47 protein-coding genes, 1 tRNA gene and 1 riboswitch (1 of these 49 only partly in view) are annotated in these 48,131 nt (G+C 67.9%); of the genes, 14 read left to right on the top strand and 34 right to left on the bottom strand.

From position 1 onward, the window contains the following. From ASF06_RS18680 to ASF06_RS18640, 9 genes are all read right to left on the bottom strand, one after another. A partial coding sequence (locus ASF06_RS18680; protein ID WP_442853939.1) for a hypothetical protein occupies positions 1–345 on the bottom strand: 345 nt, incomplete at its 3' end. 248 nt (positions 346–593) lie between these two features. Next, entirely contained in the window at positions 594–1,121 is a 528-nt protein-coding gene (locus ASF06_RS19915; RefSeq protein WP_055950686.1) for a hypothetical protein, read from the bottom strand. Positions 1,122–1,178: 57 nt separating this feature from the next. Further along, positions 1,179–1,970: a siderophore-interacting protein gene (locus ASF06_RS18670; protein ID WP_055950683.1), complete on the bottom strand. Its 792-nt coding sequence runs from the start codon at positions 1,968–1,970 to the stop codon at positions 1,179–1,181. A gap of 126 nt (positions 1,971–2,096) precedes the next feature. Continuing rightward, positions 2,097–2,954 carry a phosphogluconate dehydrogenase C-terminal domain-containing protein gene (locus ASF06_RS18665; RefSeq protein ID WP_055950680.1) on the bottom strand — a complete coding sequence of 286 codons (858 nt, stop codon included), beginning with the start codon at positions 2,952–2,954 and terminating at the stop codon, positions 2,097–2,099. Further along, positions 2,944–3,744 carry a sugar phosphate isomerase/epimerase family protein gene (locus tag ASF06_RS18660; RefSeq protein WP_055950677.1) on the bottom strand — a complete coding sequence of 267 codons (801 nt, stop codon included), beginning with the start codon at positions 3,742–3,744 and terminating at the stop codon, positions 2,944–2,946. The genes ASF06_RS18665 and ASF06_RS18660 overlap by 11 nt, the downstream gene beginning before the upstream one ends. Further along, the gene (locus ASF06_RS18655; RefSeq protein ID WP_055950674.1) at positions 3,741–4,487 is read right to left on the bottom strand and encodes a triose-phosphate isomerase family protein; all 747 of its coding nucleotides are present in this window, start codon (positions 4,485–4,487) and stop codon (positions 3,741–3,743) included. The genes ASF06_RS18660 and ASF06_RS18655 overlap by 4 nt, the downstream gene beginning before the upstream one ends. Next, entirely contained in the window at positions 4,487–4,957 is a 471-nt protein-coding gene (locus ASF06_RS18650) for a ribose-5-phosphate isomerase (protein ID WP_055950671.1), read from the bottom strand. The genes ASF06_RS18655 and ASF06_RS18650 overlap by 1 nt, the downstream gene beginning before the upstream one ends. Beyond that, positions 4,954–6,693, bottom strand: a complete 1,740-nt coding sequence (locus ASF06_RS18645) for a dihydroxyacetone kinase family protein (RefSeq protein WP_055950668.1) — start codon at positions 6,691–6,693, stop codon at positions 4,954–4,956. Before ASF06_RS18645 ends, ASF06_RS18650 begins: the two co-directional genes overlap by 4 nt. 37 nt (positions 6,694–6,730) lie before the next feature. After that, the gene (locus tag ASF06_RS18640; RefSeq protein ID WP_055950665.1) at positions 6,731–8,131 is read right to left on the bottom strand and encodes an MFS transporter; all 1,401 of its coding nucleotides are present in this window, start codon (positions 8,129–8,131) and stop codon (positions 6,731–6,733) included. A gap of 127 nt (positions 8,132–8,258) precedes the next feature. On the opposite strand from ASF06_RS18640, the gene ASF06_RS20240 reads away from it, so the two are divergent. Beyond that, positions 8,259–8,774, top strand: a complete 516-nt coding sequence (locus tag ASF06_RS20240) for an HNH endonuclease signature motif containing protein (RefSeq protein WP_082501090.1) — start codon at positions 8,259–8,261, stop codon at positions 8,772–8,774. Here the strand turns inward: ASF06_RS20240 and ASF06_RS18630 are convergent. Next, positions 8,756–9,196, bottom strand: a complete 441-nt coding sequence (locus tag ASF06_RS18630) for an endonuclease VII domain-containing protein (RefSeq protein WP_082501089.1) — start codon at positions 9,194–9,196, stop codon at positions 8,756–8,758. The genes ASF06_RS20240 and ASF06_RS18630 overlap by 19 nt on opposite strands. 97 nt (positions 9,197–9,293) lie before the next feature. Between ASF06_RS18630 and ASF06_RS18625 the strand changes: the two genes are divergently transcribed. The 4 genes from ASF06_RS18625 (at position 9,294) to cls (ending at position 14,812) form a co-directional block, all read left to right on the top strand. Further along, on the top strand, positions 9,294–9,926 hold the full coding sequence (locus tag ASF06_RS18625; RefSeq protein WP_157439260.1) for a TetR/AcrR family transcriptional regulator: 633 nt from the start codon (positions 9,294–9,296) through the stop codon (positions 9,924–9,926). A 94-nt stretch (positions 9,927–10,020) separates the two neighbouring features. Further along, positions 10,021–12,555, top strand: a complete 2,535-nt coding sequence (locus tag ASF06_RS18620) for an MMPL family transporter (protein ID WP_055950656.1) — start codon at positions 10,021–10,023, stop codon at positions 12,553–12,555. Between the two features lie 41 nt (positions 12,556–12,596). Beyond that, positions 12,597–13,340: a FadR/GntR family transcriptional regulator gene (locus ASF06_RS18615; protein ID WP_055950653.1), complete on the top strand. Its 744-nt coding sequence runs from the start codon at positions 12,597–12,599 to the stop codon at positions 13,338–13,340. Beyond that, positions 13,340–14,812 (top strand): cardiolipin synthase, encoded by a 1,473-nt coding sequence (gene cls / locus ASF06_RS18610; RefSeq protein ID WP_055950650.1) that lies wholly within the window; start codon positions 13,340–13,342, stop codon positions 14,810–14,812. The genes ASF06_RS18615 and cls overlap by 1 nt, the downstream gene beginning before the upstream one ends. Before the next feature lie 21 nt (positions 14,813–14,833). Here cls and hutH read toward each other — a convergent pair whose 3' ends face one another. Then, a complete protein-coding gene (hutH, locus tag ASF06_RS18605) occupies positions 14,834–16,405 on the bottom strand; it encodes a histidine ammonia-lyase (protein ID WP_055950648.1) in 1,572 nt (523 codons plus the stop codon). 79 nt (positions 16,406–16,484) lie between these two features. On the opposite strand from hutH, the gene ASF06_RS18600 reads away from it, so the two are divergent. After that, a complete protein-coding gene (locus tag ASF06_RS18600; RefSeq protein ID WP_055950645.1) occupies positions 16,485–17,267 on the top strand; it encodes an IclR family transcriptional regulator in 783 nt (260 codons plus the stop codon). 4 nt (positions 17,268–17,271) lie between these two features. On the opposite strand, the gene ASF06_RS18595 is transcribed toward ASF06_RS18600, so the two are convergent. Beyond that, the gene (locus ASF06_RS18595) at positions 17,272–17,838 is read right to left on the bottom strand and encodes a TetR/AcrR family transcriptional regulator (RefSeq protein WP_055950642.1); all 567 of its coding nucleotides are present in this window, start codon (positions 17,836–17,838) and stop codon (positions 17,272–17,274) included. A 92-nt stretch (positions 17,839–17,930) separates the two neighbouring features. Here ASF06_RS18595 and ASF06_RS18590 point away from each other — a divergent pair, with 92 nt between their 5' ends. Then, positions 17,931–19,055: a zinc-binding alcohol dehydrogenase family protein gene (locus ASF06_RS18590; RefSeq protein WP_055950639.1), complete on the top strand. Its 1,125-nt coding sequence runs from the start codon at positions 17,931–17,933 to the stop codon at positions 19,053–19,055. 7 nt (positions 19,056–19,062) lie between these two features. On the opposite strand, the gene ASF06_RS18585 is transcribed toward ASF06_RS18590, so the two are convergent. From ASF06_RS18585 to ASF06_RS18575, 3 genes are all read right to left on the bottom strand, one after another. Further along, on the bottom strand, positions 19,063–20,001 hold the full coding sequence (locus ASF06_RS18585) for a 5'-3' exonuclease (RefSeq protein WP_200920418.1): 939 nt from the start codon (positions 19,999–20,001) through the stop codon (positions 19,063–19,065). 53 nt (positions 20,002–20,054) lie between these two features. Then, positions 20,055–20,528, bottom strand: coding sequence for a hypothetical protein (locus tag ASF06_RS18580; RefSeq protein WP_055950632.1), 474 nt, complete (start codon positions 20,526–20,528; stop codon positions 20,055–20,057). Between the two features lie 98 nt (positions 20,529–20,626). Further along, positions 20,627–20,698, bottom strand: a tRNA-Gln gene (locus tag ASF06_RS18575). Positions 20,699–20,780: 82 nt separating this feature from the next. Between ASF06_RS18575 and ASF06_RS18570 the strand changes: the two genes are divergently transcribed. Together ASF06_RS18570 and ASF06_RS18565 are read left to right on the top strand one after the other, a co-directional pair. Further along, a complete protein-coding gene (locus ASF06_RS18570; RefSeq protein ID WP_055930391.1) occupies positions 20,781–21,281 on the top strand; it encodes a MarR family winged helix-turn-helix transcriptional regulator in 501 nt (166 codons plus the stop codon). After that, entirely contained in the window at positions 21,282–22,520 is a 1,239-nt protein-coding gene (locus tag ASF06_RS18565) for a hypothetical protein (protein WP_157439259.1), read from the top strand. Here ASF06_RS18565 and argG read toward each other — a convergent pair. Genes argG through ASF06_RS18550 form a run of 3 tightly spaced genes read right to left on the bottom strand, consistent with a single transcriptional unit; the run spans position 22,517 to position 27,165 of the window. Next, on the bottom strand, positions 22,517–23,956 hold the full coding sequence (argG, locus tag ASF06_RS18560) for an argininosuccinate synthase (protein ID WP_055950625.1): 1,440 nt from the start codon (positions 23,954–23,956) through the stop codon (positions 22,517–22,519). The genes ASF06_RS18565 and argG overlap by 4 nt on opposite strands. A 20-nt stretch (positions 23,957–23,976) precedes the next feature. Further along, positions 23,977–25,773 carry an ABC-F family ATP-binding cassette domain-containing protein gene (locus ASF06_RS18555; RefSeq protein ID WP_055950622.1) on the bottom strand — a complete coding sequence of 599 codons (1,797 nt, stop codon included), beginning with the start codon at positions 25,771–25,773 and terminating at the stop codon, positions 23,977–23,979. Between the two features lie 39 nt (positions 25,774–25,812). Next, positions 25,813–27,165: a M20/M25/M40 family metallo-hydrolase gene (locus tag ASF06_RS18550; protein WP_055950620.1), complete on the bottom strand. Its 1,353-nt coding sequence runs from the start codon at positions 27,163–27,165 to the stop codon at positions 25,813–25,815. A gap of 71 nt (positions 27,166–27,236) precedes the next feature. Here ASF06_RS18550 and ASF06_RS18545 point away from each other — a divergent pair, with 71 nt between their 5' ends. After that, a complete protein-coding gene (locus tag ASF06_RS18545) occupies positions 27,237–27,776 on the top strand; it encodes an adenine phosphoribosyltransferase (RefSeq protein WP_055950614.1) in 540 nt (179 codons plus the stop codon). Between the two features lie 245 nt (positions 27,777–28,021). Here the strand turns inward: ASF06_RS18545 and ASF06_RS18540 are convergent, their stop codons facing one another. The 12 genes from ASF06_RS18540 to rsmI form a co-directional block, all read right to left on the bottom strand. Then, positions 28,022–29,065 carry an ABC transporter permease gene (locus ASF06_RS18540; protein ID WP_235501076.1) on the bottom strand — a complete coding sequence of 348 codons (1,044 nt, stop codon included), beginning with the start codon at positions 29,063–29,065 and terminating at the stop codon, positions 28,022–28,024. Further along, positions 29,062–30,018, bottom strand: coding sequence for an ABC transporter ATP-binding protein (locus tag ASF06_RS18535; protein ID WP_235501075.1), 957 nt, complete (start codon positions 30,016–30,018; stop codon positions 29,062–29,064). The genes ASF06_RS18540 and ASF06_RS18535 overlap by 4 nt, the downstream gene beginning before the upstream one ends. Before the next feature lie 33 nt (positions 30,019–30,051). Continuing rightward, a complete protein-coding gene (locus ASF06_RS18530) occupies positions 30,052–30,987 on the bottom strand; it encodes a 4-(cytidine 5'-diphospho)-2-C-methyl-D-erythritol kinase (RefSeq protein ID WP_055950611.1) in 936 nt (311 codons plus the stop codon). Between the two features lie 58 nt (positions 30,988–31,045). Beyond that, positions 31,046–32,035, bottom strand: coding sequence for a nucleoside hydrolase (locus tag ASF06_RS18525; protein WP_055950609.1), 990 nt, complete (start codon positions 32,033–32,035; stop codon positions 31,046–31,048). Continuing rightward, positions 32,032–32,952, bottom strand: coding sequence for an ABC transporter permease (locus tag ASF06_RS18520; RefSeq protein ID WP_055950606.1), 921 nt, complete (start codon positions 32,950–32,952; stop codon positions 32,032–32,034). The genes ASF06_RS18525 and ASF06_RS18520 overlap by 4 nt, the downstream gene beginning before the upstream one ends. Beyond that, positions 32,952–33,992: an ABC transporter permease gene (locus ASF06_RS18515; protein ID WP_055930422.1), complete on the bottom strand. Its 1,041-nt coding sequence runs from the start codon at positions 33,990–33,992 to the stop codon at positions 32,952–32,954. Before ASF06_RS18515 ends, ASF06_RS18520 begins: the two co-directional genes overlap by 1 nt. Continuing rightward, positions 33,989–35,536: an ABC transporter ATP-binding protein gene (locus ASF06_RS18510; protein WP_055950603.1), complete on the bottom strand. Its 1,548-nt coding sequence runs from the start codon at positions 35,534–35,536 to the stop codon at positions 33,989–33,991. The genes ASF06_RS18515 and ASF06_RS18510 overlap by 4 nt, the downstream gene beginning before the upstream one ends. Beyond that, positions 35,533–36,576, bottom strand: coding sequence for a BMP family ABC transporter substrate-binding protein (locus ASF06_RS18505; protein ID WP_055930429.1), 1,044 nt, complete (start codon positions 36,574–36,576; stop codon positions 35,533–35,535). Before ASF06_RS18505 ends, ASF06_RS18510 begins: the two co-directional genes overlap by 4 nt. Before the next feature lie 97 nt (positions 36,577–36,673). After that, positions 36,674–37,543: a 16S rRNA (adenine(1518)-N(6)/adenine(1519)-N(6))-dimethyltransferase RsmA gene (gene rsmA / locus ASF06_RS18500; protein WP_055950600.1), complete on the bottom strand. Its 870-nt coding sequence runs from the start codon at positions 37,541–37,543 to the stop codon at positions 36,674–36,676. Next, positions 37,540–38,454 (bottom strand): TatD family hydrolase, encoded by a 915-nt coding sequence (locus tag ASF06_RS18495; RefSeq protein ID WP_055950597.1) that lies wholly within the window; start codon positions 38,452–38,454, stop codon positions 37,540–37,542. The genes rsmA and ASF06_RS18495 overlap by 4 nt, the downstream gene beginning before the upstream one ends. 2 nt (positions 38,455–38,456) lie before the next feature. Further along, complete coding sequence (gene metG, locus ASF06_RS18490) at positions 38,457–40,034, bottom strand: methionine--tRNA ligase (protein WP_055950593.1); 1,578 nt, start codon at positions 40,032–40,034, stop codon at positions 38,457–38,459. A 48-nt stretch (positions 40,035–40,082) separates the two neighbouring features. Beyond that, positions 40,083–40,943, bottom strand: coding sequence for a 16S rRNA (cytidine(1402)-2'-O)-methyltransferase (rsmI, locus tag ASF06_RS18485; protein WP_055950590.1), 861 nt, complete (start codon positions 40,941–40,943; stop codon positions 40,083–40,085). A gap of 91 nt (positions 40,944–41,034) precedes the next feature. Between rsmI and ASF06_RS18480 the strand changes: the two genes are divergently transcribed. Further along, positions 41,035–42,687 (top strand): dolichyl-phosphate-mannose--protein mannosyltransferase, encoded by a 1,653-nt coding sequence (locus ASF06_RS18480; protein ID WP_235501074.1) that lies wholly within the window; start codon positions 41,035–41,037, stop codon positions 42,685–42,687. A 29-nt stretch (positions 42,688–42,716) separates the two neighbouring features. After that, complete coding sequence (locus ASF06_RS18475) at positions 42,717–43,727, top strand: YeiH family protein (protein ID WP_235501077.1); 1,011 nt, start codon at positions 42,717–42,719, stop codon at positions 43,725–43,727. A gap of 28 nt (positions 43,728–43,755) precedes the next feature. On the opposite strand, the gene ASF06_RS18470 is transcribed toward ASF06_RS18475, so the two are convergent. From ASF06_RS18470 to ASF06_RS18460, 3 genes are all read right to left on the bottom strand, one after another. Then, the gene (locus ASF06_RS18470; RefSeq protein ID WP_055950582.1) at positions 43,756–44,622 is read right to left on the bottom strand and encodes an AraC family transcriptional regulator; all 867 of its coding nucleotides are present in this window, start codon (positions 44,620–44,622) and stop codon (positions 43,756–43,758) included. 85 nt (positions 44,623–44,707) lie between these two features. Beyond that, positions 44,708–45,022: a DMT family transporter gene (locus tag ASF06_RS18465; protein WP_055950579.1), complete on the bottom strand. Its 315-nt coding sequence runs from the start codon at positions 45,020–45,022 to the stop codon at positions 44,708–44,710. A gap of 19 nt (positions 45,023–45,041) precedes the next feature. Then, positions 45,042–45,107, bottom strand: a riboswitch (guanidine-III (ykkC-III) riboswitch). A gap of 54 nt (positions 45,108–45,161) precedes the next feature. Then, complete coding sequence (locus ASF06_RS18460; RefSeq protein WP_055950576.1) at positions 45,162–45,998, bottom strand: helix-turn-helix transcriptional regulator; 837 nt, start codon at positions 45,996–45,998, stop codon at positions 45,162–45,164. 100 nt (positions 45,999–46,098) lie between these two features. Between ASF06_RS18460 and ASF06_RS18455 the strand changes: the two genes are divergently transcribed. Together ASF06_RS18455 and ASF06_RS18450 are read left to right on the top strand one after the other, a co-directional pair. Then, positions 46,099–46,845: an SDR family oxidoreductase gene (locus ASF06_RS18455; RefSeq protein WP_055950572.1), complete on the top strand. Its 747-nt coding sequence runs from the start codon at positions 46,099–46,101 to the stop codon at positions 46,843–46,845. 96 nt (positions 46,846–46,941) lie between these two features. Beyond that, positions 46,942–47,193 carry a hypothetical protein gene (locus tag ASF06_RS18450; RefSeq protein ID WP_055950571.1) on the top strand — a complete coding sequence of 84 codons (252 nt, stop codon included), beginning with the start codon at positions 46,942–46,944 and terminating at the stop codon, positions 47,191–47,193. 54 nt (positions 47,194–47,247) lie between these two features. On the opposite strand, the gene ASF06_RS18445 is transcribed toward ASF06_RS18450, so the two are convergent. Beyond that, a protein-coding gene (locus tag ASF06_RS18445) for an MFS transporter (RefSeq protein WP_082501087.1) crosses the window boundary here: on the bottom strand, positions 47,248–48,131 show its 3' portion. It continues 508 nt past the right edge of the window; 884 of the gene's 1,392 nt are visible here — the last part of the coding sequence; the start codon falls outside the window, past its right edge — the gene reads right to left on this strand; its stop codon occupies positions 47,248–47,250.

Genomic DNA, 48,131 nt, shown 5'->3' with positions numbered 1-48,131 from the left:
GTGCTCCCACGACACCGAACCCGCAGCCACCGCCGCCAGGGTTGCCGGGAGCCGGTCAACGAGGGCTGTGCTGGTGTCGACCAGGACCGCGGTTCGGTACTCGGTGCGGCGGGTCAGCAGGGCGAGCTCGGTAAGGAGTTCGACCCGTTCGACCCGGGCCGTGGACCAGACCGGACCTGCGGTGGACGTGTCAACGGGTGCTTGCCGGTGGAGCTCGCGGGCAGCAGCGGTGACGCGTCTGGCCCTGACCGCGGATAGGCGGGCTATCTGCGTGTCGAGGGCGGCGACCTCATCGAGCGCGACCACGTACGGGTCGGCCGAGAGGGGCGGGGGTGGGGGTGTCATGGGACAAGTCAAACAGTGACCACCGACACTGGGTCGGAACGAGCATTCGATGCTTGACCAGCGGAAACGACTGTGGATAAGTGTCGTTGGGCTTGGGTTGTGGAGGAGGAGTCGTGGCCTGGTGGGGTGCCCTTCGACAAGCTCAGGGAACGGGTCTCGACCGAACGCGGGTGCCCTTCGACAGGCTCCGGGACCGGGGGCCGATACGGCCGCGGGCGGCCTACTCGGCCAGCGCGGGGCGGGGCTGGTCAGCAGCCTCCGCCGATCTGCTCGGAATCGACGGGCCAGCGGATGTCGAGCACGTCGCCCGGCTGTACCTCGAGATAGTCAGAGCAGCGGAAGTTCACCCGGACCACATCGTCGACCTGCAGATTGAAGCGGGAAGCGATCGCCAGCACCTGGTCCTGGTTGGCGACCGTGTAGCTGTATTCGTAGTCGTTCAGCGCGACCGCCGGCCCCATGGCGAACTGCTGGGGACCCGAGTCGCTGACCCACGGCGTCGTCGCCGTGTTTCCCCCGTCGGTCTGCCCACCCATGGCGTTGGGTGAGACGGGAGGCGCAGGCGGTTCGGGAGCGGGAGCCGGCTCGGGCTCGGCAGCCGGAGTCGGTGTGGGCGTCGGGGTCGGCGTGGGCGTCGGAGTGATGGTGACCGCAGGCGCGCTCTGGGTGACCGTGACCGTCGGCGCGGGCTCGGACGCCGGAACGCAGGCGCTGAGGCCGACGAGCAGAACCGTGGCGATGACGACGAGAGGCGCTCTGCGCTGGGCACGATTCATACGATCATTGTGCCCGATGACCCGCGAACCACCGCGATCGTTTTGGAACGCGCGGACTCAATCGGAAATGGGCTCGATGACGCCGACGGGCTCGCGCTTCTCCGCCTGGAAGCGATCCTCGGTGCGTCCGAAAGCCCAGTAGCCCGAAAGCGACAGTTGCGTGCGCGTGACGCCGCGTTCCTTGAAGACATCGCGGAGCTGCTTCATGGCTCCGCGCTCCCCGTGGGCGAAGACCTGCACACGACCCTCGGCCCAGTCGTGATCGGCGACCGCGTCGGCGAGCAGAGTCGTCTTGCCCGCGTGCGCGTCGCGGCGCAGCAGCCAGCGCACCTCGACGCCCTCGGGGGCTCGCAGTTCGATGGCGTCAGCCTCGGTGTAGGTCTCGATGAACGCAACACCGCGCGCGGTCGAGGGAAGGGCATCCAGAGCCGACGCGATGGCGGGGAGCGCCGACTCGTCGCCGGCGAACAGGTGCCAGTCGGCCGTGGGATCGGGAGCGTATCCCCCGCCGGGGCCGGAGACGATGGCCATGTCGCCGGGCTTCGCGGCGGCGGCCCAGGGCCCCGCGAGGCCCTCGTCTCCGTGCACGACGAAGTCGATCGAGATCGTCTTGTCGACCTCGTTCACTTCTCGCACGGTGTAGGTGCGGGTGACCTGGTGACCGTCGACATCGGTGAACAGCATCTTCACGTACTTGTCGGTCTTGTCGTTGCTGACGAACTCGTCGAAACCGGCGCCCCCGAGAACCACGCGAACGAGGTGGGGAGAGAGCCTGAGGGCGCGAACCACCGAGAGGGTGATCTGGGTGCGCGGCTTCCGGGCGCCGGCGGCTGGAGCGGTGAGGGACATGGCATGACCTAACTTCGAGACGAACTTAGGTAAGCCTAACAAGTACGACAGGCGAGGATGCCCTTCGACAGGCTCAGGGAACGACAGGCTCAGGGAACGACAGCCGTTCCCTGAGCCCGGGACGGACTAGCGCTCGATCTTGTCGAGGTGCAGCATCTTCGCGAGGTTCTTGTCGAGCTCCTCGTCGCTGAAGACCTTCTTCCAGTCCTCCTTGATGATGGCGCCGCGGCCGTAGTCCATGGCGATCAGGCACGCATCCGAGAAGGGGTTGTCACCCTTGAGCGTGTTCGCCAGGGCGACCTGCGTGTGGCCGAGCAGGATGGCGCGTGCGGCGGGCTCGGGAACGCCCATCGTGTTCACGGCCTCGTCGAGCGACTCCTTGAGCAGGGCGCCGATCATGCAGGCGATGGTCTCCACGAGGGTGGGCTCGAGCTGGGCAAGCTGCTTCACGGTCGTCCAGTGCACGTCCTGCACCGGGGCGAAGATCGCGCGCACGACCTGCTCGACCTGGGCCTTCTTCGACTCGTCGTCGCTCTCGATCGCAGCGATCGCATCCTGCAGGGCCGCGATTCCGCCGAAGGTGTCGGCGTACTCCTCGGGCGTGTGGCGCTCGACGAAGATCGACGGGTGGCACGGATGCGTCACCGCCTCGATCACGTCGTCGCGACGGGTCAGCAGACCCGCGTAGGCGGCGGCGGGGTCGAGGGTGAGCACCACGGCGCCGCTCTTCATCTGCGGAACCACGTCGGCCGAGACGGCCTTCAGTGCGAGGTCGGGAACGGCGAGCACGACGACATCGGCGTCCACAACAGCGGTGGGGGTGTCGGTGAGCACGCGGCCGGTCGCGGTGACGCGCTCCTGCCCGGCGGGCGAGACCTCGCTGTAGTACACGGTGTAGTCGGTCTTGACGAGGTTGTTGGACACGCGCATGCCCATCTTGCCGCCGGCGCCGATCACGGCGATGGTGAGGTTGTCAGTAGACATTCTTGCTCCTTAGATATGCGAGGTTGTGGTCGTTCCAGTCGTTCTCCAGCTGCACCGTCTCGTCGATGGTGTCGGCGAGGGGAAGCCAGTGTTCGATCACCTGGTTGATGCCGCGTTCGTTCGGGCGAACGGTCTCGAGCAGGTAGTCGTAGTCGAGGAGGCCGGTGCCGAGCGGGGCACCCTCGAGGGTGAAGCCCACCCAGCCGCCACGCCGGGTGAACGCGAAGTCCTTCACGTGGATGTTCTTGACGTAGGGCGCGGTGCGGGCGATCACGTCGCGCGGGTTCTCGAGAGCAGCCACGCTGTTCGCCGGATCGAGGCATATGCCGAGCCGAGAATGCGCCACCTGCTCGACGAGCCCGACGAGGTCGGTCGATGAGACCTGCTCGTAGGTCTCGAGGGCCAGGTCGACGCCGGCGTCGTCGTACGCACCGAGAATCTGTCGCAGCTGCGACTCGGCCTCGGTGAGGGTGGGTCGCGACGTGGGCGAGTAGAGCATGCTGCGCACGATGGATGCGTCGAGCGCGTTCGCGAGGTCGAGATACTTCTCGAGGTGGTCGGGCGTCACGCCCTTCGTGCCGAGCTCGAGCGTGATCCCGAGCTCGTGGGCCAGATCGGACAGGCGCGCGAGCTCGTCGCGCGTCAGGTCTTCGATGGGTGCGTAGTCGCAGAACTGGAACAGCTCGGCGTTCAGTTCCGCTGTGCGGCGCAGCATGTCGAAGGCATCGAGCCGGTTCGGCGCGAGCTCGGAATGCTGCCAGAAGAACGCGTAGGAGCCGAGGCCGATCATCGCCGGGCCCCCGCTTCGTCGAGAACGCGCCCCAACGCATCCGTGTCGTGGGCGAACCGGCCGAGGAAGATGCCGTCGACCTCGTCGCCGAGCTCGGCCAGCAGACCGGGGCCGGCGCTGCCGCCATAGATCACGGCACTGTCGGGTCGGTCTGCCACGGCCGAATGCAGCAGGGCGCAGACGGCCCGCACATATGCGGGTTCCGCGGGCTCAGCCGCACCGATCGCCCAGACGGGCTCGTAGGCCACGATCACGCGACCCGCGGGCGCGCCGTCGAGCGCCGAGCCGAGCTGGCGCAGGCACTCCGCGGCGGCATCCTCAGGAGAGGTGCGCGTCTTCTCGCCGACGCAGAGCACGGGGGCGAGGCCGTTGCGCAGCGCCGCCGACGTCTTCGCGGCCACGATCTCGTCGGTCTCGCCGAACAGGGCGCGACGCTCCGCGTGGCCCACCTCGACGACGCGTGCGCCGACCTCGGCGAGCTCGACGCCGCTGACCTCGCCGGTGAACGCTCCCGCGTCCTCCGTCGCCAGGTCCTGGGCGCCGACGAGCACGGGCGTGCCCTCGAGAACGCCGACGCTCTGCGCGAGCGACACGAAGCTCGGAATCACGAAGACCTCGACGGAGCCGTTCTGCACCGCGGGATGGCGGCGCGCGAGGTCGCCGACCCTCGAGATCCAGTCGAGCGTCTGCGCGTGCCCGAAGTACATCTTCAGGCTCACGCCGACGAGGGTGGGGGTGGTCATCAGCAGGAGCCCGTTGCCTCGTACTCCGAGAGCACGGCGACTTTCTCGGCGCTCGCGCTGGCCTCATCGAAGCGGTACGTCAGCCACTCGCGCACGAGGCGGCGGGCGAGCTCGATTCCTATGACGCGCTGGCCCATGGTGAGCACCTGGGCGTTGTTCGAGAGGATCAGTCGCTCGACAGAGAAGCTGTCGTGGGCGACGGATGCGCGGATTCCCGCGACCTTGCCGGCGGCCATGGCGACACCGATTCCCGTGCCGCAGAAGAGGAGCGCGCGGTCAGCCTCGCCGGAGGCGACGAGCTCGCCGGCCGCGACGCCGATCTTCGGGTAGGCGGTGTGCCCGTCGGCGTCGACACCGATGTCGGTGACGCTCTCGACGAGGTCGCTCGCTTCGAGGTCCTTCTTCAGGATCTCCTTGTAGTCGAATCCCGCGTCATCGCAGCCGATGACGATGCGGAGCTTGTCAGTCATTTCTCTCCTTCAGAGGTGCCGGCCAGGACGGCGGCGATGGATTGCACGATGAGGCCGAACGAGTACGCTCCGGCGTCGGGGGTTCCGAGGCTCTTCTCCGCGTGCGGACGGGCGCGGCCCATGCGGGGCAGCAGATCGGCCGTGGCGGTCGCGGCGGCCGAGGCGGCGTCGGCCGCGGTCTGCCAGGCGTCGGCGAGCGAGGCTCCGCCGTCGATTCCGCTCTTGAGGGTGTCGCGGAAGGGCACGAGGGCGTCGACCATCGTCTTGTCGCCCACCTCGGCCTTGCCGAACGACATGATGCCGTCGACCGCGGCCGCGACTCCGGTAGACACGGACTCGGCCGTCGGCCTGCCCTCGTCGCCCAGAGCGTCGCCGACCGCCGACAGGGCGACGCCCCACAGCGCTCCCGACGTGCCGCCGGCCTTGTTGGCCCAGGCGTTCGCCGACAGCTCGAGAAGGGTCTTCGCGCCCGCGCCCAGGGCGAGCGCCTCGGATGCCGCGGCCGACGCGGCCCGCGCGCCCCGTTGCATCCCGATGCCGTGGTCGCCGTCGCCGGCGACCGCGTCGATGCGGCCCAGCTCGTCGGCGTTGGCGTCGACGACGCGGGCGATCGCCTCGATCGCCTGCACGACGACAGCCGCAGCCTGCCTCGAATCCTCGTCGGCCTCGGGGATCACGACGGCCTGCGCGGCCTCGATCTCGCTGGGATCGAGCTGCTGCACGGCTGCCACCGAACCCTTGCGGTAGGCCGGGGTGTCGGCCGGTGCACGCCAGAAGCGTTCGAGTTCGTCGTCGAGCCAGAACAGCGTGAGCGAGGCCCCCGCCATGTCGAAGCTGGTGACGAGCTCGCCCACCTCGGGGTCGACGACCTCGAGGCCGGCCTCCGCGAGCAGCGTGGCGATGCGTCGGTACACGACGAAGAGCTCCTCGTACTTCACCGAGCCGAGACCATTGAGGATCACGCCGACCCGCTGGCCCCGGGCCGACGAGATGCCCTCGGGCAGCTCCGCGAGCAGCGAGTCGACGAACAGCTCCGCGAGACCGTCGGCCGTGGGCACGTCGGTCTCGTCGATTCCCGGCTCGCCGTGGATGCCCATCCCCACGGCCATGCGACCGTCGGGGACCGTGAAGAGGGGCGCGTCGGCACCGGGAAGGGTGCAGCCCGAGAAGGCGACGCCGAAGGAGCGGGTGCGCTCGTTCGCCAGCTCGGCGACACGAACCACCTCGTCGAGCGAATAGCCCTCCTCGGCCGCGGCCGCGGCCGACTTGAACACCGTGAGGTCGCCCGCGATGCCGCGGCGCTTGTGCTTCTCGGCCGCCGGGGCAGACGAGATGTCGTCGGTCACCGCAACGTGGCGCGTCTGGATGCCTGCGGCGTTCAGCTTCTGCTCGGCCTGGGTGAAGTGCAGCACGTCTCCGGCGTAGTTTCCGAAGCTGAGCAGCACTCCCCCGCCGCGGTTGGCGGCGAGCGCCACAGATTCGACCTGCTGAGCCGAGGGCGACGCGAACAGGTTGCCCATAGCGGCGCCGTGGGCGAGGCCCTGGCCCACGATGCCGCCGAATGCCGGATAGTGGCCCGAGCCGCCTCCGACGACGAGCGCGACGGTTCCTTCGGGTGTGCGGGTGCTGCGCACCACGCCGCCCGCGACCCGGCGTACCTGGTTCGCATTCGCGGCCACGAAGCCGTCGATCATCTCGTCGGCGAACTCGGTCGGATCATTGAATAGGCGAGTCATCTGAGATCTCCTGGGGTGTCGAGAGTCGTATCGGCGGTCAGTGGACGATCGCCGGCGCCTTCGCGTCGGGGTTGAAGGAACCGTCCTTCTTGCCCCGGTACGAGAGCACGACCATCAGCACGGCGGAGAGCAGCAGGAAGAAGCCCACGATCGCCATCGGCACGAAGTACTGCGGTTCGCCCGACGAGTCCTTGGTGAGGTCGGCAACGGCACCCGTGATGTAGGGGGCGCCGAATCCGGCAAGGTTTCCGACGGTGTTGATCAAGGCGACACCCGCTGCAGCGGCGACGCCGGTGAGGAACTGGGTGGGCAATGTCCAGAAGTTCGGCAGCACGGCGAAGATGGCCATGGCGGTGATCGCGATGACCGCGATCGTGGCCACGGGCGACCCGGCGAACAGGGCCAGCGGAATCGTGAGGGCACCGATGACCGCCGGGCCTGCGATGTGCCAGGTCCTCAGTCCGCGCTTCGAGACGTCCTTGGTCCACAGCCACAGCGCGATGGCGGCCGGGATGTAGGGGACGGCCGTGATGAGGCCCTTCTCGAAGACGTTGTACTCGGTGCCGTAGAGCTCCTGGAAACCGTTGATGATCGTCGGCAGGAAGAACGCCAGGGTGTAGAGACCGTAGATGAAGCCGAAGTAGATGAAGGCGAGAATCCAGACACGACCGCTCGTGAAGGCCTGCATAAAGCCTCCGCGCTGCTTGCCGGCCGTGACGGCCTGCAGCGATTCGGTCTTGGTCTTCTCGGCGGCGAGCTCCTCGGTGAGCCAGACCTGCTCCTCCTTGGTGAGCCACTTCGCATCGCTGGGCTTGTCCTTGAGGTAGAACCATGCCACGACGCCGATGATGATCGCCGGTGCGCCGACGCCGAGGAACATGACCCGCCAGCCCTCGAGGCCGAAGAGTCCGTGGGCGCCGATGAGCAGGCCGGCCAGCGGGGCTCCGATGACGGTTGTCAGAGGCTGTGCCAGGTAGAAGAGCGCGAGGATCTTGCCTCGGTGACGCGCGGGCACCCACAGGCTGAGGAACAGAATGGCGCCTGGGAAGAATCCGGCCTCGGCGACACCGAGAATGAAACGCAGGATGGCGAGCTGCTCGAAGTTGCCGACCCAGGTGAAGAGAACCGCGACGATCCCCCAGGTGACCATGATGCGCGAGAGCCAGCGGCGCGCACCGAAGCGGGCGAGCGCCAGGTTCGATGGGACCTCGAGCAGGATGTACCCGATGAAGAAGACGCCCGAGGCGAATCCGACCTGGGTGACCGTCAGGGCCAGGTCGTCGTTCATTCCGTTCGGCGCGGCGAAACCGATGGCGGATCGGTCGAGGTAGTTGATGAAGAACATAAAGGCCACGAATGGAACGAGCCGCCACGCCACCTTCTTGATGGTCGACTTCTCGATTGCTGAGACGTGCGTCTCGGCGCGGGAGGTGGTCATGGATAACTCCTTTGTCACGTCAATTCCGACTGCGCTCCTGCCCCGGCGGACAGCGAACCCCTAACAACCGGTTGACCAATTTAGAAACCATAACGCCTGCTCGGTATTCCGCGCAAGCCGCTAGGTTATGTGGTGCACCGTTTCGCGGTGGTCACGAGTGGGATCGTCGGGGGCTGTTTCTGTGGTGGAGCTGATCTGCATCTGGTGCGGCGAGAACGGCACTCGAATCCGTCGGAGCGCCAGGTACTGCTCCATGTCGTGCAAGTGGCAGGCGAAGGAGATGCGGCGCCGAGCGCGCAGTCATCGGGTCAACGGCGAATTCTCTCGTGCCGAGCTCATCCGACTATGGAGCGAATTCGGCAGACGGTGCGCCTACTGCTCGACAGCCACATCGCGCACGGAGATCCAACCCGATCACGTCTATTCGATCAGTCGCGGCGGCCGGAACGACTACGGAAACCTTCTGCCGGCGTGCGGAGAGTGCAACGCCGACAAGCGCGACCTCTCGCTGGAGGAGTGGGCCGCCGATCGTGAACGACGAGGCCTTCCTCCTCGTCGGACCACGCGCTTTCGTGGAGCGAAGTACGGGCACCTCATCCTGCCTCTGGAAGGCACGAGAACGGATCAGTCCGACGACGCCTGACGAGAGAAGTCGACGAGGTAGGCCGCGGCCGCCGTCAGCACCTCGTGATCGTCCTGGAGGAATCCCAGTCCGACGTTGCAGCCGTTGCAGAGGAGCCCGCGCACACGTCCGGTGCGGTGGTCGTGGTCGACCACGAGACCCGATTCGGAGCTGTCCTCCTTGCCGCAGATCGCACAGCGGCCCGCCTGGGATTCCCGGAGTTCGTCGAACTCCTCCGTCGTGAGCTTGTACCGCTCTCTCAAGCGGCGGCGGCGCAATTGCTCATCGCGATTGCCGGCACCGAACTTGTTCGCGTTCCTCACCGTCATGCATTCGGAGCGCCCGTTCTCGCGATACCGGATGCGCGTCTCGCCGCATACCGAACAGATCGCTTTGCGGTTTTCTGCGTCGATATCTGTCAAGCGATGGCGGACGACCGGCATACTCTCCCCCACGTCTCAGACGATTCAGCCAACCATAACCGTTCTCAGAGGACCGCCGAGGTTGCACTCAGTGCGTCGTTGCACCTAGTGTAATAACGTGACCACCAAGCCGATCCTGATGGATCGCCGAGCCGAGTTGAAGGCCCGGCACCGTGAAGCCATCCTCGACGCTGCGGACTCGCTGATCCTCGAACGAGGACAGGCCCGCTTCAGTGTCGATGAGCTCGCCGACCGCGCCGACATCGCCCGTCGCACCGTCTTCAACCATTTCTCGTCGCTCGACGACGTGATCATGACCAGTTGCACCCGCACCCTCAATCGTGCGATCGATGATTTTCTCGCCGTCGCGAGCGTCACCCCCTCGAGCCACGGCAGCCGCGCGGCGCTCTTCGCCGAGGTCACCACGGCGATCAAGCAGATGGATCTGCCCAGTCTGGTCGCCTACTTCTTCGGGCTCCTCGACGGCGACGACGCCCGCACCCAGAATGCGGACAGCGTGTTCATGCGGTCGACCGAAGGCCTCACGGTCGAGCTCGCCCGGCGCAGCGGCGTCGATGAGTTCGAGGTCGCGGTCCTCGTGAGTACTCTGTTGAACGGCATCTCCGTGGTCGCTCGGCACTGGATGATCCAAGCCGGTGGCACGCTCGACGCCGCGTCTCGGAGCGTCTGGGACAGCCTTCTCGACCGCTTCATCGGTATCGTCCGCGACGGATACTCCGCACCGAGCTGAGTTCCGCCCACCCCCACTCCCCTCTCTCTTCCCAACGATGCGACGTGAGACTCCTCCCCCGTCACCCGCTCATTTCAGAAAGAAGCTGAGGAACATGGCATCCCTCCTCTACCGCCTCGGTGTGTTTTCCGCACGCCGCGCCTGGTTGGTCATCGTCGCCTGGATCGTGATCCTCGGCCTCACAGGAGGAGCGTTCGCGTTGTTCGGGGGCACGCTCACCTCCGCGGTGAGCATTCCGGGAACGGCGACCCAGAAGGTCAGCGACGAACTGGCCGAGAAGTTCCCGTCGGCCAGTGGCGGACGTGGAACCGTGGTGTTCACGACCACCGACGACACCGCCTTCACCGATGAGCAGAAGACGGCCATCGGCGCGCTGCTCGAGAAGACGACCGAGCTCGACGATGTGAAGTCGACGACCAACCCCTTCGACACGCAGGCCCAGATCGACGACTCCGCCCAGAAGGTCGTCGACGGCCGGCAGCAGATCGCCGACGGCACGACGAAACTCGACGACGGCCAGGCACTGCTCGACAGCGCGAAGAGCCAGGCCGCCGCCGGTCAGCAGCAGCTCGACCAGGCACGCGCCCAGGCGGAAGCAGCCGGCCAGCTGGCCGCCGCCCAGCCTCAACTCGACGCCCAGCAGGCGCAGCTCGACGCGGGCAACGCCGAGCTGGCGACGCAGCAGGCGACCATCGACTCCAGCCGCGCCGAGCTCGAGAAGCAGAGCGCCACCCTCGAAGAGGGAGCCAAACTCCTCGACCTGGCCTCGAACATCCGCCAGGTCTCGACAGACGACACGACCGCCGTCGGCACCGTGCAGTTCGACAAGTCCCTCAACCTCGTTCCCTCGGAGGCCAAGGAGGCCGTGGTCGAGGAACTGAGCAACGCCAAGATCGACGGCGTCACCGCCGAGGTGTCCAACGACATCGCCGCGACCATCCCCGAGGTTCTCGGCCCGGGAGAGATCGGCGGCGTGATCTTCGCCGCGATCGTCCTCTTCGTGATGCTCGGCACCCTCATCGGCGCCGCCCTGCCGCTCGTCAACGCAATCATCGGTGTGGGCGTGGGAGTGCTCGCCTCGCTGGCGCTGTCGGGAACGGTCACCATGCTCTCGGTCACGCCCGTGCTCGGCGTGATGCTCGGACTCGCGGTCGGAATCGACTACTCCCTGTTCATCCTCAACAGGCACCGAACCCAACTGCGCTCGGGTCTCGAACTCAAGGAGTCCATCGGCCTCGCCAACGGCACCTCGGGCAACGCCGTGGTCTTCGCCGGCTCGACCGTACTGATCGCCCTGCTCGCCCTCAACCTCACCGGGGTCCCGTTCCTCGGGCTCATGGGAACCGTGGGCGCCGTCTGTGTTTTCGTCGCCATCCTCATCGCGGTCACGCTGACGCCGGCCATGCTCCGCCTCGCCGGCATGCGCATCCTCACCAAGAAGGCCCGCGCCAAGGTCGGCCACACCGATCACCAGGCCCGGGTTCCGAACAAGCCCATGAACACACTGCGCGCAGCGATCACCGTGGTTGCCGGAATCGCCGTGCTGCTCATCGTGGCCCTGCCCGCGCTCTCGATGCGACTCGGCCTGCCCGCCGGTTCCTCCGAGCCGGTCGACTCGAGCGCCTACAAGGCCTACAAGCTCATCGACGACAAGTTCGGCGCCGGTGTCAACGGCCCGCTGATCGTGGTCGCCGATCTCGACAAGGCGATCACCGATGACGAGCTCGTGAGCGAGCAGGTGCGCATCGGAACGCTGCTCAAGGCCGAGAACGACGTCGTGGCCGTGGCCCCGATCGGTGCCAGCGACGATGACCTGCTGCTCGCCTTCCAGGTCGTGCCGAAGGAGGGCCCCACCAGCGAGTCGACCGAGCAGCTCGTGCGCGACCTGCGCGGCCTCGACATCGACGGTGTCGCAGAGCTCGGTGTCGCCGGCAACGCGTCGGGCAACATCGACGTCAGCGAGAAGCTCGCCGAAGCGCTCCCGCTCTACCTGACCGTCGTTGTGGGACTGTCTCTGATCATCCTGATTCTCGTCTTCAGGTCGATTCTCGTGCCGATCACGGCGACGGCCGGATTCGTGCTGTCTCTGTTCGCGGCCTTCGGCGGCATCACCGCGGTGTTCCAGTGGGGCTGGCTGGCCCCCGTCTTCGGGGTGCACGATCCCGGCCCCATCCTGAGCTTCCTTCCGATCCTCGTGGTCGGAGTGCTGTTCGGGCTGGCGATGGACTACCAGTTGTTCCTGGTGAGCGGCATGCGCGAGTCGTACGCGCACGGATCGCCGGCCAGGCTCGCGGTTCAGCGCGGCGTCCATGCCGGGCGCACGGTGGTCATCGCCGCCGCACTGATCATGACGAGTGTTTTCGGCGGATTCATCTTCTCGAACTCCGTCATGATCCAGTCGATCGGTCTCGGTCTCGCTCTCGGAGTGCTGCTCGACGCGTTCGTCGTCAGACTGCTGATCATCCCTGCGGTGATGCATCTGCTCGGTGCGTCGGCCTGGTGGCTGCCGAAGTGGCTCGACCGCATCCTGCCCGATGTCGATGTCGAGGGGGCCTCTCTGCACCGCAAGCACCCCACGGAGGCTCACGAGGCCGCTGGTCCGAAGCATGCCGAGGCGCCCACCTCGTAGTGCTGCGCGAACTCGGCGTGACACGTTGATAATCTGAGCCTGTGCCCGCATTCCCCGATCGACCCGCAACCGATGAGATCAGCGCGGCCCTGAGCTCCGTGGCCAGCGGCACGGCGGTGTCCGCCGTCGCGAAACGCCTGCTCGACCTGTTCATGGGCGGCGACATCGCGCCGGGCACCCGCCTGCCGCCGGAGCGTCAGCTCGCCGCGGCCCTCGGAATCGGCCGCTCGGCGGTGCGCGAGGCCCTCGCCGCACTCGAGATCCTGGGCATCGTCGACGTGCGTCCCGGCAGCGGCACGTACCTCCGCGGAACCGCCTCCGAGCTGCTTCCCGAGACGCTGAGCTGGGGCCTGATGCTCGGCGAGCCGCGCACCCGCGAACTGATCGAGGTTCGCGGTGCGCTCGAGGTCTTCGCCACAGAGCTTGCAGCGAGCCGCATGTCCGACGATGCGATGAAGCGGCTCAACCAGCACCTCACGGCCATGAAGGAGGCGGGCGACAACCGCACCCGCTTCATCGAGGCCGACCTCAAGTTCCACCTCGAGATCGCACGCGGCGTCGACAACTCGGTTCTTGTCACCCTGCTGCAGAGCATTCGTTCGCTGCTGCGCATCTGGGTCGAACGCGGCCTTCACGACACGTCCGACGCCGAGCAGGCCTACGACGAGCACGTTGCAGTGCACGAGGCCCTGCTGTCTCGCGATCCCCAAGCTGCTGCCGACGCGATGCGAGCGCACATGGTGACCGCCACCGAGCGGCTGCTCAGAACGCTTCCGGCCGCCTGATGGCCCGCACGACCTGGCGCTCGATCCTCAAGATCTTTCCGATCGTCATCCTGGTGGTCGACATCCTCATCCGCATCGGCGCGGTCGTCACCGTTCCCCGCAACCGCCGACCCAGCTCCGCCATGGCCTGGCTGCTCGCCATCTTCATCTCCCCCATCCCCGGCAGCCTTCTCTACGCGATGCTCGGCAGCTCCCGGCTGCCGAAAGACAGGCGCGACAAGCAACGCGAGGTCAACGCCTTCATCCTCGACGCTGCCGGACCGCTCGACGGCGCCGAGACCACCACGGCCGAACCCGCTTGGTTCGGCTCGGTCGTGCACCTCAACCGCACCCTCGGCGCCATGCCCCTCATCGCGGGCAATACCGCCACCCTGCTGCCCGACTACGAGGCGTCGATCCAGGCGATGACCGACGCCGTCGCATCCGCAAAGCTGTACGTGCACGTCGAGTTCTACATCCTCGGCCGCGACGAAACCACCCGAGCGTTCTTCGACGCGCTGAAGTCGGCCCACGAGCGGGGCGTCACCGTGCGCGTGCTCTACGACCACTGGGCCACCATGCGCAATCCGCGCGGTCGCTCGACACGCGCCTGGCTGCGGGAGAACGGCATCCGGTTCGAGGAGATGCTGCCGTTCCGTCCCTGGCAGGGAAACTGGCGTCGGCCCGATCTGCGCAATCACCGCAAGATCGTCGTCGTCGACGGCCACATCGCGTTCACGGGGTCGCAGAACATGATCGACTCGAGCTACGACAAGCGAGGAAACATCCGCCGGGGCCTGAAGTGGAAAGACCTGATGGTGCGGCTCGAAGGCCCCGCAGCGCTCGGCCTCGATGCCCTCTTCGTGACCGACTGGTACAGCGAGACGGGCGACATCGTCGAGACCGACGACACGCGCGCCACCCCGTCGGACTCCCCCAACAGCATCGAATGCCAGGTCGTTCCGAGCGGTCCCGGGTTCGAGGGCGAGAACAACCTGCGCCTCTTCAACGCGCTGGTCTACGGCGCGCAGGAGCGCCTGATCATCGCCAGCCCGTACTTCGTGCCCGACGACTCCATGCTCTACGCGATCACCACGGCTGCCGAGCGGGGCGTCGAGGTGCAGCTCTTCGCCTGTGCCGTGGCCGATCAGTACGTGGTCTACCACGCCCAGCGTTCGTACTACGAGACGCTTCTGCGCTCCGGCGTGCGCATCTTCCTCTACCAGGAGCCGACGGTGCTGCACTCGAAGCACTTCACGGTCGACGACGACGTGGCCGTGGTGGGGTCGAGCAACATGGACATGCGCTCCTTCAGCCTGAACTTCGAGGTGTCCCTCATGGTGCGCAGCGCCGACTTCGTCGAGCGGCTGCGCGCGATCGAAGACGGCTACCGCGAGAAGTCGCGCGAGATCACGCTCGAGCAATGGCTGGCCCGTCCGGCGGTGGCCCAGGCGCTCGACACCGTCGCCCGCCTCACCGCCGCCGTGCAGTAGCGCGGTCCGCGCCTCGACAGCTCAGTTCAGACCGCCCAGCCGCGCCGCCGCTGCGTCGCGCACGGCTCCCCGCCGAACGAGGGATGCGACGGCCTCGATCTCGGGCGAGAGGAAGCGGTCGGGCCCCGGCCCGTCGATCTCGGCCCGCACCACCTCGAGCACGGCGCTCGATCCCGCGCCGGGCTCGAGCGGTGCGCGCAGGTCGAGCGCACGGGCGGCCGTCATCACCTCGATCGCGATGACCCTGGTCAGTCCGTCGATGGCGGTGCGGAGCTTGCGAGCGCCGGCCCACCCCATCGACACGTGATCCTCCTGCATCGCCGACGACGGGATCGAATCGACCGACGACGGAACGGCGAGCCGCTTGAGCTCGGACACGATCCCCGCAGCCGTGTACTGGGCGATCATGAGGCCGCTGTCGACTCCCGCGTCGTGAGCCAGGAATGCGGGGAGCCCGTGGCTGCGCGCCGGGTCGAGCATGCGGTCGGTGCGGCGCTCCGACATGCTCGCGACATCGGCCGTCACGATGGCGAGGAAGTCGAGCACGTAGGCCACGGGCGCGCCGTGGAAGTTGCCGTTCGACTCGACACGCCCGTCGATCGTCACGACGGGGTTGTCGACGGCGGATGCCAGTTCTCGGCTCGCGACCAGGGCGGCGTGGTCGACGGTGTCTCGAGCAGCACCGTGCACCTGAGGCGCGCAGCGCAGCGAATAGGCGTCCTGCACCACGGTGTGGGCCGAGGGCCTGTGACTGGCGACGATCGGTGACCCCGCGAGCATCGATCGCAGGTTGGAGGCGGAGAGGGCCTGCCCCTGCTGGGGCCGCAGCGCCTGCAGGTCGGCGGCGAACACGGCGTCGGTTCCGAGTAGTGCCTCGACGCTCATGCCGGCGGCGATGTCGGCACTCGTCAGAAGCATCCGCAGGTCGTGAATGGCGAGGCTCAACTGCCCGAGCATGCCGTCGGTGCCGTTGATCAGGGCGAGTCCCTCCTTCTCGGCCAGCACCACGGGATCGATGCCCGCCGCCGCGAGCGCCTCGGCGGCCGGCATCGCTATCCCGAGGGCATCGCGCACCTCGCCCTCCCCCATCAGGGCGAGCGCGCAGTGGGCCAGCGGCGCCAGATCGCCCGAGCAGCCGAGGGAGCCGTATTCGCGCACGATCGGCGTGATATCCGCATTGAGCATGCCGGCGTAGCTCTCGACCGTCGACAGGCGGATGCCTGTGCGCCCGGTCAACAGAGTCGAGATGCGCAGCAGCATGAGGCTGCGGATGACCTCGCGCTCGACCTCGGGGCCCGAGCCCGCAGCGTGGGATCGAACCAGGCTCCGCTGCAGCTGCGTTCGCTGCTCGCTCGCGATGAACGTCGAGGCGAGGGCCCCGAAGCCGGTGGAAATCCCGTAGTGCGGCGCAGGGTCTGCTGCGAGCGCGTCGATGACGGCCCGGCTGGCCACGACTGCGGCGCGGGCGTCGGCATCGATCTCCACGCGTGCGTCGTGGCGTGCCACGGCGACCACGTCGTCGATATCGATCGGGCCGGTGCCGATATGCACAGCGGTCGAGGCGCGGGTGAGGGTCGATACGGTCTCGGTCATAACACCCATTCGACCGCGGGCATGCGGATGCCGATGGCCCGGATACGACGAAACCGTCTCGTATGCGAGACAGTTGAGCATGACCATCGAATCGGGAGCGCCCGCCGCGAGTGCGGCGTTGCGCATCCTCAGCCACCTGGCGGGCCAGAGTCGGCCTGTGCCCGCCGCGACCCTGGCATCCGCCCTCTCGCTGCCCCGGTCAACGGTCTACAAACTGCTCGGTGTGCTCGTGGACGCCGGTTTCGTGCTGCACTTCGCCGAGATCAGGCGCTACGGCCTGGGAATCGCGGCGTTCGAGCTCGGTTCCGGATTCGCCCGACAGGAGCCGCTCTCCCGACTCGGCCACCCGGTGCTCGCGCTGCTCGTCGACCGCATCGCCGAGAGCGCGCACCTCGCCGTGATGCACGGCCGCGACGTGCTGTATCTCATCGAGGAACGGGCTCCTCGCAGGCCGGCGCTCGTCAGCGATGTGGGCGTACGACTGCCCGCACACCTCACGGCCAGCGGTATCGCCATGCTCGCCGCGATGCCCGCCGCCCAGGTGCGGGCGCTGTTTCCCGATGCCTCGTCCTTCACCCGGCGTGGGGAGGAGACCGGACCGGAGACGTACGGTCGGCTCCGTCGTATCCTCACCGAGACGCGCACCCGCGGCTTCGCCGTCGAGGATCAGACGATCACTCCTGGACTCGCCTCCATCGCGGTCGCGGTCATCGACCACGTGGGATGGCCGGCCGCGGCGATCGCGGTGACCTTCGAGCGCGACGCGCACGATGAGCAGAGCCGGTCCAGGCTCGCGGAGGAGACAACGCGGCATGCACACGAACTGTCGCGGCGCATCGGCGGAGTCACCTCGACGAGGTGACGGCCTACGACGAGGCGGTGCGCCGCATCCTGTCGAAGGTGTCGCGGAGCAGCGCGGCGAGAGGCTCGTCAGAGGGCGAGCCGAGCCAGCGACCGATCGAGACGCTGAACACGGTGGCCGTGAGGTGTGCCGCGAGCACCGCGTCGATGGGGTCGCTGCCGCGCTTCTCGAAACCCGTGCGAAGCGCCTCGACCAGGGCGTCCTGCGCACGCAGCTGCCTCTCGCGCAGCCCGTCGTCGGACTGGATGATTCGATGGCGCTCGATGTAGTAGCTCTTCTCGCGGGAGAACTGTGCCGAGGCCACGGCCTCGAACCCGTCGGCGACGACCTGCAGGGGGCCGAGCGATGCGGGAGCCTCGGCGATGATGCCGGCTGCCTGTTCCGGAACGGCGCGCTCTTCGGCGAAGAGGGCGTCGCGCTTGTCGGCGAAGTGACGGAAGAACGTGCGTGTCGACAGCCCCGCGCGCTCCGCGATCTGGGGAACGGTCGTGGTCGCGAATCCCTGCTCGACGAAGAGTTCGAACGCCGCCCGCTCGAGCCGCCCTCGCGCATCCGGTTGCCAACGTGCCATTTCTCCATCTTAGTGATGACATGGCGTGCCATCATGTGTATTCTGATGACACGCAATGTCATCACTCGCACACCACACAGAGGACGCCCATCATGCCTACGAATTCCGCCGCCTTTCTCACCGCCCCTTACGCCGATCTGACTGTCGCCGAGGCTCCCTACACAGCTGCCGCGGCAGGCGAGCTGGTGATCCGCGCACGCGCCGTCGCCGTGAACCCCCTCGACGAGATCAAACAGTCAACCGGAAACGTGATGTACGGGTGGCTGCCCAGCCCCACCGTGCTCGGCGAGGATGTCGCGGGTGAGGTCGTCGAGGTCGGCGCGGGCGTCTCGGGCTTCACTGTGGGCGACCGCGTCATCGCCTACGCCGTGGGCATGGAGAAGAACCGCAATCACGCCGCCGAAGGCGCCTTCCAGCTGTTCACCGTCGTGCAGGCGCAGCTGACCGCTCGTATTCCCGACGAGCTGTCGTTCGAGGACGCCGTCGTGCTCCCCCTGGCCATCTCGACAGCCGCCTCCGCCCTGTTCCAGAGCGACCAGCTCGGCCTGCGGCATCCCACGAGCGGCGCGGCCGGTGCAGATGCCGACCCCACCGAGTGGGTGGTCGTCTGGGGAGGATCGACGAGCGTCGGAAGCAATGCCATCCAGCTCGCCGTCGCGGCCGGCTACTCCGTGCTCACAACGGCGTCGCCGTACAACCACGACCGGATGCGGGCGCTCGGGGCCCGACACGTCGTCGACTACCGCAGCGGCTCGGCCGTGCGAGACGTCGTCGCCCTCATCGAGGGCCGACCGGTGGCCGGCATCATCGCCGTGGGAACGGGATCTGCCGAACCCGCCCTGTCGATCGCCGTCGCGACCGGCGCCCGCCGGATCAGCCTCACCAGCCCCTCGGTCTCGATGAGCAGCCTTCCTCGCCGCCGCGCACCGCTGGCACTCGCGGGATTCGGACTGCGGATGCTCTCGCGCACCGTACCGCTGATGGTGAGCAGCCGCCTTCGGGGAATCCGCACGCGATTCGTCTGGGGCAGCGCGTTGATGAACACCGAGGTCGGACCCATGCTGTGGGGACGCTTCCTGCCCGATGCGCTCACCGCGGGCCGCTACGTGACCGCGCCGAGGTCGGAGGTCGTCGGCACCGGCCTCGAGAGCATCCAGCCCGCTCTCGACGCGCTTCGAGCCGGAGCCTCGGCGACGAAGTTCGTCGTCACGCTCTGACGCTTGTTCAGGCGTAGCTGTCGAATGCGGCGAGCAGTCGAGTGACCGAACCGCCGAGGTTCCAGTCCTTCGACAGCCTCTCGAGCTCGTCGCGTGCGTCGCCGCCGACCGGCGCGAGCCCGGCGCCGACCTCGGCAGGCGACGCCAGGTCGAGGTCGGGCACCACTGTCACGACCGTCGGCGCCACGTCGAGGTAGTCGCCGGCCGCCGCGATCTTGGACCGCACCGACGCGCTCAAGCCGCTGTCGGCATCCTGCGCAGCGTCGCGAATCGACTCGAGCGTGCCGTATTCGGCGAGGAGGGTCGCGGCCGTTTTCTCGCCGATACCAGCGACCCCGGGCAGCCCGTCGGAGGCGTCGCCCCTGAGGGTGGCGTAGTCGACATACTGGCTCGGAAGCACCTTGTACTTGGCGACGATCACCTCGTCGGTGACGAGTTCGAGGTTCTTCATGCCGCGCGCGGTGTAGATCACGCGCACCTCGTGCTCATCGTCGACGAGCTGGAAGAGGTCGCGATCGCCGGTCACGACATCGACGGCGGAGTTCGCGCGAGCAGCGTACGTGCCGATCACGTCGTCGGCCTCGTGATCTTCGGCGCCCACGATCGCGACCCCGGCGACCTCGAGCACGTGGCGAATGAGCGGAATCTGGGCGACCAGCCCCTCGGGCACCTCTTCGACGTCGGGCCCGTTCTTCACGGCCTTGGCCACGCGCTGCGCCTTGTAGCTCGGGACAAGAGCGACCCGCCACGTCGGGCGCCAGTTGTCGTCCCAGCAGGCGATGAGGTGAGTGGCCTCGAACTCCGTCGTGAGCCGCGCGATCATGTCGAGCAGGCCGCGCACCGCGTTGACGGGCGTGCCGTCGTCTCGCTTGATGGTGTCGGGCACCCCGTAGAACGCGCGGAAGTAGAGCGAGGCGGTGTCGAGCAGCATCAATCGGTCGGCCATGATCGATCTTGACACGCTCGACCCCGTTCGTGGTGTCGAGACCTCGGATGCGATCAGGCCGTCGCCTGCGTATCTCGACGTCGTGTGGAGACGACCACGAGCGAGAACGAGACGGCACCGAGAATCGTGCCGCCGAGCATCCCCAGAGAGGCGAGACCTGCGCGGTCGAGATCGCCGTAGGAGGGGACGACCGCGTTCACGATGACAACTCCCATCAGGAGCGGAGTAAGGATCGAGACGAGCGCGCCGATGCACACCGAGAAGGGCGCGGCACGTCGAGCCACGACGGCGGCGAGCACGCTCGCGATCAGGGCCACCGCAGCGGCGATGAGTTGAACGAGAACGAACGCTCGGGTGTTGAGCGCGAGCGACGCGTCGCTGCCTCGACCCGACAGCTCGACCAGGAACGTGCCCCCGACTACAGGGGCAGCGACGAGGCCGAAGACCACTGCCGCGATCAGGCCGATCACGGCCCAACCGATCCCGAGCACGGCGATCGCACGGGCGTCCAGGTCCTCGAGGGCCACGGTCCCCCTCGTCCTGCCGGAACGGCGACCCAGGCGCCCGTCGATACTGCGCGGCATTCGAGCCCCTCTCGCCCGCGGGCACAGCCCGACCGGAACCGCTCCGCCTCCAGGACTCGAACCTAGACCTAACAGCTCCAAAGGCTGTCGTGCTGCCATTACACCAAGGCGGATCGCGCACTCCGTGGAGCACGCATTCGCCAATTCTGCCAGACACGAACGGTGCCGACGGCCTCGGCCCCACATAATGGATGCGTGGCAGATGCGACTCCCCGGGATTCCGTCGACGGAATCGTCGACGCGTGGGAGCGCGAGCGACCCGATCTCGACTTCGCTCCGTTGAAGGTCCTCTCCCGGGTCTGGCGGCTGTCGCGGCACCTCGAGCGCACGCGACGAACAGCCTTCGCCACCAGTGAGCTCGAGTCGTGGGAGTTCGACGTGCTCTCGGCCCTGCGCCGCGCCGGCGAACCGCACCAGCTCAGCCCGAAGGCCCTGCTCGAGCAGACTCTCGTCTCATCGGGCACCATGACGAACCGCATCGATCGGATGTCGCGGCGCGGCCTGGTCGAGCGCCGCACCGACCCGCACGACGGCCGGGGAATCCTCGTGTCGATGACCGACGAGGGTCGTGACCGAGTGGACGGCGCCATCACGGCGCTCGTCACGGCCGAAGGCGAGCTGCTCGGCCGCCTCAGCAAATCCGACCAGGAGCGCATCGCGTCCCTCCTGCGCAAACTCAGCGTCGACTTCGACTAGGTGGGGCGTCTTATTCTCCGTCGTTTCGGCGTGCTCACGTCTGCCCTGCTGACCCTGCTGCTTCTGGCCACCGGCGTTCCGGCGAGCCCGGCCAGCGCTGCCGACGACGTGCGGGCGGATGCCGCATCCATCGCCCCGACACCGGCCACGGTCTTCGCCGACACGGCCGCGCGACTGGTCGAGGCGGCGACTCCCCCGGCGTTCGACCCCGGCTTCATCATCACCGACGAACTCTTCTACGACGGTGACGCCCTCGATGCCGGCGAGGTGCAGGCCTTCCTCGACGAGCAGGTTGCCGCCTGCGCCCCGGGCATCGAGTGCCTCGCCGACTACACGCAGGAGACCGTCACGCGCGCGGCGGATGAGGTGTGCGGGGCCTACAGGGGCCGCGAGTCAGAGACCGGCGCCGAGATCATCGCCAAAGTCGGCCTCGCCTGCGGCATCAGCCAGAAGGCCCTGCTCGTTCTGCTGCAGAAGGAGCAGTCGCTGGTGCGCAACCCCGCCCCGACGGCCGGCGACTTCTCGTTCGCCACGGGATACGCGTGCCCCGACACGGCGGCCTGCGATGTGGAGTACTCGGGCTTCTACAACCAGGTCTACTGGGCGGCATGGCAGCTGAAGCGCTACGCGAACCCTCCGGGAACGAGCGAATTCTTCACGAACCGGCCCATCGGCGAGCCGAGCCCGATTGCGTACAACCCTGAACGCTCCTGCGGCAGCGCCGACGTGACCCTGAAGAATATCGCCACGGCCGCGCTGTACTACTACACGCCGTACCAGCCGAACCCTGCCACCGTCGCGGGCAGTCCCGACGACCCGTGCGGCGCCTACGGCAACCTCAACTTCTGGCGCTTCTACTCCGAATGGTTCGGCGACCCGACCCGTGGGTCGATCACACAGGGTGCACTCGAGAACGTGTCGGTGGTGCGCGGACGCATCGTCGCCGAGGGCTGGGCGATCGATCCCAGCTCGGTGCGCGCATCCATTGACGTGCGTATCACGGTGACGGATGCGGCCGGCCGCCTCTCGACGACGACCGTCAGGGCCGGCGCGACATCGGACGGCGCGCTGTCGGTCAGCCGCTTGTCAGGACGCGACCACGGCTTCAGCGGGGGCACGGCGCTCGAGGCGCAGGGACTCGTCCGCGTGTGCGCGGTGTCGCTGCCCCTCGAGGGCACATCGTCGAGCCTTCACCCGCTGGGCTGCGCGACGGTGTTCGCGCTGACCCCCTGGCGCTAGTCGGTACCCGAGTCGAACGCCGCGCCCTCTGAGGCGAGGTCGGTGGCGCGATCCAGCGCCTCGCCGCCCTCGGACTCCTCGACCGCGTCGAAGATCTCTGTCGACTCGCCCTGTTCGAGCTGACCGACGAGCTCGGCTGTCGCGCCACCGACAAGACCTGCTGCGGCGTACTGCTCGAGGCGCGCACGCGAATCGGCGATGTCGAGGTTGCGCATGGTGAGCTGGCCGATGCGGTCGTCGGGGCCGAAGGCCGCGTCGCCGACGCGCTCCATCGAGAGCTTGTCGGGGTGGTAGCTGAGGCTGGGGCCCGTGGTGTCGAGGATCGTGTAGTCGTCGCCGCGGCGCAGTCGCACCGTGACCTCGCCGGTGACGGCCGAGCCGACCCAGCGCACGATGGATTCGCGCAGCATGAGCGACTGCGGGTCGAGCCAGCGGCCCTCGTACATGAGACGGCCGAGGCGGCGACCCTCGGAGTGGTAGTTCGCGATGGTGTCCTCGTTGTGCACCGCGTTGAGCAGGCGCTCGTAGGCGATGTGCAGCAGGGCCATGCCCGGCGCCTCGTAGATGCCGCGGCTCTTGGCCTCGATGATGCGGTTCTCGATCTGGTCGCTCATGCCCAGCCCGTGGCGGCCTCCGATGGCGTTCGCTTCCAGCACGAGGGCGACCGGGTCGGAGTACTCGACGCCGTTGATGGCGACCGGGCGACCGGCCTCGAAGCGCACGGTCACGACCTCGGAGGCGATCTCGACGTCGTCGCGCCAGAAGGCGACGCCCATGATGGGCTCGACGATCTCGATGCCGGCGCTCAGCTCTTCGAGCTTCTTGGCCTCGTGGGTGGCGCCCCAGATGTTGGCGTCGGTGCTGTAGGCCTTCTCCACGGAGTCACGGTAGGGGAAGCCGCGGGCGACGAGCCACTCGCTCATCTCCTTGCGGCCGCCGAGTTCACTGACGAACTGCGAGTCGAGCCACGGCTTGTAGATGCGCAGGCGCGGGTTGGCGAGCAGTCCGTAGCGGTAGAACCGCTCGATGTCGTTGCCCTTGTAGGTGGAGCCGTCGCCCCAGATGTCGACGCCGTCTTCCTTCATCGCGCGAACGAGCAGCGTGCCCGTGGCGACGCGACCGAGCGGCGTGGTGTTGAAGTAGGTCTTGCCGCCGGAGCGGATGTGGAACGCGCCGCACGCGAGGGCGACGAGGCCCTCCTCGACCAGGGCCGACTTCGCGTCGACGATGCGCGCGACCTCGGCGCCGTACTCGAGAGCCCTCGCGGGCACCTTCTCGATCTCGGGCTCGTCGTACTGACCGATGTCGGCCGTGTAGGTGCACGGAACGGCACCCTTCTCGCGCATCCACGCGACGGCCACGGAGGTATCGAGACCACCGGAGAATGCGATGCCGACTCGTTCGCCGACCGGAAGACTGCTCAAGACTTTAGACACGACGACAATCCTACGAGTGATCAGCCCTCGAGAAGTTCCGTCAGCTCGAGCCAGCGCAGTTCGACGGTGTCCATCTGGTCGCGAAGGGCCTGGACTTTCTGCTGCATCTCGCCCAGACCCGCGTAGTCGCTCTGGTCGTGCTTCGCGAAAGCCACATCCATCTCGGCGATCTGCGTGCCGAGCTTCTCCATCTTGCGGCCCGCCGCGGCGAGCTCCTTCTGGGCGTTCCGCAGCTCGGCACCCTGAAGGCCGGTCTTCTTGGCCGGGGCGTCGGCGGAGCCCCCCGCAGCGATACGCGCCTGCTCCTTCTGCTGGGCGAGGCGCAGTTCGAGGTACTGCTCCACCCCACGCGGGAGGTGGGTGAATCCGCCGTTCATCACGGCGTACTGGTTGTCGGTCACGCGCTCGAGCAGGTACCGGTCGTGGCTCACGACGAGCAATGTTCCCGCGTAGGAGTCGAGGAGGTCCTCGATGGCCGCGAGCATGTCGGTGTCGAGGTCGTTGGTCGGCTCGTCGAGGATCAGCACGTTCGGCTCGTCGAGAATGATGAGCAGCAGCTGCAGACGGCGCTTCTGTCCACCCGAGAGGTCTTTGACGGGGGTCGAGAGCTGAGCGCTGGTAAAGCCGACGCGCTCGAGCAGCTGACCCGGAGTCATCTCTTTTCCGCCGGAGACGTACGAGCTCTTCTGTCGGCCGATGACCTCGCTGACCCGGTCGTTCCAAATGTCCTCGAGCTCGAACAGCTGCTGGGTGAGTGTGGCGACCCGAATGGTCTTGCCGCGCTTCACCTTGCCGGATGTCGGCAGCAGGGTTCCCGAGACCAGGCTGAGCAGGGTGCTCTTGCCGGCTCCGTTGACACCCAGAATTCCGGTGCGCTCGCCGGGCGCGATGCGCCACGTCACGTCTTTCAGAACCTTCTTGCCATTGTCGTACTCGACCGAGATGTTCTCGAGGTCGACCACGTCCTTGCCGAGGCGCTGCATGGCCATCGCTGCCAGTGAGACCTTGTCGCGCACGGGCGGCTCGTCCTCGATGAGGGCGTTCGCCGCATCGATGCGGAACTTCGGCTTGGCCGTGCGGGCCGGAGCGCCGCGGCGAAGCCACGCCAGTTCCTTCTTCATGAGGTTCTGGCGCTTGGCCTCGCTGGTGGCCGCCATGCGGTCGCGCTCGACACGCTGCAGGATGTAGGCCGCGTAGCCTCCCTCGAACGGTTCGATCAGCCGATCGTGCACCTCCCACGTGGCGGTGCAGATCTCGTCGAGGAACCACCGGTCGTGTGTCACGACCATGAGCCCGCCGGAGTTCGTGGCCCAGCGCTTGCGCAGGTGCTGCGCGAGCCAGGCGATGCCCTCGACGTCGAGGTGGTTGGTGGGCTCGTCGAGGAAGATCACGTCGTGGTCGCCGATGAGCAGCTTCGCCAGCGCGATACGTCGGCGCTGGCCACCAGACAGGCTCGAGACGAGCACGTCCCACGGGATGTCCGAGGCCAGTCCCGAGATCACGTCGCGGATGATCGGATCGCCGGCCCAGACGTGCTCGTCGATGTCGCCGACGATCGTCTCTTTCACCGTGAGGTCGCCGTCGAGGTCGTCCGACTGGTCGAGCATCGCGAGGGTCACCCCGTTGCGGCGGGTCACCCGGCCTCCGTCGGGCTCGATGCGGCCGGCGAGCAGACGCAGAAGGGTCGACTTGCCGTCTCCGTTGCGACCGACGATACCCACGCGATCGCCTTCGTTGAGACCGATGGTCACGGAGTCGAAGATGACACGCGTCGGATATTCGAGATGGAGCGATTCCGCTCCCAGTAGATGGGCCACCTGTCGAGGTTACCCGCCATCCGACGGCCGCCCCGCCGGTCAGCCCAGAAAGCGCCTGACGACGGAGTCGATCGCCCGGGCAGTGAGGGCGATCGATTCGAGGTCGATGTGCTCGTCGTTGCCGTGGATGAGGTGTCGGAACCGCCCGTAGTCCCAGCGCTTCGACAGCACCGAGAATCCATAGGCCCGTCGCCCCTTCGCGCGATAGAAGCGTGCGTCCGACCCGCCGGCCGCGATGATCGGCAGGGGCACGGCCCCGGGATACGCCTCGTCGATCACGGCGGTCAGCACCTCGAACAGCGGAGTGTCCATCGGCGAGACATTGGCGGGGCTGAACGACGCCCCCACGATGTCGACGATCTCGATGTGCCGCATCAGGTCGCCGAGGGCGCTCGTGACGTAGGCGTCGACCTCCTCGGGCGAGATTCCGGGCAGCTGCCTGATGTCGAGGTCGATGCTGGCCTCGCCCGGAATGACGTTGATGGCGTCGCCCGCACGGATCACGTTGGGCGAGATGGTCGTGTGCGTCGTGGCGTGCGCATAGCCGGCCAGTTCGCCCAGCTCCGGCAGCGCACCGAGGATCTCGGCGACGGAGGTGAGCCGGCGTGCGACCTCCGGATCGAGGTCGAGCGCGTCGACGTAGCGCGGCCAGTAGTCGCCGATGACGGCGCGCGGGGCGAAACGCGTCAACCGGGTGACGGCCTCGGCCGCGATGACACCCGCATTCGACGATCCCCAGGGCGCCGAGCCGTGCCCGGGTATTCCCCTGATCAGCAGGCGACGACGGGCGAGGCCCTTCTCCCCCACCGTGACGGTCACCGAGTGCGGGGCGTCGGAGGACCCGCCCACAGGGATGCCGCCCGACTCCGTCAGCACGTAGTCGGCGTCGATGAGTTCGGGGTGATGCTGCATGAGCCACTCGATGCCGAGGCGGCTGCCGCCCTCCTCGTCGGCGACGGCCACGAAGACCAGGTCGCCCCTCAAGGCACGGCCCTCGGATGCGACGGCGCGGGTCGCGACGGCGTAGGCGGCCGTCAGATAGAGCATGTCGAGTGTTCCGCGGCCCCAGAGCTCGTCGCCGATGATGTCTGCGGCGAACGGGTCGTGACTCCAGCCCCCGTGCATCACGGGCACCACGTCGATGTGCCCGACGAGCGCGAGCGACGGGACTGTCGGATCGGTGCCGGGGATGCGCACGACGAGGGTGGCTCGACCGGGCGCGGATTCGACGACCACGGGATCGACGTCGACGCCCTCGAAGAAGCGACGCAGAACGTCGGTGTTCCTTATCTCTTGGCCGGATGCGTAGGTTCCGTCGTTCACGCACGCGCTGCGGATGAGGTCGCGCAGCAGCGCCAGCGTCTCGTCGCCGAGAGAGGGAGAGTCGGTCATCACTCCAACTTATCGCGCCCGGGTCGCGCGTTTCGTCATGGGGCCGGTCCCGGCGCCGGTAGCGTGATTGCATGCCCGACGAAACAACAGCCGAACTCATCGACGCCCACCTGCTCACCGTGCAGGACTTCCCCAGCGAGGGAATCCTCTTCCGCGACGTCACGTCGGTCTACGCGAACGGTCGGGCATTCTCCTCGGTCGTCGACGCGTTCGCCTCGCACGACTGGGGCCAGGTGGATGCCGTGCTCGGCATCGAGGCGCGCGGGTTCGGCATCGCGGCGGCGATGGCCTACGCCCGCGGAGTGGGCATGGTCTCGGTTCGCAAGGCGGGCAAGCTGCCCGGTGACCTGCTGAGCGAGGACTACGCCCTGGAGTACGGCACCGCGACGCTGCAGGTGCAGCCGGACGTGCTGCCGGAGGGTTCGCGCGTCGTGATCCTCGACGACCTCCTCGCTACCGGCGGCACTCTCGCGGCCGTCGTGAAACTCGCCGAACGCGCCGGCTGGATCGTGGCGGGAATCGGCGTGGTCATCGCTCTCGATGACCTCGGCGGTCGCGCCGCTCTGCCCGGTCACGAGGTGCTGGAGCTCAGCACCTACCCGGCGTCGTAGGCCGCCTGCCACGCCCTCCTGCGCCGGTCGAGTAGGCCGCCTGCGGCCGTATCGAGACCATTTCGCGGAGCGATTTCGATACGCCGGCTCGTGCCTCGCGCGGCTACCCAATCAGCGCCGACGTCGCGTCGCGTCGTCGTGCCCCTCCCAACGCGCCGGATGGGCCTGACGGCGCCACGAAAACCGCTCTTGCAGAGCAAACGGCCCTTCGACAGGCTCAGGGAACGCCACGCCCGACTGGCTCTTTACGCCACCCTGCTGCCGACGGCGAGCTTGCGAGCCGGCGTCTTCATTCGCGCGATCGCCCAAGCGAGTGCCCCCGCCGCCAGCAGGAGGTGCAGGGCGAGGCCGACGAACCACGACGGCAGCGTCTTCTTGTACGTCTCCTCCTGGGTCGGTCCCGGTTCGAACGTCGCCGTGCTGCAGTAGTCGAACTCCGGGCTCAGGTCGGGAGGCACCTGAACCGCGCGAACGAGAGATGCGACCCCGGTGAACAGATCGGTCGGGCTGCCGTACTCGCTGAACTGCGGCGGCGTGGCATCGGCCAGCACGACGTAGGGGTTCGCCGAGAGGATGGGCCAGAAGAGGTCGAATCGGGGTGCGGAGTAGGTGGAGGCCGTCGGAGGACCGCAGGTGTAGGAATCGCTGCCGTCTTCGTAGATCGCCTGCACAGTGGTGGCCTTCACCTCCGACTGAATGGCGACCCCTCCCAGGCCGAAAGCGATCAGCGTGCCGAGGCTCAATGCGGCGACGGCGAGATAACTGACGACGATCGAGAACAGGGGCCGGCCGAGGATCGCCGAGAGCCCGACGCCGACGGCGGCGATCACTCCGAGTTCGACGGCGAGAACCAGCAGCGAGACGAGGACGGTACCGACCGAGAGGCCTCCCAGGGCGGCGGCCACGACGAGGAAGGGCGAGGATGCCACCAGGAACGCCAGGGTTGCGATCCAGGCGGCGAGAAATTTGCCCAGCACGATCTGTGTTGCCGACACGAGGGTGACCTGAATGGTGGCCAGGGTGCCCGCCTCGCGTTCCCCGTTGATGGCGTTGCCGCTCAGCGCCGGGGCGATGAGGGTGCCGAGCATCAACACGAAGTAGATGATGAGCGAGTACAGCCAGCCGCCGCTGTCTTCCCCGCCGAAGCTGGTCGTCGCCAATCCGACAAGCACCGTGACGATTCCGATAAGCACGACGAAGACGCCCAGCAGCACGTACCAGGCCACGCCGCGCACGCGCTGGCGCAGCTCGAGGCCCACGATCACGCCGATCCCCGCCCAGAGCTTCACAGTCGTATCCCGTCGCCGGGCTCGGCCGGTCTCGCTTGAAGGTCGAGGAAGGTGTGCTCGAGGTCGCCCGTCGCAGGGGCGAACGAGGTGACCGCGACGCCCGCCGACACGAGCGCGCCGAGCAGGGCGGCGGCACGCTGTTCCGTGTCGACCGAGACGAGTATCCCTGATCCGTCGGCGCCGATCGCCTCTGCTGGTGTGCCGGCGGCAATGAGCGCCGGCGCGATCGACGTGGGCTCCAGAGCCCGGATGCGCCACGGCCGCGCGCTCGACGTGGCTCTGGCGACGCGTTCGGCGCTGATGGACGCGCCTCGCTCGACGTAGATCGCGGCGTCGGCGACTTCATCGAGCTCCGCGAGCACGTGACTCGAAACGAGAATCGTTCTGCCCTCGGCCGCGAGCCGACGCACCAGGATGCGCAGTTCGATCCGCGCGGCCGGGTCGAGGCCGGATGCCGGTCCATCGAGCAACAGCACCGAAGGGTCGTGCACCAGGGCCCTCGCAAGGCTGAGCTTCTGCTTCTGCCCCCGCGAGAGCACCCTCGTCGGTCTGTCGGCAAGCTCCCACAGTTCGACCAGGTCGATGAGCTCGTCGGCCCTGGCCGCGGCCTGCGCCACATCTCGGCCATACATGCGCGCGGTGAGTTGCAGGGTGGTGCGCACCGTCAGGGACGCCCAGGAGCCGAGCGTGTCCGGCATCCACCCCATGACCGCCCTGACGGCCATCGGATTGACGACGGGATCGTGCCCGGCGATACGGATCGAGCCCTCGTCGGGCGCGAGCAGGGTCGCAAGCATCAGCAGCAGGGTGGTCTTGCCGGAGCCATTGGGACCGACCAGTGCGGTGACCGTGCCCGGTCTTGCCTCGAAACTGATGTCGGTGACGGCGCGAACGCTGCCGAACGAGCGCCGCACCCCCTCGACCGCGATTCCGTCGGTTGTCGTGAGCATCATGACGCCTTTCGAAGTGCGGTCGTTGTGTGTGGTCTAGTCCGAGACGACTCGGGCGCCGTGCACGGGCCCGGTGACGCGCACGACGCGGTGCCGGGCCGCGCTCAGGGCGATCTGCAGCTCGAGCGCGGTGTCGAGGTTCTCGGCGAGGAACGCGACCGTCGGCCCGGAACCCGAGACCAGGCCGGCGAGGGCGCCGTTCGCCTCTCCGAGCTCGAGGATGCCGGTGAGCGCGGGGTTGAGATGCAGCGCCGGGGCCTGCAGGTCGTTGTAGAGGGCGTCGGCCAGCACGAGGGCGTCTCCCGAGCGGAGCGCCTGCAGTACGGCGGTGTCGACAGTGGGCTGCGTCTGGGCCGGAAAGATGTCCTGCGCGTGGCGGTCGCGGTGCCTGTCGAGTTCGCGATACACCTCGGGCGTGCTCGATCCGAAGTCGGCGAGCACGAGCACCCAGTGGAACGATCCCTTGGCCAGTGCGGGGCTCAACTGGTCTCCGCGGCCGGTGCCGATCGCGGTTCCCCCGGTGAGGGCGAAGGGAACGTCGGCGCCGAGACGCGATGCCAGGGTGAGCAGCTCGTCGCGTCCGAGGTCGGTGCCCCACAGCGTGTCGCAGGCGACGAGCGTGGCGGCCGCGTCGGCGGAACCCCCGCCCATGCCTCCGGCGATCGGAACGTTCTTCTCGATCTCGAGGTGCACGCCTCCCCGGTAGCCCGCCTTGCGCGCCAGCATGCGCGCGGCCCGGATTGCCAGGTTGGTACCGTCGACCTCGAGGCCCGAGCAGTCGATGCTACCGCCGAAGGTCACGGAGAAGTCATCGGCGATGCTCGCCCGCACGTTCTCGTACAGCGAGACGGCCTGATAGGCCGTGGCGACGTCGTGGTAGCCGTCATCCATGACCGCCCCGACCTTGAGGAAGACGTTGATCTTGCCCGGCGCCCGAACGTGCACTGTGGACAGCGCCCTCTGAGTGACCATGCAAACAACCTATATGCAACCGGAGGCGAGCTCCGACCGCAGCACTCCGAGCGACCCGCTACGCCCGGCCGAGGCCGGCCAGCACAGACACGAAATCGGCGAGGAACGCCTGTCGGTCGACATCGAGAACGACCTGCGTGTCCGGGGCGGGCGTCACGGGCCAGCTCACGGGCAGACCCTCATGCGTTCGCAGCAGGTGGGCGCGCGTCGCGAACCCGTCGGTGGTGATGTTGACCGGGCCGCTCAGCGACGACGTGATCCATTCGGGCTGCACGAGCAGCGCTGCGGCCAGTCCGTCGTGGGCTGGTGAGACCCGGCGTCCCCACGAGAACTGATAGAAGTCCATGTAGGCCTCGAGGATCGCGGCCGAGAAGGTGCCCCACTCCGTGCCCGCGCGGTGCAGAGCCTGCACGGCGACCTCGTCGACGATGGTGCCGGCGGTCACGTTCACGCCCACCATCACGAGGTTGGTGCGCGGCGCGGCGAACACGCGCGCGGCCGCCTCGGCGTCGTTGTGGATGTTGGCATCCACCATCTGCACGGTGCCGAGCGGGGGGAACGGCCCGGAGCCGCCCATGATGACCGTCGAGCGGAACAGGGTCAGCAGCTCCGGCTCGATCTCGAGCGCGAGCCCGACGTTCGTGAGCGGACCGATCGGCAGCAGGTCGTAGTAGCCGGGGCGCGAGCGAGCGAGCTCGACCAGCAGTTCGGCCGACGACAGGGGCGACAGGTTCTTCGGCGCCAGCTTCTCGCTGTACAGGTCGCCGAGGCCGTCGCCTCCGTGCACGTGGCCGGCGATGCGCGGCTCGCCGTTGATCGGTCCCGCGGCTCCTCGTGCGACGAGTGTGTCTTCGAGCCCGGCGATCTTCAGCACACGGGCGATGTTCGCGACCGCGTCTTCGACCGGGGTGTTGCCGTAGACGCTCGTGATCGCCGAGATCTCGGCGTCGTCGCGGCCCGCCAGGTAGAGCAGCGCGAGGGCGTCGTCGATTCCGGTGTCGGTGTCGACGATGATGTGGCGCACGTCGCTCGGCTCTGCTGCGGTCATGCGAGGGTCTCCTTGGGGGTGAGGGCGTGCGTGCGTCGACGCGTCACCACGACGCGCATGATCACGAGAACGACGAGGGTGATGGCGTAGGGCGCGGCATCGGTGAGCTGCTGCGGGGCGCCGATGCCCTGCAGCCGGAAGCCGAGGGCCTCGGCCGCGCCGAATCCGAGGCACGCGACGGGCAGCCAGAAGGCCTTGTTGGCAACGAGGATGACCGCGGCGACGGCGATCCATCCGCGCCCGGCGGTCATGTTCTCGGTGAACAGGGTCACGTTGCCGAGCGACAGCTGGGCTCCGGCCAGGCCGCAGAGTCCACCGCCGAGGATAGTGACCCATGTCTGGTACCGGGCGACGCCGATGCCCAGCGTGGCGGCGGCATCCGGATGCTCGCCCACGCCGCGCAGGCGCAGCCCGCCGGGCGTGAGCCGCAGCCACAGGCCCGCCGCCACGATGAGCACGAACGCCAGCGGCACCAGCACGGACTGCCCGGCGAACACGTCGCCGATCACGGGGATTCCCTTCAGGAAGGGCATGGTGCCGATGCCGTCGAGGCCCTGCGGCGCGAACGATCCGGAGGTGTCGAAGAGAACGCGCAGCAGAAAGCCGGTGAGTCCGAGCGAGAGAAGGTTCGTGCCGATCGCGATGATGATGGGGTCGGCCTTCCACCGCGCAGCCCCCACCGCGAGGATCACGGAGTAGATGGCGGTCGAGAGCACGGCGACGAGCACCCCTGCCCAGGCGTTTCCGGTGTAGTAGCTGCCCGCGACGGCGGCGAATGCGCCCCACAGCATCTGCCCCTCGAGGGCGATGTTGAACACGCCGGCCTGCGCGCACAGGGCTCCGGCCAGGGCGGCGAAGAGGATGGGCGTCGCGCTGGTGAGCACGGCCGCGACGAAGCTCCACTCGAAGATGCTCATCAGCTGTCCTTTCCGGCGCCGGCCCGCCGACGATCGAGAACCACGCGAAGCGCGAGGATCACAATGACCACGCCCTGCAGCACGTCGGAGAGCTGGCGGGGAACCTCGGCCGTGCGCTCCATGCTCGCTCCCCCGACCTGCAGGATGGTGAACAGGATGGCGGTGACGGGCACGAGCGCCGGTCGGCCCCCGGCGAGCAGCGCCGCAGCGAGACCGGCGAAGGTGTAGCCGGGCGAGATGAGCGCCCCGTCGATGAAGCGGTAGGGCGACGAGAGCACGATGATCGCCCCGACCAGCCCGGCCACGGCGCCGGCCGACCCCATCGCTCCGAGCGCGAGTCGCCCGGGCTTGAGGCCCGCGTATTCGCCGAAGCGGCGGTTCGCTCCCGTGACGCGCAGCTCGAAGCCCACTGCCGAGCGCGAGTCGACGACATAGAAGATCACCATGACGGCGATGATGAGCAGCAGCCCGACCGTGGTGTAGCGCAGGTCGCCGAGGCTCCAGATGTGCGCGTCCTCCGGGAGCACGGGTGTCTGGGCGTTGCCCGATCCCTTCTCTGCCAGGGGAAAGCGCACGAGGTACGAGGCCACGGCCACGGCCACCGGCGACAGCAGCAGGGTCGAGATGATGATCGGGATTCCGAAGCGCGTGGCGAGCGGCGCCGACACGGCTGCGAATCCACCGCTCACGAGCATCGCCGCGATCAGCGCGAAGGGCACCGCGACGATTCCGGGCAGACCGAGCTGGCTGGCCACGACGTAGGCGGTGATGCCTCCGAGCACGAGCTGCCCGTTACCGCCCAGGTTGAACTCGCCCATGCGCAGCGGGATCGCGGCGACGAGTCCCATGCCGCAGATGAAGCCCCAGACCGAGAACGTGTAGTCGAGGTTGCGCACGTCGAGCGAGCCCTGCAGCACGGCCGCGTAGGCGTCGATCGGGTTGAGCCCGGCCAGCAGGATCACGACCGCGCCGATGAGGATCGCCAGCACGACGGCCCCGATGGGAACGACGGCGGGATGACGGGTGAGTCTCGCGATCATGCTGTCCACTCTTCCCCGGCCGCCGCGGCGGCCCCGGCCATGGCCGCACCGATGCGCTCGGCGCTCGCCTGCGACCGGTCGAACTCGGCCACGATCTCGCCGGCGAACATGACGAGCACCCGGTCCGCCAGGGCCAGCAGCTCCGAGATCTCGTGCGAGACGAGCAGGATGCCGCGGCCCGAGGCCCGATAGTCGAGCAGGCGACCGTGGATGGCCTCGATGGCCCCCACGTCGACGCCCTGGGTGGGCTGCTCGGCGATCAGCAGCGGGGCGTCGAACGACAGCTCCCGGGCGATGACGACCTTCTGCGCGTTGCCGCCGGAGAGCGATCCGACCGGTTGCTTCTCGCCCGAGGTGCGGATGTCGTACGACGAGATCTGCTCGCTCGCGCGCGTGCGGGCGGCGACCAGAGACATCCAGCCCCTGCCGAAGCCTTTCGGTCGGCCGATCGGCGGCTGTCTGTGGTGGCCGAGCGAGAGGTTCTCGGTGATCGACATGGTGACCGCGCTGCCCTCGCCGCGCCGGTCTTCGGGAATAACCGCGAGGCCGGCGGCTCGACGGGCGGCGACGGGCGCGCCCGTCACGTCGTGGTCGCCGAGCCGGATGCGCCCGGCCGAGACGGGGGTCGTTCCGAGAATGGCGGCCACGAGGTCGTGCTGGCCGTTACCCGAGACGCCGGCGATGCCGACGATCTCGCCGCGGCGAACCGAGAGCGAGACGTTCGAGACCCTCTCGACGCGGGCATCGGTGACCGACACGCCCTCGACCTCGAGCACCGTGTCGCCGAGCGTTCCCGTTCCGGGGTTGGCGACGATGTCGACCTCGCGGCCGGTCATGGCACGCACGAGCTCGGCCGACGTCGTGTCGGCGGTGACGAATCGACCGGAGACCCGGCCGTCGCGCAGCACGGTGACCTCGGTCGACACGTCGAGCACTTCTTGGATCTTGTGGGTGACGAGCACCACCGTGGTGCCGTCTTCGGCAGCCCGTCGGATCACCGTGAACAGCGAGGTGACCTCGGAGGGGGTGAGCACGGCGGTCGGCTCGTCGAGGATGAGGATTCGGGCGTCGCGGTGCAGGGCCTTGAGGATCTCGACGCGTTGCCGCGCTCCGGCCGACAGGTCTCCGACCCTGGCCTGCGGGTCGGTGTCGAGCCCGTAGCGGTCGGCGAGGCTGCGCACGCGCTCGGCTGCTGCGGCGCGAACGATACGGCCGCCCCGAGTGGGCTCGGCGCCGAAGACCACGTTCTCGGCCACGGTCATCGAGTCGAAGAGCCGGAAGTGCTGGTGCACCATGCCGAGTCCGGCAGCGATGGCGTCGAGCGGACTCTGGAAGGAGCGCGTCTCTCCGTCGACCACGATCTCGCCCGAATCCGGGCGCACGAGACCGAACAGGATCGACATCAGGGTCGACTTTCCCGCACCATTTTCGCCCATCACGGCGTGAACGGTGCCCCGGGCCAGCACGAGGTCGATGCGGTCGTTCGCCACGACGGCATCGAACCTCTTGCTGATCGCTCTCAGCTCTACTGCGGCGGTGCTCATCCGGCGGTGAGGGGATCCTCGACGGTGATCTCACCCGAGATGATCTGGTCGCGGACTTCCGCCACCTTCTCGATCACATCGGGGTGCTCGGCGATGAGGCACTTCGACGACGCGACGTCGTCTTCGAGGCCCGTGACGCCCACGCCGCCCTCGGCGAGGCCGTACGACTTGAAGCCGCCGCCGTTGCCCGCGAAGATGTCCTTCACCGCGTTCTCGACGGCGACGTCGACGCGCTTGATCGAGTTGTCCACGACGTTTCCGGGCGACTCGAGGCACTGGTTGGAGTCGACACCGAAGGCCTTGAAGCTGCCCGCGGCCGCAGCCTCGAACACACCGAGGTTTCCGGCGGAGGCCGCCGCGTTCACGTAGTCGGCACCCGAGTCGGCGATGATCTGGGCCTGCGCCTTGGCACGGGCCTGGTCACCGAAGGGGTTGTCGCCGCCCACGTACTGCTGGGTCGTCTTGACCTCGGGGTTCACGCTCTTGGCCCCCGCGAAGAAGGGGTCGATCCAGCGGTGGATGAACGGGGTGTCGAGAGCGCCGATCGCGCCGATGCTGTTCGTCTGCGTGAGCAGGCCGGCCTCGACGCCGATCAGGTAGTTCGACTCGTACTCCTTGAACACGGCGGCGGTGAGGTTGTCGGTGGGCTCTTCGGCCGAGGTGTCGATCAGCAGGAACTGCTGGTCGGGGTTGTCGGCGGCCGCGGCCGTGACCTGGTCGAGCACGCTGAACGAGACGCCGATGATCACGTCGGGCGCGGCACGCACGGCCTCGTCGATGTTCTGCTGGATCGACGCCGGGTCCTTGCTCTCGTAGATGTCGACCTTGGCGCCGTTCGCCTTGCCTGCGGCCTCTGCACCCTCGACGGCGAGCTTCAGGAAGTTGTTCGAGCCGACAGCGGTCGGCGTGATGAGGATGATCGACTTGTCGAGCGACGCATCGTCGGACGAGCCGGAATCCGATGACGAACAGGCGGAGACGCCCGCGACGAGCGCGGCCGTGAGGGCGACGGCGCCGATGCGCCGAGTGAGAGTGGACATGGGTGTCTCCAGGGTTGCTGTCGGGAGGGGGTGCGATCCAACGCTAGCAAGGGTCGAGGGGGTCGATTCACCCCCTCGTCACAGACGGTAACGGGTGTCAGGCGTCGGCCGAGGCGCGACCGATGCGGTGGAAATCCTCCATCGTCAATGCTTCTCCACGCATCGTGGGTTCCACTCCGGCCCGCTCGAGCACGGCCTGGGCCTGCTGCGTGTCTCCGAACACCGGGATCAGCGACTGGCGCAGCATCTTGCGGCGCTGCTGGAAGGCGGCATCGACGACCTCGAAGGTGCGCACGCGCACCTCCTCGGTGTCGGGCAGGGTCTCGTGACGCTGGAACGACACCAGCACCGAGTCGACGTTGGGAACGGGCCAGAACACCTGCCTGCTCACATTGCCGCTCGTCTTCCAGTCGCCGTACCAGGCGGCCTTCACGCTCGGGCTGCCGTAGATCTTCGACCCGGGAACGGCCGCGAGCCGGTGCCCGACCTCGGCCTGCACCATCACCACCCCGGACTGGATCGACGGGAAGTGCTCGAGGAAGTGCAGCAGCACGGGAACCGAGACGTTGTACGGAAGGTTCGCGACCAGGCGCACCGGCGCATCCGGCAGGCTCTGGATGCTCATGGCATCGTCGCGCACGACCGTCAGGCGGGCGTCGGGCTGCAGGGCGCGAACGGTGTCGGGAAGCTGCGCGGCGAGACGCTTGTCGATCTCGACGGCCACGACGCTGGCGCCGGTCTCGAGGATGCCGAGGGTCAGCGACCCGAGGCCCGGCCCGACCTCGACGACGGTCTCCCCCGGCTGCACTCCGGCGACGCGTACGATGCGCCGCACCGTGTTGCCGTCGATCACGAAGTTCTGCCCGAGCTTCTTGGTGGGCGTCAGGTCGAGCAGTTCGGCGAGGTCGCGGATCTCGGCGGGGCCGAGGAGCTTTCCTTCGACAGGCTCAGGGAGCGGAGGGGTCATTCGGCGATCACCGGCTCGGAATCCCAGGTGCCGTAGACCAGCTCCGTGTTCGAGGTGATCTGGGCTGCGAGCATCGACACGTCGGCGCCGAGATGCGACGCCATGAAGCGCAGCGTGTGCGGCAGCAGGTACGGGGCGTTCGGTCGCCCGCGCAACGGGGTCGGGGTGAGGAAGGGCGCATCCGTCTCGACGAGCAGCAGCTGGCGGGGAGCGACCTCGAGTGCGTCGCGCAGGTTCTCGGCGTTCTTGAACGTGACCGTTCCGGCGAACGACATGTACCAGCCGTTCTCGGCGCAGATGCGGGCCATCGCGCCGTCGCCGGAGTAGCAGTGGAACACGGTGCGCTCGGGCGCGCCCACGCGCAGCAGCGTCTCGATCACGTCGTCGTGCGCGTCGCGATCGTGGATCTGCAGCGCGAGTCCGTTCTGCTTCGCGATGTCGATGTGCGCCTCGAACGAACGGAACTGCGCAGCCCGCCCCTCCTCCGGCGTTCGGAAGAAGTCGAGCCCGGTCTCGCCGATGGCCCGAACCCGCGGGCGCGTCGCCAGCTCGGCGATCACGGCGAGCGCGTCGTCGAGTTCGCCTGCTGCGTCATACCGCGGCGCCTCGTTGGGGTGGATGGCGACGGCCGCCAGCATGCGCGGCTCTCGCGCGGCCTGCTCGGCCGACCAGATGCTCGACTCGACGTCACCGCCGACCTGCACCACCCCGCGCACCCCGACGCTCGACGCGCGGTCGAGCTGCTCGAGGTAGTCGAGCACCTCGCGCTCCCCGTTCCCTGAGCTTGTCGAAGGGCCATCCCCGTCGTTCCCTGAGCCTGTCGAAGGGGGCGGGTCCAGGTGCGTGTGATTGTCGTACACGCCCACCACGAGCGGCTCGGGCAGCGGCGGATAGCTGTGGTCGGTAGGCACGACTACGCGCCCGACCCGTCGGACTCGCTCGACTCGATCCGCGGGAACAGTGGCTGGAGGGCGGAGACCGTCGTGCCGCCTCCCCACTCGAATGCCGAGCGGATGGGCTGGTCGGAGACCTCGCCCGCACCGTTCAACGCGGTCCAGAGCTTCGCCGAGGCCTCGGGGATCACGGGCGAGAGCAGCACGGCGAGCGTGCCGATTCCCCGCACCGCCGTGTTCAGCACGGTTCCGAGTCGTTCGCGGTTCGCCGGATCCTTCGACAGCGCCCACGGCTCCTGCAGGGTGATGTAACCGTTGAGCTCGTCGACGAGCTGCCAGATCGAGGCGATGGCCTCGTGGATGGCGAGTCGCGAGATGGCCTCGTCGGCGGCGGCCGTCACCCGCACCTCGGTGTCGCGGATCGCCTGATCCGGCGCATCCAGAACCCCGGCGTCGGGAATGACGCCGTCGAAATAGCGGGTGACCATGGCGATCACGCGCGAGGCGAGGTTGCCGAAGCCGTTGGCGAGCTCGGCCTGGTAGCGCGCCGACAGGTCCTCCCAGCTGAACGAGCCGTCCTGGCCGAAGTTGATGGCGCGCAGGAAGTAGTAGCGGAAGGCGTCGGAGCCGAACGTGTCGGTGATCTGGTTCGGTGCGATGCCCGTGAGCTTCGACTTCGACATCTTCTCGCCGCCGACGAGCAGCCAGCCGTGGCCGAAGACCTGCTTCGGAACGTCGAGCCCGGCGGCCATCAGCATGGCGGGCCAGATCACGGCGTGGAAGCGGGCGATGTCTTTTCCGACGATGTGCGTGGCGGGCCAGCGGCGGGCGAACGCCTCGTCGTCGTGGCCGTATCCCGCGGCGGTGATGTAGTTGAGCAGGGCGTCGAACCACACGTAGACCACGTGCGACGGGTCCCACGGAACCTTGATGCCCCAGTCGAACGTCTGGCGCGAGATCGAGAGGTCGGTGAGGCCGCGGCGCACGAACGACACGATCTCGTTGCGCACGCTCTCGGGCTGGATGAAGTTGGGGTTCTCCTCGTAGAGATCGAGCAGCCGCTGGCTGAACTCGCTCATCTTGAAGAAGTAGTTGCGCTCCTTCAGCAGCTCCACGGGCTTCGAGTGGATCGCGCAGACGAGGACGCCCTCGTACTCGCCCGTGCCGTCGACCAGGTCGCTCTCGGCCTTGTACTCCTCGCAGCCCACGCAGTAGTAGCCCTCGTACTCGCCGGTGTAGATGTACCCGGCGTCGAAGAGGCGCTGCAGGAAGAGCTGCACGTTGACCTCGTGACGCTCATCGGTGGTGCGGATGAAGTCGTCGTTCGAGATGTCGATCGTCTTGAGCAGGGGCTGCCACGCCGTCTCGACGAGACGGTCGGCCCACTCCTTGGGCGTGACGCCGTTGGCGGTGGCGGTGCGCAGGATCTTCTGGCCGTGCTCGTCGGTTCCGGTGAGGAACCAGGTGTCGTCACCCGCCTGGCGGTGCCAGCGCGCGAGAACGTCTGCGGCCACCTCTGTATAGGCGTGCCCGATGTGGGGCACGTCATTCACATAGAAAATAGGCGTGGTGATATAAAACGAGGAGCCGTCGGACATGCTCCCCATCATAAAGGCGCGCTTCCCCCGCGCCTCCCGTGTTACGGGCTACAGAAGCGGCAGCTGCGCCTGCTCGTTCGCCGGCGTGCGCCCCGTGCGCTGCTCGAGCGCCGCCTCGTACAGGTCGCGCCGCGACAGCCCCGTCGCCTCGGCGATCGCGGCCGACGCATCTTTCAGCCTCGTGCCGTCGGCCACGAGCTCCAGCACCTGCGCCACCCCCGTGGGCAGGTCGACCTCGAGCGGCTGCGCCCCGGCCACCACGATAACGATCTCGCCCTTCACACCGGCCTCGGCCCACTCGAGCACCTCGGATGCCGTGCCCCGCTTCACCTGCTCGTACAGTTTCGTGAGCTCCCGCGCCACGGCGACGCGGCGATCGGCTCCGAGGGCGCTCACGATGTCGGCCAGCGAGGCGGCGATGCGGTTGGGCGACTCGAAGAAGACCATCGTACGGGCCTCCCTCGACAGGCCCTTCAGAACCTGCAGCCGCTCGCCCTGCTTGCGGGGAAGAAAGCCCTCGAAGGTGAAGCGGTCGGTGGGCAGGCCCGAGACCGCGAGCGCCATGAGCACCGCCGACGGGCCGGGGATCGCGGTGACCTCGACGCCCGCGGCGACGGCGGCGGCAACGAGGTGGAATCCGGGGTCCGACACGGTCGGCATGCCGGCGTCGCTCATCACGACGAGATCGGCCGTGCGCGCGAACTCGACGAGCTCCGCCGCCTTCTCCCTCTCGTTGTGATCGTGCAGCGCCACCAGCCGGGGCCGGTTCTCGAGGTTCAGCGCGCGCAGCAGCTTGATGGCGACGCGCGTGTCTTCGGCGGCGATGAGTTCGCAGGCCTCGAGCGTCTCGACGAGCCGCACCGACGCATCCTTCAGATTGCCGATGGGCGTGCCCGCGAGGATGATCATGGCCTCAGCGTACCGACTGGCGCATGCGGATCGTCCGGGCATACGGCTTTCGCGATTGGCCCGTGTCACCGGCGGCACCTACGATTGGCGGGTGACCGATCCCCGACTCCCGAGCGACGTCGATGAGCGCCTCGTCTCAGCCGGGCTCGACGACATCGACACCCGTGCCGCTGCGCCCGAACCGACCGGTTCGCGACTCGACGACTGGTGGGGGCGCATGCTCTCGACCCCTCAGAGGCAGCGCCTCTGGGCTTGGGGCGGGCCGATCGCTGTCACCCTTCTGGCGGCCGTCCTGCGACTGGTGAACCTCGGGCATCCGCACTCGCTGGTGTTCGACGAGACGTTCTACGTCAAAGACGCCTACACGACACTGCGCAACGGCTACGAGTCCACGTGGCCCGCCGATGCCGATGAGGCGTTCAACGCGGGCGACACCGACGGTTTCCTCCAACAGGGGTCGTTCGCCGTTCATCCGCCCCTCGGCAAATGGGTTATCGCTCTCGGGCTCGCCGTCTTCGGCGCCGACTCGAGCGTGGGCTGGCGCATCTCGGTCGCGGTCTGCGGAATCCTTCTGGTGCTGCTGACCACGCTCGTGGCCAAGAAGCTGTTCCGCTCCACCTTCCTCGCCACGGTCGCCGGATTCCTGATGGCCATCGACGGCCACGCCATCGTGATGAGCCGGGTGGCCCTCCTCGACGGCATCTTCGCGCTCATCGCCCTCGCCGGCGTGGGCGCGGTTCTCATGGACAGGGAATGGCACAACCGCCGCCTCGACATGAAGATCATGGCGTCGGAGAAGCGCGGCCGGGTACCCCAGTGGGGCCCTGCCCTGTGGTGGCGCCCGTGGGTGCTGGCCGCGGGCATCCTGTTCGGCCTGGCGTCGAGCGTCAAATGGTCTGGCCTGTACTTTCTCGCGGCCTTCGCCGTGTATCTCGTCGTCGTCGACGCCCTCGCACGGCGTCGCGCGGGTCTTCCCCTGTGGGCTGCGGGTGCGATCCTCAAGCAGGGTCCGGTCACATTCCTGCTCACGGTTCCGATCGCGATCGTCGTCTACCTGTCCACCTGGTCGGGCTGGTTCCTCACCTCGGGCGGAATGTACCGCCAGTGGGTGCAATCCTCGGGTGAGTACTGGACAGGCCCGCTCGCCTGGGTGCCCAACTGGGCGCAGAACTTCTGGCACCTCGAGGCGGCGGTCTACAACTACCACGTCAACGAGCACACGCCTCATCCCTACCAGGCGAATCCGCTCACGTGGCTGTTCCTCATCCGCCCCACCCAGATGTACATCCGCACGATCGAGAACGGCCAGGGCGGCTGCGGAGCCGACACCTGCTACGAGAACATCACGTCGATCGCCAACCCCATCATCTGGTGGGCCGGCACTGCTGCACTGCTCTACCTCGTCTACCGTCTCATCCGCAAGCGCGAATGGGTCGTCGGCTTCGTGCTCATGGGCATGGCCGCGGGGTACCTGCCGTGGCTCCTGTACATCAACCGCACGATCTACCAGTTCTACACGATCGCCTTCGAGCCCTATCTGATCCTCGGGCTGGTCTTCGTGATCGGGCTCGCGTTGGGCAGACGCACCGACCCGCGATGGATGCGTGTGGGCGGCGTGCGTGCGGTCATCGCGTTCCTCGTCATCTGCGCTGCGGTCAGCGCCTTCTTCTATCCCGTCTGGACCGCGCAGCCCGTCCCCGGATGGTTCCTCTCGCTGCACTACTGGCTGCCCTCGTGGCGCTAGGGCGAGCCACGCCCGCCTGGCTGCCCGGCATGGCTGTGGCCGGCGTCGCCGCGCTCGCCGCCTTTCTCGTCCACCTCGCGGTTCCCGCCGTTCCGCTGCTGACGGCGGCGGTCGCGCTCGGCATGATCGTCGCTCAGATCCCCGCGCTGCGATCGCTGCTCGACGGCCCGCTCAAGCCGGGTCTCTCCCTCTCGGCGCGGCGCCTGCTGCGCATCGGAATCGTGCTGCTGGGCCTCAAACTCAGCCTCGTCGACATCGCCGGGCTCGGCGTGGTCACCATCGTCGCCATCGTGCTGGTCGTCGTGCTCACCTTCGGCGTCACGCTGCTGCTCGGCCGCATGGTCGGCCTGCCCGGCCGCCAGCCGCTGCTCATCGCCGCGGGATTCTCGATCTGCGGCGCATCCGCCGTCGGTGCCATGAGCGCGGTGACCCGGGCGAAAGACTCCGAGAGCGCGACTCCGATCGCGCTGGTGACCCTCTGCGGAACCCTCGCGATCGTGCTGCTCCCCCTCACCCGCATCCCACTCGGCTTCGACGCCTCGGAGTTCGGCACCTGGGTCGGACTCAGCGTGCACGACGTGGGCCAGGTCGTCGCGACGGCTCAGATCGCGGGCCCGGTCGCCCTGTCTGCCGCCGTGGTCGTGAAGCTCACCCGCGTTCTCACGCTCGCTCCGATGGTGGCGATCGTGGGGGCGGTCGAGCGGCGCCGCACCCCGCTCTCCTCCGATTCAGCCGTTTCGGCCGTCGGCGAGGGCACGTCGAAGCGCCCGCCGATCGTGCCCCTTTTCGTGCTCGGATTCCTGGCGGCCGTGATCGTGCGCTCGGTCGTCCCCCTGCCCGACGGGGTGCTCGAGGTGGCCGATGTTTTGCAGACTGCCCTGCTCGCCACCGCCCTGTTCGCGCTCGGCACGGGCATCCGGTTCGCCGAGCTGGCGCGCACGGGCTGGAAGGCACTGATCGTCGGCCTCGGCTCGTGGGTCTTCATCGCGGCCCTTTCGGTCGTCGCCGTGTGGGTGACGACCGGCCTCAGTGCGCGCTAGTCCACTCCGCGCTGGCTGGTCTACGCCATCAGGCGTGCTCCACCGGGAGCCACAGCTCGCAGGTGGCCGTGCTGAAGTCGTCGGAGCGATCGAGCACCGCGACGATGGACGGGCCCGGTCGAAGCCGCCACGGGTTCGACGGGAACCAATCGGTCGCCGTGGCCGCCCAGACCTCCTGCAGAGCAGCCGGATACTCGCCCTCGGTGCGGAATACCGCCCAGGTGCCGGCGGCAACGTCGATCGTGTCGAGGTCCTCCGGCGGCCTGGTCGTGTCGGCAAGGGCGACGCCGTGCAGATAGGTCAATTCGGTGTTCTCGGTGTAGTCAGGGTCGACGTCAGCGCTGACCTGGAGCAGGCCGGCCGGATCGGTGTCGCTCAGGTCTTTGAGGCGCGCGTGCTCCGATACCGCGATAGAGGCGACATGGGCTTGGATGTGCGGGTTGATGCCCTCGTGGATGAGCGGCACGCGGGCGGCGTGGCCGACGAGGCGGAAGGCCGGTCGATCGATGATGCGGGTGTCCATGGTGATGTTCCCTTCTACGGTCAGGCGGAACCTGAGCTGCGGTTGTGTACGAAGGGGGCCGCCATCACGCCTGACATCGCCGGGACTCACCCCGTGCACGGAGCGAAAGGCGCGACCGAAGGCCTCGGTCGACCCGTAGCCGAAGCGCACCGCTATACCCAGCAGGTCAGCGTGCCCGAGAACGTCTGCTGCAGCGACCGACATGCGACGACGACGGATGTACTCCGACAGCGGCATGCCCGCCAGCGACGAGAACATCCGCCGGAGGTGATACTCCGTCGTGCCGAGTTCCCTCGCCAGCGAGGCCACATCGAGGTCGTCATCCAGACGATCCTCGACCAGCTCGACCAGCATGTTCAGTTCTGCGATCATGGCGCCTCCTTCGACCTCTACACTCGCTGGTCGCCTCGCTCGGCACCCTACTATCGCGGTCCGATCGGATCGGCTGCACAGGATGTCAGTGCAGCACCTTGAGCCCCACAACGCAGGCCACGATCCCAATCACGAGGAGCAGCTTCACAAGCGAGACTCCTTCTCCCCCGAAGAACATCGCGTAGCTCACGGTGAGGGCGGCTCCGATGCCCACCCACACGGCGTACGCGGTGCCGACGGGGATGTCGCGCATCGCGAAGGCGAGTCCGACCATGCTCGCGGCGAGCGCGCCGACGAACACGACGCTCGGCCAGAGCCGGGTGAAGCCCTCCGACCTGCCAAGGGCGGTCGCCCACACGGCCTCGAGGATTCCGGAGATGACGAGGATGATCCATGACATGACTGTTCCACTCCTTAGTGGTGGTCAGTCTTGTCGCGTTCCGGGTACTGCGCCCTCGTCCGGTGGCCGTTGTGCAGGGCCATCACAAAAGACTTTCACGGCATCCTGCGAAACCTGTGTGCAGAGCCGACGCCACGGCTCACGCGAACGTCTGGTGACCCACCACCTGCAGCAGGGCGAGCTTCTCGGCAGCCTCGGTTCCCGGCGACGCCGTGAGCACGAGCAGCGTCTGCGACAGGTTCTCGGTGAAGAGCGCCTGGCAGTCGACATCGATCTCGCCGATCTCCGGATGCACGAGCGTCTTGTGATCGTCAAAGCGATTGCGCACCTCGTGCAGTTCCCAGATCGCAGCGAACTCCTCGCTCGTCGCCAGCAGCTCGGACACGATCGCCCGGCCCCTCTCGGACTCTCCCGCCGCCGACACCGACGCGCGCAGGGCGGCGACCTGGATGCGGCTCTGGTGGTCGTGGTCGCGCTGGGGATACCGGCTGCGCGCCCCAGGATCGGTGAACCAGCGGTACACAGCGCTCGCGGCCAGGCCGGTGAACCGCGTCTCGTCTCCGAGCAGTGCGGTCGCCATCGCGTTCTGCGCGAGCGTCTCCCCCAGGTCGGAGAGCACAAGGGCGGGGGTGTCGTCGAGCCGGTCGAGAACGCGCATGAGGGCGGGCGCCACGTGGTGCATCGCGAGCGCCCGACGCGGCGCGTTGTGACCGGTCAGCCGGAACAGGTGGTCGCGCTCGTCGGGCGTCAGTCGCAGCCCACGGGCGATCGCGGCCACCATCTGCTCCGACGGCTGCGGTCCACGCTGCTGCTCGAGCCGCGAGTAGTAGTCGGTGGACATGCCCACGAGCAGGGCGACCTCCTCGCGCTTCAGACCGGGGGTTCGCCGCCGCGATCCGTCGAGCAGCCCGACGTCGCGCGGCTTCAGCGCCTCACGACGGCGCCGGAGGAAGTCTGCGAGAGCGGGTCTGTCCATGTGTCCATCGTGGCGGTGTGCGGCCGCGGCAACAAGGGACTGCGAATCCATGGACAAGCGCTCCCTTCTGCGCCATGCGTGATCGGTGTTGAGTCGAGCCATGAACATCACCGGAAACACCATTTTCATCCCCGGCGCCACGTCGGGACTCGGACTCGGCCTGGCCCTGCGCTTTCAGGCAGCCGGCAATCACGTGATCGTCGGCGGGCGCCGCACGGAGCTGCTCGACCAGATCGTCGCCGAGCACCCGGGAATCGACGCCGTGCAGATCGACACCGCAGACCCCTCCTCCATCGAGCGGGCCACCCAGCAGGTGATTGCCGAACACCCAGAACTCGACGCCGTGATCCTCATGGCCGGAATCATGGAGTTCGAAGACCTGCACACGGCCGACTTCCTCGAGACGGCCGAGCGCACGATCGCCACGAACCTGCTCGGTCCCATCCGGCTCATCGCGGCGCTCGTGCCTCACCTGTCGAGCCGCCCGTCGGCCGCGATCGTGACCGTCTCGTCCGGCCTCGCCTTCGTACCGCTGCCGGCCACGCCCACCTACAGCGCGACCAAGGCCGCCATCCATTCGTTCTCGCAGAGCCTGCGCGTGCAGCTGGCCGACACGAGCATCCAGGTTCTCGAGCTCGCGCCGCCGAAGGTCGCCACGACGCTGCTCGGCCAGCAGGACGACCCCGACGGCATGCCCGTCGAGGAGTTCCTCGACGAGACCATGTCGATCCTCGAAGCGAATCCGGATGCCGAGGAGATTCTCGTAGACCGCGTACGGTTCCTGAGATTCGCCGAGGCCGAGGGCCGCTTCGACGACGTGCTCGCCCTGCTCAGCGGTCGCGCGTGAATGCCCTCACCGACGTGCGGAACGCGTCGCCGCCCACGGCTGCGCTCGAGGAGGACTGGATTGCGACCAGCCATGAAGCGCCAATAGCCTTCGCTTATGTTCCTGAAGAAGACTGCACGCTCGTCTGAGTCGAAACAGGAAAAGTGGGGGCCGTCAGTCATCTACCTGGGGATCGGCGTGGCCGCGCTTTCCCTGATCGTCATCTGGTGGTCGGCGATCTCAGAAAGCGAGCCGGCCGCCGGGCGCCCTGCCACCCTCATGATCTTCGGTATTCCAGCCGGCCTTGTCCTCATCATCATCGGGGCCGTGAGGACCTTCCGAGACCAGCGACGCAATGCCGATCATTGAGGTCGCGTTCGTCGACATGCTCATTCGCTGACTTCGCGCTGAGTTGGGCGGCGCTCAACCGTCGTTCTTGACGGCCGACAACGGGTTCGTGATGGTCTCGAGCGACTTGCGCTCGGCATCCACCCCGAAGATCAGCGCGATCAGACCTCCCACGAACATGATCGCGGCACCCAGGAAGTATCCGAAGGTCAGGGGCCCGCGGTCGGTACCGTCGCCGATCAGGATGCCGTAGAGCAGCGGGGCGACCGAGCCGGCGATCTGGCCGAGTGCGAAGAAGTACGAGATGGCCTGGCTGCGGATCTCGAGCGGGAACGTCTCGCTGACGGTGAGATAGGCACTGGATGCTCCGGCCGAGGCGAAGAAGAACGACACGCACCAGAAGATGGTCTGGGTCGTCGCATCCAGCACGTCCATGCTGAAGAGCACGGCCGACGCGGCCAGCACCGCGGCCGAGACGCCATAGGTGAGGAAGATCATCTTGCGCCTGCCCCACACGTCGAAGAGGTGCCCGAGCAGCAGGGGGCCGAGCAGGTTTCCGATCGCGAACGGGAAGAAGAAGTACTGCGTCGACGAGGGAGACGTGCCGTAGAAGTTCTGCAGCACGAGCGCGTACGTGAAGAAGATCGCGTTGTAGAGGAACGACTGGGTCACCATCATCGTGGCGCCCACGAGGGTGCGCTTCGGGTAGAGCTTGAAGAGCACGTGCACGATGGTCTTGAACGGCACCCTCTCGGTCTGTGTGACCGTGATCGCCTTGCTCTCGTCGACGGGTTCGATGTCTCCGCCCTGGTCGTGCACACGCTTCTCGATGTCGTCGACCGTCGACTCGGCCTCCTCCTCGCGCCCATGGGTCATCAGCCAGCGCGGGCTCTCGGGGATGTGCCGGCGCAGGTAGATGATCGCGAGTCCGAGCACCGGGCCGATGAAGAAGCCGATGC

The sequence above is a fragment of the Agreia sp. Leaf244 genome (assembly GCF_001422695.1).
Classification (GTDB): domain Bacteria; phylum Actinomycetota; class Actinomycetes; order Actinomycetales; family Microbacteriaceae; genus Agreia.
This window is presented reverse-complemented; position numbering and strand designations above follow the sequence as displayed.

Excerpts from the sequence above, each read along its gene's own strand:
- ASF06_RS18530 (WP_055950611.1), bottom strand. The coding sequence starts at position 30,987 with ATGGTCACTCAGAGGGCGCTGTCCACAGTGCACGTTCGGGCGCCGGGC.
- ASF06_RS18515 (WP_055930422.1), bottom strand. The coding sequence starts at position 33,992 with ATGATCGCGAGACTCACCCGTCATCCCGCCGTCGTTCCCATCGGGGCC.
- ASF06_RS18460 (WP_055950576.1), bottom strand. The coding sequence starts at position 45,998 with ATGGACAGACCCGCTCTCGCAGACTTCCTCCGGCGCCGTCGTGAGGCG.
- ASF06_RS18470 (WP_055950582.1), bottom strand. The coding sequence starts at position 44,622 with ATGATCGCAGAACTGAACATGCTGGTCGAGCTGGTCGAGGATCGTCTG.
- ASF06_RS19915 (WP_055950686.1), bottom strand. The coding sequence starts at position 1,121 with ATGAATCGTGCCCAGCGCAGAGCGCCTCTCGTCGTCATCGCCACGGTT.
- ASF06_RS18510 (WP_055950603.1), bottom strand. The coding sequence starts at position 35,536 with ATGAGCACCGCCGCAGTAGAGCTGAGAGCGATCAGCAAGAGGTTCGAT.
- ASF06_RS18600 (WP_055950645.1), top strand. The coding sequence starts at position 16,485 with ATGACCATCGAATCGGGAGCGCCCGCCGCGAGTGCGGCGTTGCGCATC.
- ASF06_RS18585 (WP_200920418.1), bottom strand. The coding sequence starts at position 20,001 with ATGGCCGACCGATTGATGCTGCTCGACACCGCCTCGCTCTACTTCCGC.
- ASF06_RS18465 (WP_055950579.1), bottom strand. The coding sequence starts at position 45,022 with ATGTCATGGATCATCCTCGTCATCTCCGGAATCCTCGAGGCCGTGTGG.
- metG (WP_055950593.1), bottom strand. The coding sequence starts at position 40,034 with ATGTCCGACGGCTCCTCGTTTTATATCACCACGCCTATTTTCTATGTG.
- rsmI (WP_055950590.1), bottom strand. The coding sequence starts at position 40,943 with ATGATCATCCTCGCGGGCACGCCCATCGGCAATCTGAAGGATGCGTCG.
- ASF06_RS18660 (WP_055950677.1), bottom strand. The coding sequence starts at position 3,744 with ATGATCGGCCTCGGCTCCTACGCGTTCTTCTGGCAGCATTCCGAGCTC.
- hutH (WP_055950648.1), bottom strand. The coding sequence starts at position 16,405 with ATGACCGAGACCGTATCGACCCTCACCCGCGCCTCGACCGCTGTGCAT.
- ASF06_RS18505 (WP_055930429.1), bottom strand. The coding sequence starts at position 36,576 with ATGTCCACTCTCACTCGGCGCATCGGCGCCGTCGCCCTCACGGCCGCG.
- ASF06_RS18640 (WP_055950665.1), bottom strand. The coding sequence starts at position 8,131 with ATGACCACCTCCCGCGCCGAGACGCACGTCTCAGCAATCGAGAAGTCG.
- ASF06_RS18665 (WP_055950680.1), bottom strand. The coding sequence starts at position 2,954 with ATGTCTACTGACAACCTCACCATCGCCGTGATCGGCGCCGGCGGCAAG.
- ASF06_RS18550 (WP_055950620.1), bottom strand. The coding sequence starts at position 27,165 with ATGACCGACTCTCCCTCTCTCGGCGACGAGACGCTGGCGCTGCTGCGC.
- ASF06_RS20240 (WP_082501090.1), top strand. The coding sequence starts at position 8,259 with ATGTGGTGCACCGTTTCGCGGTGGTCACGAGTGGGATCGTCGGGGGCT.
- ASF06_RS18670 (WP_055950683.1), bottom strand. The coding sequence starts at position 1,970 with ATGTCCCTCACCGCTCCAGCCGCCGGCGCCCGGAAGCCGCGCACCCAG.
- ASF06_RS18545 (WP_055950614.1), top strand. The coding sequence starts at position 27,237 with ATGCCCGACGAAACAACAGCCGAACTCATCGACGCCCACCTGCTCACC.
- ASF06_RS18590 (WP_055950639.1), top strand. The coding sequence starts at position 17,931 with ATGCCTACGAATTCCGCCGCCTTTCTCACCGCCCCTTACGCCGATCTG.
- ASF06_RS18650 (WP_055950671.1), bottom strand. The coding sequence starts at position 4,957 with ATGACTGACAAGCTCCGCATCGTCATCGGCTGCGATGACGCGGGATTC.
- rsmA (WP_055950600.1), bottom strand. The coding sequence starts at position 37,543 with ATGACCCCTCCGCTCCCTGAGCCTGTCGAAGGAAAGCTCCTCGGCCCC.
- ASF06_RS18475 (WP_235501077.1), top strand. The coding sequence starts at position 42,717 with ATGGCTGTGGCCGGCGTCGCCGCGCTCGCCGCCTTTCTCGTCCACCTC.
- ASF06_RS18535 (WP_235501075.1), bottom strand. The coding sequence starts at position 30,018 with ATGATGCTCACGACAACCGACGGAATCGCGGTCGAGGGGGTGCGGCGC.
- ASF06_RS18450 (WP_055950571.1), top strand. The coding sequence starts at position 46,942 with ATGTTCCTGAAGAAGACTGCACGCTCGTCTGAGTCGAAACAGGAAAAG.
- ASF06_RS18620 (WP_055950656.1), top strand. The coding sequence starts at position 10,021 with ATGGCATCCCTCCTCTACCGCCTCGGTGTGTTTTCCGCACGCCGCGCC.
- ASF06_RS18655 (WP_055950674.1), bottom strand. The coding sequence starts at position 4,487 with ATGACCACCCCCACCCTCGTCGGCGTGAGCCTGAAGATGTACTTCGGG.
- cls (WP_055950650.1), top strand. The coding sequence starts at position 13,340 with ATGGCCCGCACGACCTGGCGCTCGATCCTCAAGATCTTTCCGATCGTC.
- ASF06_RS18455 (WP_055950572.1), top strand. The coding sequence starts at position 46,099 with ATGAACATCACCGGAAACACCATTTTCATCCCCGGCGCCACGTCGGGA.
- ASF06_RS18645 (WP_055950668.1), bottom strand. The coding sequence starts at position 6,693 with ATGACTCGCCTATTCAATGATCCGACCGAGTTCGCCGACGAGATGATC.
- ASF06_RS18525 (WP_055950609.1), bottom strand. The coding sequence starts at position 32,035 with ATGACCGCAGCAGAGCCGAGCGACGTGCGCCACATCATCGTCGACACC.
- ASF06_RS18595 (WP_055950642.1), bottom strand. The coding sequence starts at position 17,838 with ATGGCACGTTGGCAACCGGATGCGCGAGGGCGGCTCGAGCGGGCGGCG.
- ASF06_RS18630 (WP_082501089.1), bottom strand. The coding sequence starts at position 9,196 with ATGCCGGTCGTCCGCCATCGCTTGACAGATATCGACGCAGAAAACCGC.
- ASF06_RS18520 (WP_055950606.1), bottom strand. The coding sequence starts at position 32,952 with ATGAGCATCTTCGAGTGGAGCTTCGTCGCGGCCGTGCTCACCAGCGCG.